Origin of the sequence: Olleya sp. HaHaR_3_96, assembly GCF_019278545.1 — a bacterium.
In the GTDB taxonomy this organism is placed as follows: Bacteria; Bacteroidota; Bacteroidia; order Flavobacteriales; family Flavobacteriaceae; genus Olleya.
On the sequence record NZ_CP058987.1, the window covers coordinates 243,186 to 300,856 of the forward strand.

General features: G+C 32.2%; 57 protein-coding genes and 1 tRNA gene. 15 read left to right on the forward strand and 43 right to left on the reverse strand.

Annotated elements, in window-relative coordinates; translation table 11 throughout:
• The first annotated feature begins 74 nt into the window (after window positions 1-74).
• Together H0I26_RS00990 and H0I26_RS00995 are read left to right on the forward strand one after the other, a co-directional pair.
• The gene (locus H0I26_RS00990; protein WP_218700632.1) at window positions 75-1,463 is read left to right on the forward strand and encodes a dipeptidase; all 1,389 of its coding nucleotides are present in this window, start codon (window positions 75-77) and stop codon (window positions 1,461-1,463) included.
• Window positions 1,464-1,595: 132 nt separating this feature from the next.
• Complete coding sequence (locus tag H0I26_RS00995; protein ID WP_101015414.1) at window positions 1,596-2,459, forward strand: DMT family transporter; 864 nt, start codon at window positions 1,596-1,598, stop codon at window positions 2,457-2,459.
• A gap of 3 nt (window positions 2,460-2,462) precedes the next feature.
• On the opposite strand, the gene H0I26_RS01000 is transcribed toward H0I26_RS00995, so the two are convergent.
• The gene (locus tag H0I26_RS01000; protein WP_218700633.1) at window positions 2,463-3,833 is read right to left on the reverse strand and encodes a M28 family peptidase; all 1,371 of its coding nucleotides are present in this window, start codon (window positions 3,831-3,833) and stop codon (window positions 2,463-2,465) included.
• Window positions 3,834-3,955: 122 nt separating this feature from the next.
• Between H0I26_RS01000 and H0I26_RS01005 the strand changes: the two genes are divergently transcribed.
• The 3 genes from H0I26_RS01005 (at window position 3,956) to H0I26_RS01015 (ending at window position 7,388) form a co-directional block, all read left to right on the forward strand.
• Window positions 3,956-4,321 (forward strand): BlaI/MecI/CopY family transcriptional regulator, encoded by a 366-nt coding sequence (locus H0I26_RS01005; protein WP_101015416.1) that lies wholly within the window; start codon window positions 3,956-3,958, stop codon window positions 4,319-4,321.
• Window positions 4,322-4,323: 2 nt separating this feature from the next.
• Entirely contained in the window at window positions 4,324-6,168 is a 1,845-nt protein-coding gene (locus H0I26_RS01010; RefSeq protein ID WP_218700634.1) for a M56 family metallopeptidase, read from the forward strand.
• A gap of 119 nt (window positions 6,169-6,287) precedes the next feature.
• Complete coding sequence (locus H0I26_RS01015) at window positions 6,288-7,388, forward strand: DUF4407 domain-containing protein (RefSeq protein ID WP_218700635.1); 1,101 nt, start codon at window positions 6,288-6,290, stop codon at window positions 7,386-7,388.
• A 53-nt stretch (window positions 7,389-7,441) separates the two neighbouring features.
• Here the strand turns inward: H0I26_RS01015 and H0I26_RS01020 are convergent, their stop codons facing one another.
• From H0I26_RS01020 to H0I26_RS01035, 4 genes are all read right to left on the reverse strand, one after another.
• A complete protein-coding gene (locus H0I26_RS01020) occupies window positions 7,442-8,020 on the reverse strand; it encodes a PhnA domain-containing protein (RefSeq protein ID WP_218700636.1) in 579 nt (192 codons plus the stop codon).
• Between the two features lie 63 nt (window positions 8,021-8,083).
• Window positions 8,084-9,085, reverse strand: a complete 1,002-nt coding sequence (locus H0I26_RS01025) for a type I phosphomannose isomerase catalytic subunit (RefSeq protein ID WP_218700637.1) — start codon at window positions 9,083-9,085, stop codon at window positions 8,084-8,086.
• Window positions 9,086-9,095: 10 nt separating this feature from the next.
• The gene (locus tag H0I26_RS01030; RefSeq protein WP_218700638.1) at window positions 9,096-9,593 is read right to left on the reverse strand and encodes a glycosyltransferase family A protein; all 498 of its coding nucleotides are present in this window, start codon (window positions 9,591-9,593) and stop codon (window positions 9,096-9,098) included.
• 48 nt (window positions 9,594-9,641) lie between these two features.
• Window positions 9,642-10,805 (reverse strand): response regulator, encoded by a 1,164-nt coding sequence (locus H0I26_RS01035; protein ID WP_218700639.1) that lies wholly within the window; start codon window positions 10,803-10,805, stop codon window positions 9,642-9,644.
• Between the two features lie 273 nt (window positions 10,806-11,078).
• Between H0I26_RS01035 and H0I26_RS01040 the strand changes: the two genes are divergently transcribed.
• From H0I26_RS01040 to H0I26_RS01050, 3 genes are read left to right on the forward strand one after another with little or no spacing between them, the layout of a single operon-like run.
• Entirely contained in the window at window positions 11,079-14,168 is a 3,090-nt protein-coding gene (locus tag H0I26_RS01040) for a hypothetical protein (RefSeq protein ID WP_218700640.1), read from the forward strand.
• Window positions 14,168-15,385, forward strand: coding sequence for a hypothetical protein (locus tag H0I26_RS01045; protein ID WP_218700641.1), 1,218 nt, complete (start codon window positions 14,168-14,170; stop codon window positions 15,383-15,385). Before H0I26_RS01040 ends, H0I26_RS01045 begins: the two co-directional genes overlap by 1 nt.
• On the forward strand, window positions 15,379-16,893 hold the full coding sequence (locus H0I26_RS01050) for a glycoside hydrolase family 2 TIM barrel-domain containing protein (RefSeq protein WP_218700642.1): 1,515 nt from the start codon (window positions 15,379-15,381) through the stop codon (window positions 16,891-16,893). Before H0I26_RS01045 ends, H0I26_RS01050 begins: the two co-directional genes overlap by 7 nt.
• A 252-nt stretch (window positions 16,894-17,145) precedes the next feature.
• Here H0I26_RS01050 and H0I26_RS01055 read toward each other — a convergent pair whose 3' ends face one another.
• The 3 genes from H0I26_RS01055 to H0I26_RS01065 all read right to left on the reverse strand — a co-directional run bounded on the left by H0I26_RS01055 (window position 17,146) and on the right by H0I26_RS01065 (window position 20,352).
• Entirely contained in the window at window positions 17,146-18,342 is a 1,197-nt protein-coding gene (locus tag H0I26_RS01055) for a glycosyltransferase (RefSeq protein WP_218700643.1), read from the reverse strand.
• A gap of 460 nt (window positions 18,343-18,802) precedes the next feature.
• Window positions 18,803-20,047, reverse strand: a complete 1,245-nt coding sequence (locus H0I26_RS01060) for an oligosaccharide flippase family protein (RefSeq protein WP_101015427.1) — start codon at window positions 20,045-20,047, stop codon at window positions 18,803-18,805.
• Window positions 20,048-20,073: 26 nt separating this feature from the next.
• Window positions 20,074-20,352 (reverse strand): STAS domain-containing protein, encoded by a 279-nt coding sequence (locus H0I26_RS01065; protein WP_218700644.1) that lies wholly within the window; start codon window positions 20,350-20,352, stop codon window positions 20,074-20,076.
• A gap of 152 nt (window positions 20,353-20,504) precedes the next feature.
• Here H0I26_RS01065 and H0I26_RS01070 point away from each other — a divergent pair, with 152 nt between their 5' ends.
• A complete protein-coding gene (locus tag H0I26_RS01070) occupies window positions 20,505-22,565 on the forward strand; it encodes a tetratricopeptide repeat protein (RefSeq protein ID WP_218700645.1) in 2,061 nt (686 codons plus the stop codon).
• 81 nt (window positions 22,566-22,646) lie between these two features.
• On the opposite strand, the gene H0I26_RS01075 is transcribed toward H0I26_RS01070, so the two are convergent.
• The 6 genes from H0I26_RS01075 to H0I26_RS01100 all read right to left on the reverse strand — a co-directional run bounded on the left by H0I26_RS01075 (window position 22,647) and on the right by H0I26_RS01100 (window position 27,899).
• Window positions 22,647-23,387 carry a thioredoxin family protein gene (locus tag H0I26_RS01075; RefSeq protein ID WP_256935228.1) on the reverse strand — a complete coding sequence of 247 codons (741 nt, stop codon included), beginning with the start codon at window positions 23,385-23,387 and terminating at the stop codon, window positions 22,647-22,649.
• Window positions 23,388-23,393: 6 nt separating this feature from the next.
• Complete coding sequence (locus H0I26_RS01080; protein WP_256935229.1) at window positions 23,394-23,933, reverse strand: TlpA family protein disulfide reductase; 540 nt, start codon at window positions 23,931-23,933, stop codon at window positions 23,394-23,396.
• Window positions 23,934-24,066: 133 nt separating this feature from the next.
• Complete coding sequence (locus H0I26_RS01085) at window positions 24,067-24,372, reverse strand: hypothetical protein (RefSeq protein ID WP_218700646.1); 306 nt, start codon at window positions 24,370-24,372, stop codon at window positions 24,067-24,069.
• 320 nt (window positions 24,373-24,692) lie between these two features.
• Window positions 24,693-25,268, reverse strand: a complete 576-nt coding sequence (locus H0I26_RS01090; RefSeq protein WP_218700647.1) for a hypothetical protein — start codon at window positions 25,266-25,268, stop codon at window positions 24,693-24,695.
• Window positions 25,269-25,465: 197 nt separating this feature from the next.
• Complete coding sequence (locus H0I26_RS01095; RefSeq protein ID WP_218700648.1) at window positions 25,466-26,446, reverse strand: exo-alpha-sialidase; 981 nt, start codon at window positions 26,444-26,446, stop codon at window positions 25,466-25,468.
• A gap of 169 nt (window positions 26,447-26,615) precedes the next feature.
• Window positions 26,616-27,899, reverse strand: a complete 1,284-nt coding sequence (locus tag H0I26_RS01100) for an APC family permease (protein WP_218700649.1) — start codon at window positions 27,897-27,899, stop codon at window positions 26,616-26,618.
• 350 nt (window positions 27,900-28,249) lie between these two features.
• Here H0I26_RS01100 and H0I26_RS01105 point away from each other — a divergent pair, with 350 nt between their 5' ends.
• Together H0I26_RS01105 and H0I26_RS01110 are read left to right on the forward strand one after the other, a co-directional pair.
• Window positions 28,250-29,764: a sensor histidine kinase gene (locus tag H0I26_RS01105; protein WP_218700650.1), complete on the forward strand. Its 1,515-nt coding sequence runs from the start codon at window positions 28,250-28,252 to the stop codon at window positions 29,762-29,764.
• Window positions 29,751-30,155 (forward strand): response regulator, encoded by a 405-nt coding sequence (locus H0I26_RS01110; protein ID WP_218700651.1) that lies wholly within the window; start codon window positions 29,751-29,753, stop codon window positions 30,153-30,155. The genes H0I26_RS01105 and H0I26_RS01110 overlap by 14 nt, the downstream gene beginning before the upstream one ends.
• Window positions 30,156-30,322: 167 nt before the next feature.
• On the opposite strand, the gene H0I26_RS01115 is transcribed toward H0I26_RS01110, so the two are convergent.
• From H0I26_RS01115 to H0I26_RS01190, 16 genes are all read right to left on the reverse strand, one after another.
• The gene (locus tag H0I26_RS01115; protein WP_218700652.1) at window positions 30,323-32,926 is read right to left on the reverse strand and encodes a T9SS type A sorting domain-containing protein; all 2,604 of its coding nucleotides are present in this window, start codon (window positions 32,924-32,926) and stop codon (window positions 30,323-30,325) included.
• Between the two features lie 124 nt (window positions 32,927-33,050).
• Window positions 33,051-33,548 (reverse strand): CAP domain-containing protein, encoded by a 498-nt coding sequence (locus H0I26_RS01120; RefSeq protein ID WP_218700653.1) that lies wholly within the window; start codon window positions 33,546-33,548, stop codon window positions 33,051-33,053.
• A gap of 232 nt (window positions 33,549-33,780) precedes the next feature.
• Complete coding sequence (locus H0I26_RS01125; protein WP_218700654.1) at window positions 33,781-34,503, reverse strand: LytR/AlgR family response regulator transcription factor; 723 nt, start codon at window positions 34,501-34,503, stop codon at window positions 33,781-33,783.
• A gap of 10 nt (window positions 34,504-34,513) precedes the next feature.
• Window positions 34,514-34,831 (reverse strand): Hpt domain-containing protein, encoded by a 318-nt coding sequence (locus H0I26_RS01130; RefSeq protein WP_218700655.1) that lies wholly within the window; start codon window positions 34,829-34,831, stop codon window positions 34,514-34,516.
• Window positions 34,818-35,882 carry a sensor histidine kinase gene (locus H0I26_RS01135; RefSeq protein WP_218700656.1) on the reverse strand — a complete coding sequence of 355 codons (1,065 nt, stop codon included), beginning with the start codon at window positions 35,880-35,882 and terminating at the stop codon, window positions 34,818-34,820. The genes H0I26_RS01130 and H0I26_RS01135 overlap by 14 nt, the downstream gene beginning before the upstream one ends.
• A complete protein-coding gene (locus H0I26_RS01140; protein ID WP_218700657.1) occupies window positions 35,882-37,015 on the reverse strand; it encodes an FIST signal transduction protein in 1,134 nt (377 codons plus the stop codon). Before H0I26_RS01140 ends, H0I26_RS01135 begins: the two co-directional genes overlap by 1 nt.
• A gap of 2 nt (window positions 37,016-37,017) precedes the next feature.
• The gene (locus H0I26_RS01145) at window positions 37,018-38,976 is read right to left on the reverse strand and encodes a PAS domain S-box protein (RefSeq protein ID WP_218700658.1); all 1,959 of its coding nucleotides are present in this window, start codon (window positions 38,974-38,976) and stop codon (window positions 37,018-37,020) included.
• Window positions 38,976-39,515: a heme NO-binding domain-containing protein gene (locus H0I26_RS01150; RefSeq protein ID WP_218700659.1), complete on the reverse strand. Its 540-nt coding sequence runs from the start codon at window positions 39,513-39,515 to the stop codon at window positions 38,976-38,978. Before H0I26_RS01150 ends, H0I26_RS01145 begins: the two co-directional genes overlap by 1 nt.
• 2 nt (window positions 39,516-39,517) lie before the next feature.
• Window positions 39,518-39,931, reverse strand: a complete 414-nt coding sequence (locus tag H0I26_RS01155; RefSeq protein ID WP_101015444.1) for a response regulator — start codon at window positions 39,929-39,931, stop codon at window positions 39,518-39,520.
• Between the two features lie 527 nt (window positions 39,932-40,458).
• Window positions 40,459-40,821, reverse strand: a complete 363-nt coding sequence (locus H0I26_RS01160; protein ID WP_218700660.1) for an MmcQ/YjbR family DNA-binding protein — start codon at window positions 40,819-40,821, stop codon at window positions 40,459-40,461.
• 18 nt (window positions 40,822-40,839) lie between these two features.
• Complete coding sequence (locus tag H0I26_RS01165) at window positions 40,840-40,977, reverse strand: hypothetical protein (RefSeq protein WP_218700661.1); 138 nt, start codon at window positions 40,975-40,977, stop codon at window positions 40,840-40,842.
• 114 nt (window positions 40,978-41,091) lie between these two features.
• On the reverse strand, window positions 41,092-41,700 hold the full coding sequence (locus tag H0I26_RS01170) for a DUF4230 domain-containing protein (RefSeq protein WP_218700662.1): 609 nt from the start codon (window positions 41,698-41,700) through the stop codon (window positions 41,092-41,094).
• On the reverse strand, window positions 41,701-42,450 hold the full coding sequence (locus H0I26_RS01175; protein WP_218700663.1) for a cyclase family protein: 750 nt from the start codon (window positions 42,448-42,450) through the stop codon (window positions 41,701-41,703).
• Between the two features lie 82 nt (window positions 42,451-42,532).
• Window positions 42,533-43,708 carry a radical SAM family heme chaperone HemW gene (gene hemW / locus H0I26_RS01180; RefSeq protein WP_218700664.1) on the reverse strand — a complete coding sequence of 392 codons (1,176 nt, stop codon included), beginning with the start codon at window positions 43,706-43,708 and terminating at the stop codon, window positions 42,533-42,535.
• 74 nt (window positions 43,709-43,782) lie between these two features.
• Window positions 43,783-44,337: a crossover junction endodeoxyribonuclease RuvC gene (ruvC, locus tag H0I26_RS01185; protein ID WP_101015450.1), complete on the reverse strand. Its 555-nt coding sequence runs from the start codon at window positions 44,335-44,337 to the stop codon at window positions 43,783-43,785.
• Complete coding sequence (locus H0I26_RS01190) at window positions 44,338-44,967, reverse strand: cell envelope biogenesis protein OmpA (RefSeq protein WP_101015451.1); 630 nt, start codon at window positions 44,965-44,967, stop codon at window positions 44,338-44,340.
• A 50-nt stretch (window positions 44,968-45,017) separates the two neighbouring features.
• Here H0I26_RS01190 and H0I26_RS01195 point away from each other — a divergent pair, with 50 nt between their 5' ends.
• Genes H0I26_RS01195 through H0I26_RS01205 form a run of 3 tightly spaced genes read left to right on the forward strand, consistent with a single transcriptional unit; the run spans window position 45,018 to window position 48,042 of the window.
• Window positions 45,018-45,986, forward strand: a complete 969-nt coding sequence (locus tag H0I26_RS01195; RefSeq protein WP_218700665.1) for a flippase-like domain-containing protein — start codon at window positions 45,018-45,020, stop codon at window positions 45,984-45,986.
• Window positions 45,986-47,119: a glycosyltransferase gene (locus H0I26_RS01200; RefSeq protein ID WP_218700666.1), complete on the forward strand. Its 1,134-nt coding sequence runs from the start codon at window positions 45,986-45,988 to the stop codon at window positions 47,117-47,119. Before H0I26_RS01195 ends, H0I26_RS01200 begins: the two co-directional genes overlap by 1 nt.
• A gap of 50 nt (window positions 47,120-47,169) precedes the next feature.
• Window positions 47,170-48,042, forward strand: a complete 873-nt coding sequence (locus H0I26_RS01205; protein WP_218700667.1) for a hypothetical protein — start codon at window positions 47,170-47,172, stop codon at window positions 48,040-48,042.
• A 56-nt stretch (window positions 48,043-48,098) separates the two neighbouring features.
• Here H0I26_RS01205 and H0I26_RS01210 read toward each other — a convergent pair whose 3' ends face one another.
• The 5 genes from H0I26_RS01210 to H0I26_RS01230 form a co-directional block, all read right to left on the reverse strand.
• Window positions 48,099-48,575, reverse strand: a complete 477-nt coding sequence (locus H0I26_RS01210; RefSeq protein WP_218700668.1) for a hypothetical protein — start codon at window positions 48,573-48,575, stop codon at window positions 48,099-48,101.
• A gap of 57 nt (window positions 48,576-48,632) precedes the next feature.
• Window positions 48,633-49,334 (reverse strand): PDZ domain-containing protein, encoded by a 702-nt coding sequence (locus H0I26_RS01215; protein ID WP_218700669.1) that lies wholly within the window; start codon window positions 49,332-49,334, stop codon window positions 48,633-48,635.
• Window positions 49,335-49,473: 139 nt separating this feature from the next.
• A complete protein-coding gene (locus H0I26_RS01220; RefSeq protein WP_218700670.1) occupies window positions 49,474-50,613 on the reverse strand; it encodes a tetratricopeptide repeat protein in 1,140 nt (379 codons plus the stop codon).
• Window positions 50,614-51,936: a M56 family metallopeptidase gene (locus tag H0I26_RS01225; protein WP_218700671.1), complete on the reverse strand. Its 1,323-nt coding sequence runs from the start codon at window positions 51,934-51,936 to the stop codon at window positions 50,614-50,616. It lies immediately after the preceding gene.
• 2 nt (window positions 51,937-51,938) lie between these two features.
• Window positions 51,939-52,298: a BlaI/MecI/CopY family transcriptional regulator gene (locus H0I26_RS01230; RefSeq protein ID WP_218700672.1), complete on the reverse strand. Its 360-nt coding sequence runs from the start codon at window positions 52,296-52,298 to the stop codon at window positions 51,939-51,941.
• A gap of 121 nt (window positions 52,299-52,419) precedes the next feature.
• Here H0I26_RS01230 and H0I26_RS01235 point away from each other — a divergent pair, with 121 nt between their 5' ends.
• Window positions 52,420-52,917, forward strand: a complete 498-nt coding sequence (locus H0I26_RS01235; protein ID WP_218700673.1) for a DUF456 domain-containing protein — start codon at window positions 52,420-52,422, stop codon at window positions 52,915-52,917.
• Between the two features lie 248 nt (window positions 52,918-53,165).
• Here the strand turns inward: H0I26_RS01235 and H0I26_RS01240 are convergent, their stop codons facing one another.
• The 8 genes from H0I26_RS01240 to H0I26_RS01275 all read right to left on the reverse strand — a co-directional run bounded on the left by H0I26_RS01240 (window position 53,166) and on the right by H0I26_RS01275 (window position 57,659).
• Complete coding sequence (locus H0I26_RS01240; protein WP_218700674.1) at window positions 53,166-53,843, reverse strand: response regulator; 678 nt, start codon at window positions 53,841-53,843, stop codon at window positions 53,166-53,168.
• 3 nt (window positions 53,844-53,846) lie between these two features.
• Window positions 53,847-55,850 carry a tetratricopeptide repeat-containing sensor histidine kinase gene (locus tag H0I26_RS01245; RefSeq protein ID WP_218700675.1) on the reverse strand — a complete coding sequence of 668 codons (2,004 nt, stop codon included), beginning with the start codon at window positions 55,848-55,850 and terminating at the stop codon, window positions 53,847-53,849.
• 126 nt (window positions 55,851-55,976) lie between these two features.
• A complete protein-coding gene (locus tag H0I26_RS01250) occupies window positions 55,977-56,159 on the reverse strand; it encodes a hypothetical protein (RefSeq protein ID WP_218700676.1) in 183 nt (60 codons plus the stop codon).
• A 69-nt stretch (window positions 56,160-56,228) separates the two neighbouring features.
• A complete protein-coding gene (locus H0I26_RS01255) occupies window positions 56,229-56,411 on the reverse strand; it encodes a hypothetical protein (protein WP_218700677.1) in 183 nt (60 codons plus the stop codon).
• Between the two features lie 69 nt (window positions 56,412-56,480).
• Window positions 56,481-56,663, reverse strand: a complete 183-nt coding sequence (locus H0I26_RS01260) for a hypothetical protein (protein WP_218700677.1) — start codon at window positions 56,661-56,663, stop codon at window positions 56,481-56,483.
• Between the two features lie 69 nt (window positions 56,664-56,732).
• Window positions 56,733-56,915: a hypothetical protein gene (locus H0I26_RS01265; RefSeq protein WP_218700678.1), complete on the reverse strand. Its 183-nt coding sequence runs from the start codon at window positions 56,913-56,915 to the stop codon at window positions 56,733-56,735.
• A 69-nt stretch (window positions 56,916-56,984) separates the two neighbouring features.
• Complete coding sequence (locus tag H0I26_RS01270) at window positions 56,985-57,167, reverse strand: hypothetical protein (RefSeq protein ID WP_218700678.1); 183 nt, start codon at window positions 57,165-57,167, stop codon at window positions 56,985-56,987.
• Between the two features lie 418 nt (window positions 57,168-57,585).
• Window positions 57,586-57,659 (reverse strand) — tRNA-Asp (locus tag H0I26_RS01275).
• Between the last annotated feature and the right edge of the window lie 12 nt (window positions 57,660-57,671).

Here is a 57,671-nt window from a genome sequence, read left to right on the forward strand (position 1 = left end):
GTTTGAATATTCATAACAACCTTAAAAGAAATTATTATCCTTTTTGTATTTTTACATAAATTCAATCTATTTTCATGAAAAATATAAAGTCTTACGTCCAAGAAAACAAGCAACGTTTTCTTGACGAATTAATAGAATTACTTAAGATTCCGTCAATAAGCGCAGACTCCGCCTATAAAGCAGACACCATAAACACTGCAGACGTTGTTGCAAAAAGCTTGAAAGATGCTGGATGTGATGTTGTAGAAATTTGCGAAACAGAAGGGTATCCAATTATTTACGCACATAAAATAATTGATAAAAACCTACCAACTGTACTAGTTTACGGTCATTACGACGTACAACCACCAGATCCATTAAATTTATGGACGTCTCCGCCATTCGAGCCCGTTATTAAAACAACAGACCTACATCCTGAAGGTGCTATTTTTGCACGTGGTGCTTGTGATGACAAAGGGCAAATGTACATGCATGTAAAGGCAATGGAGTTTATGACTAAAAACGACACTTTACCTTGTAACGTCAAATTTATGATAGAAGGTGAAGAAGAAGTTGGAAGTGTTAACTTGGCTAAATTTGTAAAACAAAATCAAGAGAAACTTTCCAATGATGTGATCCTAATTAGTGATACTGGTATGATCGCTCAAGACACACCATCAATCACCACAGGATTACGTGGTTTAAGTTATGTTGAGGTAGAAGTTACAGGACCAAACAGAGACTTACACTCAGGTTTATATGGTGGTGCAGTAGCAAACCCTATAAACATATTAACCAAAATGATTGCCTCATTACATGATGATGACAACCATATTACAATTCCTGGTTTTTATGATAATGTCGAAGAATTATCTTTAGACGAGCGTGCGCAAATGGCAAAAGCACCATTTTCGTTAGACAAATACAAAGCAGCTTTAGATATTGATGCTGTATACGGTGAAGCTGGTTATACAACTAACGAGCGTAACAGTATCAGACCAACACTAGACGTTAACGGTATTTGGGGTGGTTATACTGGCGAAGGTGCAAAAACAGTAATTGCAAGTCAAGCTTTTGCAAAAATCTCAATGCGTTTAGTACCAAATCAAGATTGGGAGGCTATCACAACATTATTCAAAAACCATTTTGAAAGTATCGCACCAAAAAGCGTTAAAGTAAAAGTAACACCGCATCACGGTGGACAAGGTTACGTAACACCAATTGACAGCGTAGGGTATCAGGCAGCCAGTAAAGCTTACCAAGAAACCTTTGGAAAAACACCAATACCACAACGTAGTGGAGGAAGTATTCCAATAGTTGCTTTATTCGAACAAGAATTAAAAAGCAAAACTATTTTAATGGGCTTTGGTTTAGACAGCGATGCAATACACAGTCCAAACGAACATTTTGGAGTATGGAACTACTTAAAAGGAATCGAAACTATTCCGTATTTTTACAAGTATTTTACAGAAATGTATAAATAATTATTAGGGTGTCTCCACCTTTTGCTTTTTAGTAGCAAAAGGTGGTCACGTCATCCGTTATATCTTTATTTTGCCATATATGGCAGCAAAATAAAGGATGCCACTACTACCGCTTACACAAAACCAATCAAGATGAAAGACCAACATTTAAAGCGCGTTTTAGAACTCACCTTTGCCACACTACTCATTAGCACTTCTGGTAGTTTAGGACGCTACATAGATATGCCTGCTCCCGTTACCATTTGGTTTAGAAGCGGACTAGCGATGTTAATTCTTTTAGCTTACTGTAAGTATAAAAAAATAAAACTTAAGATCGAATCCAAAAAAGATTTAGGCGCTTTTGTGCTAAGCGCACTATTTATGGCGTCGCATTGGATAACCTATTTTATAGCCTTGCAACTCTCAAGTGTTGCTATTGGTATGCTAGCTTTATTTACCTATCCAATAATGACTGCTTTTTTAGAACCCTTGTTTTCCAAAACAAAATTCGATTATATGCATCTGTTGTTAGGTGCAATGGTCATATTAGGGATTTATATCTTGTCACCAGAATTAGATTTTCAAAGTGATTCCGTAAAAGGGATTATGTTTGGTCTACTCTCGGCTTTCTGCTATGCACTGCGTATTCTAATCCTCAAACAATACGTCACTTCTTATCATGGAAGTAGTTTAATGTTTTTCCAACTATTAATTATTACTATTGTATTAGCACCAGCATTGTTTTTTCTAGAGACTACAAATATTACGACTCAGTTTCCATATGTTATCATTCTAGCAGTAGTAACTACAGCTATTGGACACACTTTATTTGTTCAAAGTCTGAATCATTTTAAAGTTAGTACCGCCAGTATTATTGGAAGTACACAACCTATTTTTGGAATTATAATCGCTTTTTTCTTTTTAAACGAAATCCCCAATTGGAATACATTTTTTGGAGGTATGCTAATCCTATCTACAGTTGTAATAGAGAGTTTACGGTCCAGAAAAACTGCTTAACGATTATTCTTTAATTAACTTTTGATTACTCTTTTGTCCATCAACTTCTAAAATAACAAAATAAACACCATCACTTAACTCTGATAACTCCAGTTGAGTCGCTCTTTCTTCAAGCGTTTGTGTTAGTACTACTTGACCATTGATAGTAACAATACTTACTTCGGCTTGATCAAACGGAGGCAACTCAACCGTTAAAATACTTTTTACTGGATTTGGAAAGAATTTAAAATCATCCGTATTAAAACTTGAGACATTTAACGTATTTACAGAAAAACAAGAACTAACTTCCATACAATTCCCGTTAGTAATTTCGACTTTATAATTACCATTTACCGTTGGAGAATAACTCTGGTTAGTAGCACCAACAATAACTGTTTCTGTATCACAATCAATCCATTGATACGTTGCTAGAGTTTCATTTGCAAGCAATGTCCCTGCATTTTGAGTAATCCTATTATCAACAGCTACAAGGCCTCCTTTAGTAACCATATAACCCGTAATTAGCTTAGTCAGTTGTAGATAATATGGAAAATTCAAAGTACTATAACGGTCGTTAGAACTGTGATAAAAAGGAGTTTCATCATTTGTTTCCCAAGATTCACCAACTAAAACAGCGCTATACCCTTGATTCCAAAATCTTGAATGATCACTAGCTGTTGTCCCTGGATTAACCACATTAACATTTAATGTAAAACCATAGGTAGGATTATTTAAAATAGAAATAATATCATCTTTCATTGTTAGAGAATTTCCAAAATCCCTAACATCGATATCAAAATTATTATCATTATTCCCATCATATCCCATCATGTCAATATTTAAAACACCCAAAATATTATCTCCATTAGCTGCCGCTTGAGTAGCATAATAATTAGACCCTACTAATCCGTTTTCTTCCTCATCCCAAAGGGCATACACGATAGTATTGTCTAAACACTGTGTAGATAACAACCTTGCTATTTCTAAAACAGCAGCTGTACCACTAGCATTATCATCTGCACAATAATCTGCAACCGAATCGTAATGGGCACACACCATATAAATAGCATCAGGGTTAGTTTTTCCTAATTGTGTTGCAATAACATTCCTGCGTCCCGTTTCTCCATTAATTAATTGGTTGGCTACGGTTAAATTATCTAAACCATTCAATTTTTCAAATAAATAATCGGCAGCCAAGTCATTATTGGCTTGTACTCTGTTTTGAATGGTCACAGAATTACCATTAACAACAGTAGCTTGCTCACCAGTAAACTCTCTTAACGTTAATTGTAAAGAATCTAAGCTGACTTGATTTATAACCTCTGAAATAGTTTGGCTACTAGCAAAAAAAACGATAAAAAAACATCCTAAAAAACTAACCAAATTCTTATTCATGACCTCAATATATTAACGTTAATGATTATTCAAAGGTAGCATTTTAAAAGAAAAAACGGCTCTACATTTGTAGAATCAATTATTTGTTCTACATTTGTAGAAGTTAATCTAAACTTGTAGACATGCAATTATCAAAAACGGAAGAAGAATTAATGAATCACCTATGGAAACTAGAAAAAGCTTTCATGAAAGATTTATTAGAAGCCTATCCAGAGCCAAAACCGGCTAATACAACCGTTGCAACTTTATTAAAGCGAATGACCGACAAAGGTTTTGTTGGTTATACAAAGTTTGGAAACTCAAGACAATACTATCCTTTGGTTAAAAAAAAGGACTATTTCTCTAGGCATGTTAATGGCTTAATTAAAAACTTTTTTAATAACAGCAGTTCACAGTTTGCGTCTTTTTTTACAAAAGAAACGGATTTAAGCAAAACCGAATTAGAAGAGTTAAGAGCAATAATTGACAACGAAATTAAAAACAAGTAATCATGGAACTAATTGTATTAAAATCCAGTGTTTGCCTTTTGGTTTTTCTATTGTATTACAAGATAGCGTTAGAGCCATTAAGCATTCATAAATTTAAAAGAGTTTATTTATTGGTTACTATTGCAATCGCGGTAATCATACCTTTTATAACGTTTGTAAAATATGTCGAGCCTACTTTTGACAATTCATCATTTATTTTTGATACTTCGACAACACTGCCATTAGACACACATTTAAAAATAGCAGAACAAACGAACTACTTATCTAACATTTTATGGAGTATTTATGTTTTAGGAGTAGGCTTATTCTTTATTAGATTTTGCGTTAATCTATTTCAAATAATTTCAAAAATCAGAAAACATACTAAAGTTAAAAGCAAGTCTTTTATCAATGTATTGATGGAACATTTAGAGATTCCGCATACATTTTTCAATTTCATCTTTCTAAATAAAAACAAGTTTGAAAACAATCAAATCCCTGCTGAAGTCTTACTACACGAACAAACGCACGCAAAACAAAAACATAGTTTAGATATTATAATTATCGAAGTAATACAAATACTATTTTGGTTTAACCCACTACTATATTGGCTTAAAAAAGAAATTAAACTTAATCATGAGTTTTTAGCTGATCAAGACGTTATAAACCAAGGTATCGACACTAAAACTTATCAAACAATTTTATTACAATTCTCGTCTAATCAACAAGAATTAGCATTCGTTAATGCTATCAATTATTCATCAATCAAAAAACGTTTCACACTTATGAACACACAAACACCAAAAAAAACAAAATGGTTACGTAGTCTCTTACTATTGCCATTATTAGCGCTATTACTCTTTAGCTTTAGTCAAACTATTGAAGTCGAAAAAGACAAAACGTCTATTAGCTTTGTCGACAGCACGCAAGTTGCGATCACAAATAACGCTACAGAAACACAAAACAAAAATTTATTAGTTAACGGAATAGCATGTGACGGCTGCACTTTAAACCTAAGTAGCGATAGTATAAAAAATTTAATTTTAGGAACAAGCACTAAAGAAGACATTGTAAGTTTTAAACTTAAAATCCCAGGGGTTACAACACAAAATAATATTGGCAACCATCTTGACGAACCAACAAAACAGCACATTTTAAAAGCACAACAAGGAGACCATATAATAGTCTTTGATATAAAAAGTAAATCAACCACATTTACTTCTATTACCATAAAACTAGTAGATAAAAAAGACGAGAATTACTCTCATTCACCAATAATAAAAAAAGGTGAACACGCTCAACTACCTCCACCCCCTCCGGCACCACCAATAGTAAACAAAGGAGAGATTTCAAATACACCTCCTCCTCCTCCTCCTCCTCCGGCGGTTAATAACTTCGGTAAATACAGTACAGGGTTTATAGTCATCAATGGTAAAGAACAGTATTATGTACAAACAGCCAACAAGACTAAATACTACAATCGTGAAGGATTTGAAATTGACAAAAACGGTACTAAATTATCTTCAAGCCAAACCGATGGAAGTACAGTTATTCCTGGTCAAAGAATAACTAAAGTCTATAAAAATGATAAAGTTATTGCTGAATTTAAAAAAACGTGGGAAGATGACGACATAGGTTTCTTACCTCCTCCTCCACCAATAAGTACTAAAGACCACGTTATTAAAATGGCAAATAAAGGGGCTTCTTTTTACTATAATGGGGACGCTATTACCTCTGATAAAGCAATAGATTTAGTGAAAAACAATTCTAATCTAAATATCTCTTCTAAGACAAACAATGGTTCATCTAGAGTAGATATTTCAGAAAAACCAATACATACGCTTAATGGAAAAGTTATAAACGAATAACCAAATGCTTTAACATCACAAAAAAACCTCAAATAATTTGAGGTTTTTTTTGCTTTAAACTGTAACAAAATCAAACCTTTAGCGTTCTAATAGATAGCATCAATCAAAACAATCACATCATGTTAAATCATTTTTTTATTATCTGTTCTGGAGCGGATACAGCGATACTAAAAACATCCTCCATTGGCGAACAAAATAAATATGCAGGAATAGGCGCCACAATCTTTTTTACTGCAATACTAGCTTTTATAGCTTCAAGCTACGCACTTTACACCATTTTTGAAAGCATATTCACGTCTATGGGATTTGGATTAGTTTGGGGGCTTTTAATTTTTAATCTAGACCGGTTTATTGTGTCAACCATCAAAAAAAGAGGTTCATTTTTCAATCAATTGCTTCAAGCAACACCTAGACTAATTTTAGCTTTAATTATTGCTATTGTAATATCAAAACCTTTAGAGCTTAAGATCTTTGAAAAAGAAATCAATCAAGTCTTATTAACCGAAAAAAATGCAATGACACTGCAAAATCAAGACGACATTGCTTTGCAATTTTTGCCTAAAGAAACCGAATTAAAACAACAGATCCTTAACCTTCAAAATGAAATAGATGCTAAAGCAGCAGAAGTAAACACATTATACAGCACATATATTACAGAAGCAGAAGGTACTTCTGGATCAAACAAATTAGGAAAAGGCCCTGTTTACAAAGAAAAAAGGGATAAACACGATACAGCATTAGCTGAATTACAATTACTAAAAACAGAGTCCAAAGATAAAGTTGCTACAATTGAAGCTGAATTACTTTTACTAAAAACCAAATACGATAGTCAAGTTGCCAATACACAACCTATAATTGATGGCTTTGATGGTTTAATGGCACGTGTGACCGCTTTAAACACTTTACCTTGGATTCCTTCCTTTTTTATATTTTTATTGTTTCTAGCTATTGAAACGTCTCCAATTATAGCTAAATTATTAGCTCCAAAAGGCGAATATGATTTTAAATTAGAAGACCAAGAAACAGCTATAAAAACAGTAGTTGAACAACGTGTTAAAGAAAGAGCATTATCTGTCACTGCTGATTTTAAAATAAACGATAAAATATATAGCGATCTATCTGAAGATGATGAAATCTATCAGTACAAGCAAAAAAAAGCACGTGCATTACTGCAACTTCAAGCCGATGCATTTTACAAACAACAAGAAAAAGCATTGTAACAAAAAAGGCTTCAATTAATAATTGAAGCCTTTTTTATATGTTGTAATTAAGATTATAGTTTCTTAACGTATTCAGTAATAATAACGGTAAGTGTTGGTCCTACTTTACCTTCAATATAAGTTGCGTTTTCACGATCTAATCTAATATTTCTAACGGCTGTCCCTTGTTTAGCAACTTGGCTAGATCCTTTAATTTTAAGATCTTTAACTAAAACGACACTATCTCCAGTTTCCAAAATAACACCATTAACATCTCTATGGATAATTTTATCTGCTTCATCTTTATGCTCGTCTGTTAATCTAGCGATTGCTAAATTATCTTCGTCCAAGTACATCATGTCTAACAAATCTTTTGGCCAACCTTCACTTCTTAATCGTTGTAACATTCTCCAAGCCATAATCTGAACAGCCACATGCTCCGACCACATACTATCGTTTAAACATCTCCAATGGTTAACATCCATTTCTGTGTTTTTTTCGATTTGATCATAACAAGTTCCGCAAACTAATACGCAAGTATCTACAGTTTCTGTTAATGATGGCGGAATATTATATTGTCTGGTATCTATATTAGAAGTACATAACTCGCAAGTTGTATTGCTTCTTTCTTGTAACATTTGAAGTACGCTCATGAAAATTGTTTTTTGATGCGTACAAATATAGTAATTGCTTTGTGTTTTTCTACATAAAGTAGATTAAGATGCTTGTTGAATTGCTTTAACCAAGCCTTTAGCAACATATACTTCTAATAATTTAGAGTTATTAGCGCTAAATGTAACCTCCTTTGCACTTGCAGGGATTAAAACAGTTTCTCCCATTTTAAGCGTTTCTATATGATTTGCTATTGCAATGTCGACCTCACCTTCTACACACATAAAAATGATAAACGAATCTAAATCTGAATAATCAATAATTTTATGCGCTGTAACATCTAAAATATTAGTTGTAAAATAATCGCAGTCAACCAAATTAGCACTAGTATTAGGTTGTAATGTATAGTCTGCTTTTCCGTTAGAATCAAATTGTTTGGTCGCCTGCTCTGCTAACTTGGTATGCAGTTCTCTTTTCTGCCCAGAATCATCTGTTCTATCCCAATCGTACACACGATAGGTAATATCTGAGGTTTGCTGAATTTCTGCAGCTAAAACACCTGCACCTATCGCATGAATTTTTCCTGCTGGAATAAAAAAACTGTCTCCTTTTTTAACTTGTTCTCTATTAAATACTGAAGCTACATTTTGCGCAGTAATATGATTTAAAAGCTCTGGATCTGTTGTTTTATCTTTTAAACCTAATACAATATCTGCATTAGCATCACTATCCATTATATACCACATCTCAGTCTTTCCAAAACTATCATGATGTTTTTTAGCCATTTTATTATCTGGATGTACTTGTACCGACAAATCAGTTTTAGCATCCAAAAATTTAATTAATAGAGGAAAATTATAACCAAAATTCGCAAAGTTTTCTGCTCCTAAAAGGTCTGCTTTATGTGTTGTAATTAAGTCTTTTAAATTAGCACCTTTATAGTCTCCATTACTAACTTCTGAAATATTCCCATTGACATCAGAAATCTCCCAGCTCTCACCAACATTATCTTTATCTGTAGCTTTCCCTAAAAGTTGCCCTAGTTTGTTTCCGCCCCAAATTTTCTCTTTTAAGATGGGATTAAATTTTATTGGATAGACTTTCATAATGACTGATTTATAGTTTACTTAAATACTGACGGTGCACAAATTTGTTTTTTACATTCAATTTTTTCAAATACTCTACTACTGAAAACAAACTTTGAAATAATGTTAATTTAATACCACGATCTTTTAAATTTTGTGTGTTATAATCTTCAATAACCTCATGATTTTCGTTAATTGCTTTTACTAAACCGTTTAATCCTTGGTATTTAATATTCAGTAAATTGGTACAGACATACCCTAAATGTTTTAAATTAAATTGATTAAACATAAATCTAGCGCCTGCTCTTACTGCTGATACGTCCGATTTAAATTTTCTGATATCTACTACAGATACATTGGGTAATCTAGAGTCTTTAATATCTTGTAATGCTAAAAGCGTATTGTCCTTACTGGCATTATTAACTAAACAGAATTGAATGTCTTTGGACTGTCTAAGCTGATTAGTAAAAATAGCTATGTCTATATCTTTCTCATTATTATGAAAGATTATTATGATACCTGTTTTCATGATTTGGGGATTTAGAAAGTTTGGTAATTAAGTTACTTATAATTAATGTTATGCTGCTTTTTTAGTGTTTTGCTTTTTGTTTCTGTAAACCCAAGCAATCTGTCCTAATTGTCCAACGATTTTTACTGAATCTTTCATTGATAATTTAGAACCATCGGCATGAATCCACCTTTTTAATGGTTGTTCACATAGCATAGCTTTGGCTTCTTTTAATCCAAAATGAATACTCATTCTTTTAAAAATCTCTACATCAAAAATCCATTGTGTTATAAATTTTTCGCCAAAAGCGATATCGATAACATCTTTACGGAAAATTTTAGCACCACATTGCGTGTCTTTAAAATCCATTTTTAAAATCTTTCTGATTATAAAATTAATGGTTAGACTAATTATTTTTCTAGCAGACTCTTTTGTAATGTCAGCTCCCATTCTTGAGATTCTAGAACCACTTACAATTTTAAACTCTGAAGTTTCTATCGTTTTAACTAGGTCATCAAAATCTGCTAAATCTGTAGATAAATCAGCATCTAAAAAACCGATATAATCTAAATCCTCTTTTTTAGCCATGTGTAACATTCCTAAACGTACTGCTTCTGCTTTTCCTCCATTTTTCTCACAGTCATACACGGTAATAAAGTCTTCTCTTCCTTTTTTTAATTCGTTTAAAACTTCTAACGTTTTATCCTTACTACCATCATTTACAAAACATAAATGGTAACCTGAATTTTTATCAATATAGCTAGTAAACTCATCGCTTAACAAACGCTCTTCTTCATTATAACACGGTATAACTACACCTACGCAACGCTCTTGAATCATCACATTACTTGTAGACACCTTATCTTGCCCTTCAGGAACACCAATCAATCGTTTTACACGTGCGCTAATTTCGTTTAAACTTAATGGCTTTTTCATGTAGTCATTAATTCCTAAATCAAAACCTTCCGTAATAGTTTCATCTTTTGTATCCCCACTCAGTACCATTATTGGTATTTGAGAGTTTTTAGTAATTCTAATATGCTTTACAACTTCTAACCCAGAAACACCTGGCATATTAATATCTACAATAACTAAATCAGGTTTAAAGGATTCGTATAATTCTAATCCTTTAGCGGCATCAGTTTCAATTTTTACTTCATAACCTAATTCGGCTAATCTTTTTTGTAACGGAAGTAAAACTAGTTGCTGGTCGTCGATGGCTAAAACTCTCATATTGGGGCGGTTTGTTTATTATTGATGGTACAAAAATACAAGGAAAGGTATTTTTTAAACTGCATTTTAGTTTAACCTATAGTTAAGTGTCGACGAATGGTCGTTTGCTATAGACAATTAAAAAAGCAAGCACTATTATATTTATTTATCTTTACCATATTACTATGGCTTAGGCTTTAAAAAAAACAGCTTTATCTAGCATTATCTATTAAATATAAGAGATTATTTTAGATATCACACCTAACCTTCAGTAAATTACATAAAAAAAAACCATTGAAAGAAACCTCAAATAAATTCTTAATATCAGCGATTCTCTTAGGATTGGCATTTCATGGTAGTGCCATATTTTTTACTTTGGAAACCACCTATGATGCGTTGATACACTTGTTTTTTGCCGATCATTATGCCAATAGTTGGTTTGAACCTTGGAATTACGAATGGTATACAGGTTTTACCGTGCAAAGCTACCCACCTTTAGTACATCAGACCATAGGATTATTCTCTCTAGTTGGTGGTTTAAAATTCGGAATGTTTAGCGTCGCCTTAATTGCTATTGTACTATTTATTACTGGAGCCTATCGTTTTTCTTTAATGATGACCGGAAACAAAACGGTTGCAGGATACGCGACAGCTTTGGCTGTCTTTTCATCATCTTTTGTAGAAACCCTTCATATTTTTGGACAACTACCAAGTATTATTGGAGTTTCTGTATTAATGCATGCCTTGCCAGAAATCTATTTATGGTTAAAAACAGGTAAGCTATGGTACTTAGCGACCTCTTTATCTTTAATAGCCGTCACAGTAACTTCTCATCACGTCACGCCTATTTTTGGGATGATCTTTTTTATATTTCCACTTATAGGAATGGTAATTATGGACGTGTCCCGAGAGCAAGTCAGCACCATGAAAGAAGTGACCTTTAAAATATTTTTAAATAGCTTTTTTAAACTTTTTAAACGCATTGTTAGTTTTGGAATGTTGTCTTTAGTGCTAATTGTGGGCTGTATTTTCCCCTATTGGTTAAACTCTAAAGCCAACCCAATTACACAAGTCCCTATTCCGCATGGCTCTCGTGATAATTTTTTAGAAATCACATCGTCTGGATTAGTATTCTTTTTAATTCCTTGGGGCGTTCTATTGGTTGTATTACCTTATATTTTTTACAGATATTATAGTAAACGTTATTTGTTTTTTGGTTTATCCATAACCATTTGCACCATTTTAGGAACTGGAGGAACGACACCAGTGCCTTTAAAAATGCTAGGCGAAACTGCTTTTAATATTTTAACTTTAGATAGGTTTACGCTATGGGCCTCTATCCTATCCATCCCCATGTTAGGTGAATTTGCTTATCGTTTTGTGGAAGGCGATTTAAAGGCACTGATACAATCTAAATTTGGAGCCATTTACCATCGTATAATTGGCGGTATATTGGCAGGGTTATTTGTGTTTATGGTCATTTTTACTATGAGTTTAAACTATTTTAGGCCATCGCAACCACAGAAAATAAAGATGTTACCAATTGTGAATTTCTTAAATCAAGATGATCATGACAAATGGCGATTTTTAACTCTAGGTTTTGGTGATCAAATGGCTTGGCTTAGTGCACAAACGGATGCCATGACTGTCGACGGAAACTACCATTCTGCTAGACGATTACCAGAATTAACGACAAGACCAATCGAGCGTTTAGAGAATTCTAAATTCAAAGGTGTTGCCGGTATTGGCTCGTTACAGCAGTTTTTAACGACTCCTGAAAAATATAATCTTAAGTATATATTTTCCAACGATAAATTCTACGATCCCATTCTTTATTTCTGTGGCTGGCAACGCTTACGACAATTAGAAAATGGCATTATGGTTTGGGAACGACTCAATATCCCTCCAGTATCGGCCATTTTACCAAAAGAAGATGTTGCCAAGTGGGTTAAAATTATGTGGGGAATCATTCCTTTTTTAACCGTTTTAGTCGCTTTTGTATTAAACATACAAATGCTTTGGGTCAACATGCTAAAAACACGCATCAAACCATTACCAGATTTTTTAAAATATAAAACAACGTATACTAAATTTCCAAGACCTGTTTTATTCATCACTCATATTTGGTCAATTATATTGGCTATTGTATTATTTTATGGTATTTATTTATTCTACCTAAAAAATGATTCGCAACGCAGCCCAGAAAATGCGATCATAGCGTATTATGATGCTTTAGATTTTAAGGAATTTGAAAAAGCGCATAGTTTAATCGATCCTGACAACACATTACCTATTGCACAATATATGTTAGAGATTTCGGTCACCGACGGGCTACTAAGTAGTTATGCGAAAATGGATGCTATTGAAACCGAAATCACTAAACACAACGACAGCACTGTCTCTGCGAAAGTGACTAGCCAATGGATTACACCTTTAGAAAAAATTGAAAAAATTGATTATAAATCATTGTCAAGACGTAAAGGAAAATGGTACTTACAACCTGACGATTTAAATAATGACTTACCACCAGACCAACTGTATTCTGCTAATGCAACACAATACTTTAATCAAGGTCGTAGACGTATTACAACAGAACAGACGCATCATGAAGATATTTTAAAACAACCCGTTTTAGAAGTCATATCAGCCAAACTAGTACACTATGCTGGTAGTTATGCTATTATTGGAGAAGTCCAGAATATAGACAATGTCCCTGCAGATGTTATTTTAAAAGGCACCCTGTATAACGACGACAATAAACAACTAGCAACCTACAACGCTAAATACCATGTCAAACATAAACTAATGCCTAAGGAATCTAGTAGCTTCCGCATTAATTTTGAAGGCATTGCTTGGTCTAGAACACAAGATTCCATTCCTGACACCTTTAATCCTGATGAATTTACTCCTGTTGAATTTGAAGAACAACCGACAAAATTCAATTTGCAAGTTGCTGGTAATGTCTCTGGTTCTGATTTATATAAAAGCGTAGTCCTAAGCGATATAAATCTAACTAAAAAAACCATTAATGGGAATTTGTTTAATAGTGGCATCCAAGAAATTACAATACCTCAGCTATTAATTACGTATTATGATGAAAACAAAATAATGGTTTGGGTAGATCATTTATTTGTAAAAGAAGGTGTGAGACAGCAACGGAAACAAGATTTTGAGTACCAAATACTAAAAGACGGTAGTGTCAAAATTATTAACGACAGCATGAAAAACATTTTTATAAACGGGTTACCAAATGAAGATATTGCGAGTAAAATAGTACCTAACAGGATTAAAAACCATGGTGATGCGCAATTACAACAAATTGACCACCCAGATTTTAGTTATATTAAAATAGAGATTAACACATACATAGGAAGCCCAAATTAATGCAGCTTAAACACATATATTTAGCCCTTTTAAGTTTGATTTTATTATCATCCTCTGCTGTTGTGCAACAAAGTGACACTGTAAATGCAATTGTATTAACAAGCACACAAATCAATTACCAAGCTGGCAATACAATTGTATTAAAATTTACAACATCAGCAGCTGAAAAACCATTATTGTACTGCTCTAACAGTTACGGTTCGACCTTAGTATCTGCTACCTTAAAGAACAATACTTTACATTATAAAATACCTGAAAACATTACTAAAAAAAGAGGTATCAATACTTGGAAACTCTTAGACAAACACACCTCCCTTTCAGGGACTTTTACTATTCATCCAAATACAGAAGTAGCGAACATGGAAACCTATATTGGTCCTCCTAGCATTGAAGCTGGTGGAACGGATTATACAATGCTAGTTGTTATTCCTACAGACTCCTTAGACAATCCATTAGCCGAAAACACATTAATAAACGCAAAGCACCAATTTTTAGCTTCAGAAGAAAATGATGCTATTTTTACTAAATATTTAATTTCGCACAAAAATATAAACTCAAAAAAAGAAAGTGGGCGCATGCTTGTCTCTTCAGAGTGCTTAGGAATTAATTCTAAAGAATTTACGATAAACGTGACGGCTGCCATTCCTACAGATTTTAAAATTTCAGCTGCGCGACCCCATGATTATGCCGATGGAAACCAAGTAACAACGTTTTATACTTCGGTATTAAAAGACAAGCAAAACAATATTGTTAGTGATGGTACATTTGTTACCTTTTTTATCACGAATGAAAAGGGAAATATTTTAAAAACTACAGGAACAACTATTGAAGGAGTTGTACAAGCTAAAATGATACATCCTGATTATGCAGACCGTTGGAGTATTAAAGCTTATGTTGATGGCATGTCAGAAAGCAATACGATATCACTTAACTACAAACAAGTTATTAAAGACTTCGAGGTTGCTTTTACTTATAAAAATAGAGCAATAACTGTTGGCCCTTTGCAAAGTTTTATGAAGCAAATGATTCCGGATGGATTACATGTAACCCTTCAAATTTATAAAGACGGTTCACTTTTAGACACGATTATAAAAACATCATTTAATGGGTACGTCAATTTCAACTTAAAGCCAGCTATTTATGCTACTGGCCATTATAATTTCCGCATTAAAACCGCAGGAAAATCAAAAGAATTCAACACAATTAAACTATGGTAGGTCTTAATAAAAACATACTACGTACCATATTAATCATCTCATATATTATGATTGTAGCCTTAATTATTTCTGCTATTAGTGCGTTGTTTAGTTATCTAAATACGGGAGCCGATCGAAGTAAAATGCTACATACCGAAATTAGAAAAGTAGAACAATACATCCCTAAAGTAGTTTGGGAGCCTTTACAAAATGAAGGAAGAGCAATGGACAATCAGACGCTTAATGCTCTAGAAAATGATTATTTAGACGCTTGGTACGTCAAACAAGTGGCTTACAGAACCAATAAAACTGCCGGTATTAAAGATTATTATACAGACAGTGCTAGAAAAAACATCCTTGATTTTATCGCTTTAAATAAAACAGACACCGTCAGTATTGAAGCAACAACGCTAAACCATAAACCTACTTTAGAGTTTTTTAGTGAAGATGGACAATTAGCAGTGATTACAGATCGTGATGTTGTCGAATATAAACGTGTTTTTAAAAATGAAGCATTAGTTTTAGAAACTACAGAAACTTCCACCTATAAAATGGTGTTTTTATTAGAAGATGGTTTTTGGCGTATTAGACATTTAGTCAAAGAAATGAGTACTCCTTTTGTAGTTGAAGCAAACAAAATCAATACCGATAGCTTAACACTTAAAGGTATTAACTACTATCCAAAAGCAACACCTTGGAACATGTTTGGAGATGCTTTTTCTAAAGACACGATCAGCAATGATTTTAAAATAATAAAAGATGCTGGATTAAATTCTGTACGATTATTTGTGCAATATGATGATTTTGGCAAAGCAGAAGTCAACCCGTTAAAGTTGGAAAAACTAAAACAAACCTTAGATGCTGCAGAAGAGAACAACCTAAAAGTGGTCTTAACATTATTTGATTTTTATGGCGATTATTCCGTAATGAATTGGACATTAAACCAACATCATGCAAAAAAAATAGTCTCTACTTTTAAAGATCACAACGCTATTATGGCTTGGGATATCAAAAACGAACCCAACTTAGATTTTGATTCTAGAGGAGAAGACTTAGTAGTCTCTTGGTTAGACAATATGATAGATGCAGTAAAATCTGTTGACTCGATTCACCCTGTAACTATTGGATGGTCAAATACACAAAGTGCAACTATTTTAAAAGATAAAGTTGATTTCGTATCGTTTCATTACTATGAAGATTTAAGCGCATTAGACACAGCTATAAAAACCATGCGTAAAGACATTCCGAACAAAAAACTAGTGTTACAAGAATTTGGAATCTCCTCTTATTCTGGGTTTTGGAAACCTTTTGGCAGCTCTGAAGAAGATCAAGCTAATTATCACAAAAAAATCCAAGAAATCATCGCATCTAATAATCTGCAATTCATGTCTTGGACGCTATACGATTTTGTTGATGTGCCTAAGGCAGTTGTAGGTAGTCGACCTTGGCGTCGTAATACCCAAAAACATTTTGGGTTTATTGACAAAAACGGGGCAAAAAAGGCGTCATTTAAATACATTACGAATTAATGTAATGGGCATAACGCGTTGTCATTCAGAGCAATTTAAAAGAGTCTTAACTTAGAGTAGGTGTTAAAGTTTAAACAGGATCTTCCATCATTAGCAATGCTAAATACCAGAAATTAAAATATACTTTTTAGTTTCAGTAGCGCCTGAATGACATACAGTAAGCGTATTAATGCTTGGGGCAAAAAAGGCTTCATTTATTTATTTTATTCGATAGTAGTAGGTTCTATCACAATAGCTTTTCTAATAGTGCTATTAACTATTATTTTTTTGTTTTTTTTTGATGATCGCATTAAATGTATTCAAATACATATCAGCAATCTTTTCCATTGGGTAGGCAGTTGCTGCTTCATAATTTGCTTGCCCTAAAGCTATTCTGTGTGTATCATTAGTAACTATAGCTTCAATTGCTGTCGCTAAACTCTCCACAGATGTTGGTTCAAAAAATTCACCTTGATACCCTTCATCTTTTACTAATAAAGCAAGGTCTCCTAAATCGGGCATAACCACTGCTTTTCCATAACTTCCTGCCTGGTGCAATACACCTGAGCTTCCAGTTGTAGAAGTATATGGAAATACAACTACTGCACTTTCCTGAAACAAGGTTGGCACCTCATGCTCTTCTACATAACCCGTAAAACGCACTTGTGGAACATGCTTATAGTCGTCTTGTACTTTTGCTAAATAACCAGGCACATTTGGGTTGTCCATTCCTGCAATGACAACTTCAAGGTCTAGCCCTGTGGATGCTCTTACTTTCTCAACCGCTTCAATCATAGATTCCACTTTTTTATAAGTTCCAAACTTCCCAAAAGTCATCACTTGCAGAGGCCCTTCAGGCAAGCTATATTTTGGTTTTTCTTCAGAAATTTCAAATGTTCCGTGCGGAATTAAAACCACATTATTTACTTTATATTTTTTTTCTAAAATAGCAACATATTTTTGCATCGTTACCGCAACCGTATCTGCTTGTAAAATTAATCGCGTTAAACTAGTCCCTATAAACCCATAGGCTTTTTGCATGATTTTATTAGACGTAAATCCTGCGGATCCTAAATCTACTTCTTCCAATATATTATGTAATAACACGATATTAGGTATCTTTTTCAACTTACAAACCAACGGTAACATTAACCCTAAAGCTGCCGCAATTTTTTTGTCCCCAAACTTCATAAATTGTAAGTTGAACAATACAGCATCTGGTTTTGTGCTATTAATCGCTTTAGTCACATTTATAATATTTGTGTAGCTATTAAATGCCCAACATTCTTTTACTGTAATTTTACAACCCTTTTCTGTAAACGCAATATCTTTTGCACCCTCTGTTTTGTCTGTTAGTAAAACTATTTCAGTAACATTGTCTTTTTGTCTAAAATGTTTTACTAAATGATAAGCATACTCATTTAAGGTGACTTTACTTGGAGGATACGCGGTTACGATGGCTAGTTTCATGCGGACTTTATTATTACTTATTGATTAAATCTTGCTACATTCAGTTAAATAAAAACTTTTAAATTCTGAATGCTTTATTTTATGAGTTTTAATATATTGTTTCTTAATTACACTACAAATTTGCGTTATTAAAGTCATTAACAGTGATGAGTTTAGATAGTTTACCAGTTACTGTAGACGAATGGTAATAAAGTATAGATTTCCATTTATCAAAACGCTAATCACACTGTTATTCAATATAGTAAACTTTTTTCATCATATACAAACCTTGTACAAAAAATCACTTAAGTTAGCCATCTTTACTATATGGATTCTTCGCGCCGCTCTGAATGACAAACCAATCAAAGAATCAATTACACTGGTATAATCTGAGTCTTCATCAACCAGAAAAAGTTGTAGTTTTAAACCACAACATTTTTCCTTGTTTATTTATATAAGACTAATTAATATAAATTTATTTTTATTTTTTGAATTTAGAATCAAACATAAAAAAGAGCACTTGTATTACTAACAATAAAACCATTGCTATAATTTGCATATGCACTACTTGTTCTAAACTTTCATGAAAAAAGACAACTAATCCCATTTGAAGCGTTCCAAAAACACCTGAAATAACGACAGGAATATATCTGTCCAACGATAAATAATAGTAAGCAAATATGTTAGAAATAGCAAACAAGCCAGTAGCCAGAGCGTATTTCCATAATAAAGGTGCCATTGCTAAATAACTATCACCAAATAATAGTGTTATGGCTGTTCTAGGAAATAACGCACAACCAATAACAATTGTCGTTGCTATTGCTGCAATATAACCTACGTATTTAAATAATATTGGCGCTGTTGCTTTACCTTCCTTTTTAAGCTGAACCACTGTTGGCAGTAACAACATGACAAACATCCAAGCTACAAAATATACTATACGACCAATCAAAGCTAATGAAGCATATAATCCTGCGTCGTAAGAGTCAAAGTAATGTTTAACCAATAAGATATCACTATTGTTAATTATTATCTGTGTTAGCTCGTAAAATGCCGTTATTACAAAAAAGCTTTTGACTTGTTTGGATTGACTAGCTTCAATTGCAATAGTCTTTTTAAAATTTAAATTTTTGAATTTAAAAGGCACTAAACCAAAACCAAAAGAAATTAAAATCCCAACTGCAATAACTACAGAAGATTGCATATCAAATAAAAAGATTAAACCTAAAGTAATTACTAATCGGCTTAACATTTCGGCTTGATAAGTAATGGATAATGATTTAAATTCTTTTTTACCCTGAAACACCCCTCTATTCACACTCATTAAAAAATAGATTGGCACTCCAATTCCAAATATGGTAAACATTGCAGAAGACGAAGTATTAAATACCGATTGTAACTGTTTGGCAAAAACAATAATTAAAGCACCAAAGCCTAAACCAACAACCGTTGCGTTTTTATAAATTGTAGCCACAAAATTGGTAAACGTTTCATTTTCAAAAATCACAGAAAATTTAGCCGTTACTAATTGAAACGTCATCGCCACAAAAGATAACACCAACAAAAAAGTAATTAATACTGCGGCATCTGCAAATTGAGCAGGACCTAAAACACGTCCTAGAATAAGATTGTACAAATAATTCCCTCCATTGACTGCTAAAACACTTAGCATAAACACTTGTTCTGGAGTTACTTTTTTGGTTTTTAAAAGAGTTAAAATAGACATCTTATAGGTTGGTTTAGGGTTACTAATTAAGCTACTTTAGGATACTGAAATGCTTCGTAGATTACTTCACTTCTATTTCCTTCTACAAAAAACATCATGTTATTTTTTACGCCATTAACATACATTGCTTTTAATATTTGCATTGCAGAGTCGTCAATATCTTTTACCTTATCGATATTTAAAGTTACATTTTTAAAAGCATTTAAAATAAAATTAAAATGAGATTTAAAATTATTTACTGTTTCAGTATTTAATGTTCCTTCTAAAGTAATTGTATTATCTTGTTGTGTAATTCTAAGTGCCATAAGTGTTATATTTAAATTATTATTGTCTGATTTCTGATACAAAGATGCAACACAACTCCCTCAAATTCAGATGTATTTCGACGAGTGAACCATTGGTGTAGATGAATGAATGGATATGAATGACTAACTTGCAAGTGAATTAAAACATGAACATGAAACTCAAATTTCTCACCCTACTTACCCTACTATTAACTGTTGCTTTTAGTCATGCTCAAGATATGCAAGAAGGCTTTACCTATTTAGAAACGGGCAAGTACGCTAAAGCGGAAACATTTTTCAGTACGATATTAAAAGAGTATCCAGACAATAAGACTGCTAGGCTATGTTATGGTCGTGCTATTGGCTTAAACGGAAAACCAGAAGACGCCAACACCCTTTTTATAAATCTATTAGCAGACTACCCAACGGATTTTGAGGTGAAATTAAATTATGGCGAATCGTTATTATGGACTAGTAATTTTCCAAAAGCAAAAACCTACTTTAAAAGTTTAATAGACGAAGACCCAAAAAGTTTTCCAGCATTATTAAGTTATGCCAATACCTTATCCAATTTAAAGGAATATGAAGCGGCCCTAAAATATGTCGATAAAGCTTTAGACGTTTTACCAGGAAATCCAAATGCATTAACCTCCAAAAAATACATGTATTTAGGCTATGCTTATCAAAAGCAACAAGCACAACAGTATGATGAAGCAGAAGTATTACTTAAAAAAAACCTAGCATTGTTTAATAACGACAAAGACACCTTATTAAACTTAGCTAACTTATATTTAATTGCAAACAGATTGGACGATGCCCAAGCAACCTATGTTATTTTAGCTGAAAACCCTGAAAATAAAATTACTGCATTAAACGGTTCTGCTTTAGTATCTCACTTAAACGGAAAAGAAAAAGAAGCTTTACAATTAAGTCAACAAGCTTATGATAGTTTAGAGGCTGATACAGATCCAACAGTAACGCAACAAACCACAGAACGTTATGCACAAGCTTTAATTTGGAATAAAAAATATAAAACTGCAGATACGCTTATCGCGAAATTAATCGAAACTAAACCTAATGATAATTGGGTTTTAGCTTTACGTGCTACTCTCAATATTTATAAAAGTGATTTTAAAAAGAGTGTTATGGACTATGACCAAATTTTGGTTAATGATAGTACATCGTTTGATGGTAACTTAGGAAATGCAAACGCTTTAAAAGCTTTAGGAAAATATGATGCCGCTTATACCTCTGCAGAAAACACCTTAAAATTTTACGACAACCAAAAGGATGCATCCAATTTTATAAAAAACCTCAACACAACCTTTACACCAACTTACGAAGGAAAAACATCATACACCTTTGATAATGGAGACAACGAAGCTTTTGCTTTTAATAATAATTTAGAGTTTCCGTTTTCAACAAAATTTAAACTTTTAGGAAGTTATAACTACAGAAGCACCAATAACCCAGTGACTAATAATGAAGCGACATCACATGACGTTAACTTTGGGCTTTCTTATCAGCTACTTCCAAACGTAACCTTTAAAGGTACTGCCGGACTAACCTCTGCAAAGGCAACCACTAATGATTACACACAATTATTAACAGATCTATCCTTTAATATTAAACCTTTTAAATTACAAGATTTAACTGTTGGTTACAAACGTGAATTACAAAGTTTTAATGCCGAGTTATTAGATCGTGAAATTGTACAGAATAACTTTTATGCCAACTACAGCTTAAACACCAATTTTAATGTCGGTTGGTTTACACAATACTTTTATACCAGTCAGAGTGATGACAATGCAAGAAACCTTTTATTCACCTCATTATATTATAACATTTTACCAAAACCATCACTTAAAGCAGGTATCAACTACCAATACATTACTTTTAAAAATCAAGTCCCAACCATTTATTTTTCTCCTGAAACCTTTAATGCTGCTGAAGTATTTGCAAACATTATTAAAGATGAAGCCATTACAAAACCTAAAGAATGGTTTTACGAGTTAACGGCTGCCACAGGATTACAATATATAGATGACGACAGTAGCCAAAGCACCTACAGGATACAAGGAAAATTAGGTTACAAATTCTCGGAACGTTGCTTAGCTAACCTATTTACAACACGTAGTAATATTGCCTCCGCCACTGCTGCAGGATTTACGTTTAACGAAATTGGTTTGCGCTTTAAATGGCTTTTATTTGAAAAGCCTGTTTTTAGAGACTAAATCTAATAACGCTTAAAATAAAACATAAAAAAACACAAGCATTACGCTTGTGTTTTTAGTATAAAGGATAGTGCTATTAAATTATCCTCTACTTGCTTTTACTGGACATCCTATTGCCTTTGTTAAAGTAACTGCTGGTTTTTCTCCAGCTTCTAATGCTTTAATCGCCTCTTCAACATATTTAACTTTTACATCCTCAGGTGATTTAGAATTATCATCAATTGCACCAATATATTGGACTTTACGATCTTTATCCAATACAAATACGTGCGGTGTTCTTACGGCTCCGTATTGTGGATATATTTTTTGTCCTTCATCAACTAAGTATACAAACGGAAATCCTTTTTCTTTAGCTCTAGCTTGCATTGCTGCATAACCTTCTTTTTCGTTTTCAGGGCTATTTGGATTGATTGCTATTACAGCATACCCTTGTGGTGCGTATGTATTGTGTAATGCTATTAAACGGTCTTCATATAGTTTTGCAAAAGGACACTCGTTACAAGTAAAGGTTACAATATACCCTTTAGCATCTTTTATACTTGCTAAAGACACCATTGCGCCATCTACATTTTTAAGATTAAAATCCGTTGCAACGTCTCCAATGTTATACCCTCCAATTTCTTCTAACGTTTTAGTTTGCTCTGGACTACCGCCTTTTGGTGGCCCTTTTCTATCACCCTCATGATGCTTATCGTCCGGTCCATGTTTATGATCTCCATGCTCTAAAGCGGTGTCATTTTTATGATCTCCTTTGTCCTTACAAGACACTAGTACAATTGCACACAATGCAATCATAGATAATACTGCAGTTATTCTTTTCATCTTAAATTAGTTATTAATTGTATTATTTATTTCAGTTTCTAAATCAGTTTCACTTTCAAACGAGCGCTCAAAAAACGCACGCTTTGTATTATTAAAAACAATGGTATACGGTATGGCTCCCGACCAATTAGGATCTATTTTATTTATCCAGGTATTAGCATCGGGGTCATCTAAAATCACGACTTTATTAGTAATATTTTTTTGCTTTAAAAAGGGCTTTAGTTTGGTCTCAATATCTTTAGGAAAATCCATACTAACCAATAACACCTCAACCTCAGGATGTTTATCTGCATAAGTTTTTATATATGGTAGTTCTTTAACGCAAGGGGCGCACCACATAGCCCAGAAATTAACAATGTAAGTTTTGTTATGCTCTGTATATAACAAAGGTTCTAACTGGTCAAAATTGTAAACAGGAATAGTATCGTTATTTGCAATAACTACAGCATTACTTTTAGTATTGTTGCAGCTTACAACTAAGCAGAACACAACCAACATCATAAGTGATCGTTGCCAGTTTTGTTTTAAAAAGAATGTTTTTTCCAAAATTAAGATAGGATTAAAAACATTAGACTTTTTAAATCCAGGAAGGTTTAATTTGGGGTACTAGTTTTATTTTGTACTGAAAAGATTTAAGTTTAAACTGTCTATCATTAGAGAATAATATAAACCTCTCTATTTACCAAGAAATAAAATACGTTTTTGAAGGATAACCATGAGTGTTTTGTGATTCTCGTATTTCAACCTTAAATCCTTTTGAAATTAAATACAACGGGGATTCAAGCATATTGTGAGTAGCTTGACCTCCAGTACTAGAAAAATATATTCTTTTGTGATTTCTCCTTAAATCAGAAAGAATATCAGAACCATCAAGTTCTTTATCTACAAAATCAAACATAACAAAGTTATCACCTCCTTTTGCTACTTTGATTATTTTATCGTTAAATTTTTCATACTCCTTTTTAAACAAATAATTGTTTTTCAAAAAACAATCTGAATTACGTGCCTTTTGTGTAATTTTCTTACTTCTTCAATATTTAAATCCATAATTTATAAAAAAATATAATCTATTTGAAACGACTAAAGAACTTCAGTTTTATAATTCATTACTTATTTCTAAACCTATTTTTGATTCGTTTAATTTTCTTAAACAAAGATATTCTATAAGTTTTAAACCTTTAGGTTTATTAATTTCCAAATCAAAATACAATGGCTTCAAACCATTCAGGCATTATAATCTTGATATTGTATTTTAGTAAGGAAACTCGAAGTTGTAAAAAAAAGACATAAATAACTGATTTTATTTTAACTTATTAAACCTTGGTAATTTTTCATAACCGTAGTTACAATCTCCTTTGAAACAGTTTCACTTATTACTCCTCCAGCAACCATTTCACTAATTCTACCAATAAATAATTGACTCCAATGTTTTTTATTAAGGAAATAATATTCTTTTAATTCTTGAAATTCATCGTACAAGTCCGTATAAGTAAGTTCTTGGCCAAGTTTTATTTCACTTAAGTCTTCAATTATTTTGGTCAAACTTTCATTAGTTAGTTTTCTTTCAAGAATTGTGAATTCTGTAGAATCTAATTTTTCTATTATTCCTTCTTTTTCATTTTGAACAAAGAAGAGAGTATTTTCATAATTCGAATTGATACTGCATTTCAATCGATCATTTTTATACTCACAACTTTCTAAATGCTTGTCATATCCTAATTTCAATCGTTTAAGGATTACATCTATAAATTCAAGTTTATGCGAATTCTTTCTATATTCATCTAATTCTATTCTTAATCCTTGAACAAAATCCTTATGATCATCTCTGTCACTAAAATTATATTCATAAAAAGTTTCTGCTTGATTTTGTATTAAGTTCATGATTTATCATTTTTTATAATATACTTAAAAATAGAAAGTTGACGTCTTAAAAAAAAAAAAAAGATGAAACAACAAAATCACTACTATTTTCAGCATACATGCTTTTAGTCTATTTTCAATTCATTTCATTAGAATTACACCAATCCTGTCATTAAGAGCACAGCGAATACTCTCGACTAATAAAAACAATAATTATCTTACAACCCTAACTCTAATGCGTCTAATCCAATGGCGTAAATATTAGCTGTTCCGTTTTGAGCTCTATTAGCAAATGCTTTTAATTCTTTTACTGTGTTTATTTTAGATGAATCAACGACAAATCTTTCACTTGTAAAATAAAAATTGTTTCGGTTAACATCCACAAAAGGACAAAAATCTAACTTTTCGGAATTAATGTCTTTTCCCATGTTCTTAGATGGACTCCAATGACCACTCTTATCTTTTACACTATAATATAAATCGCCACCACCAAAACCATCTGCCCTTCCGTAAGAACTAAATATCAATACATTTTCTTCAGGAGTAACATAAGCATTAAACTCATAATGCTTTGTATTTATAGTACTATCTAAAACGGTTGCTTTTTGATAAACGCCATTGACTTTTTTGGACATAAAAATATCTTCTTTACCAATTCCTTCTACTTTAGTTGCTGTAAAATAAAGATTCCCATTATTGCTAACAGAAGGATAAAATTCGTCTTCCTCTGTATTGATAGTCGTATTTAACGCTTTTGGTTGTCCCCATTGACCATCTGTTTTAGTACTGTACCAAATATTATAATCTTTACGTGTACTATCCTTGTCTATTGGTCTATTGGATGCAAAAAACAAGGTATTGCCTTGGTCTGCATAAAACGGTTCGATATCTTGATAAGTACCCGAAAAATAAACTAATTCTGGATCACTCCAAACTCCATCTACTTTATCAAGTTGCACTAAACTCCTTCTTTGCTGTTTGTAATCGCCTAAAGTATAGATTAATTGATTCCCATCAGGCGAAATAGCAAGATCACGCTCGTATAATCCAGTAGAAACAACACCATCTCCAAATAGCGCAACACTATTTGTGGTTACTTCTAAATTTAATGTGACTGCCTGTTCTGTTTTAGTGTCTTTGCAACTTAAATTAATTAAAGCTATAACCAAAACTAATAATGGCGTGTATTTTAATCTCATGGGTTATAATTTAGAAGAGTTATTGTTAGACGCCTAAAGATACTACTAAAATCAAATCTAGAATTACGGTATTCCAAATGCGCTATGCTTAATTAAAAAAAACACTAAAGCCTCAACGACAAGTCGATTATTATCATTAGGTGCACAGCTAACCATCTCTAATTAACAATTACTTTTTAAAGCCAACAGTTTTATACACCCACTCCATTACAAAGCAAAACAAAATAATACCTAAAGCGACTAAAACACCAGTGACATTAGTTTCAAACTGCTGAACAATAAGCGTACAAAAAGCCAATAAACACAAAATACTAGCTATTAAATGAATGCTTTTTTTAGACTCTAATTCTTGATACTTTTTAAAACCGATATAGTTAACTAGACAAAAAATCAACAAAAAGCCAGCACTTCCGGCTGTCGAAATACTTTCAAGATTAAAGACATTAACCAATATAATGGATAAGATGGCAGTTATTAAATAACCAATAGGTTTGCCCCAAAAAATATGGCAAAAATAACGCGGTAATTCTTGATCTTCGGCAATGTCATAATTGACACGTCCACTTCCTAAAATGGTTGCATTAATAGCCGAAAAGGTAGATATTAGTGCCGTAATGGTAATAATAGTAAATCCGACTTGCCCCAAAGTAGGTGCCGCAGCCTGTGCTAAAACATAGTCTTTAGCACTTGCTATTTTATCAAAAGGTAAAGACCCAACGGTAACTATGGCAATCAAAATATACAAAACAACCACAAAACCGACTGCTCCAAAATAGGCCTTTTCGGTATTTTTTTCGCGGTCTTTTAAGTCTGAAATAGAGTTGGCTATCAGCTCAAAACCTTCATAAGCTACAAAAATTACCATTCCTCCAGAGAGTAATAAAAAAGGACTTTCCCAATTGCTGGGCTGTAATTGATGTAAATTTTCTGGGTGTAAGGAAAATCCATAAAACCCAATCCCAATGAAGGCTACTAATATCAACAATTTTACAATAACTGCAACAGACTCTATACGACCAACCAGGCTGACACTTAAATAATTAATAGCCAAGGCTATTATAATTATAGACGTTTGACAAATACGTACGTCGATAGCCTTGTCTCCTGTAATCAAAAACAACTCGGCAGCATAAGATCCAAATGCCGAAGCGTATAAAGCTAACATCACAATATAACTTATCCAAAGTAAATTGTTTATTCCTCCGGCAAACACCCCATTTCCAAATTGTTGATCCACAAACCTAACGGTCCCTCCGTTTTCTGGAAATTTTCTAGACAATTTAGCATAAGAATAAGCCGTTAACAAGGCGATAATACCTGCAAATAAAAAAGCGACTGGCGTACCTCCTTTTGCCAACGACACAGCCAATCCAAGAACGGCAAAAATACCACCACCAACCATACCTCCGATACCAATGGAAATAGCATCTTTTAATGTTATTTGTTTACTCATTAATTTTGTGTTTAAAACATAAAGGTAATCATAATAAAAAAAGCACTTTCAAGCCTGTTTTTCATGAAACAACAACGAAAATCAGTAACAATAAGTTGCAAACCGAACAACTTTTGTTTTTGGCAATAAAACACAACATTAACATTATAAAACACTGACAAACTACCGATTCACTTTTAAAACTAAACGATGAACAGAATAAAAAATAACAAAAATTATGTTTTTTAGCTGACAATTACACTTTTAATCTATACTAAATATTATATTTGTAATCAACCAGTTATATTTTCGCTAAAATCAATCAAACCAACACTTTAAAGCCCTAACTTTTTAGTAATACCCCCCTAACCATGAAAGAACTTTACAAACAGTTATTTCAAAAACACAAGACCGAAGACAACACCACATTAACTTACATGGATTCTCTACAAAGAGACATTGCTATCGGGTCTTGGGAAGTCAACCTTCAAGACAACACTGTTACTTGGAGTGCTATGACAAAAACCATTCATGAGGTAGAACAAGATTATCAACCGGACACCAAAGAAGGTATTAATTTTTTTTTAGAAGGCTACAACCGCGACTTAATCAATCTATTATTTACTAGTGCGGTTAATAATCAAGAACCATATGACCGAGAGTTTCAATTAAAAACAGCAAAAAACAATATCAAATGGGTCCGCATTGTCGCTTATCCTGTAATAGAAAATAATGTCACCCGCAAAGTCATTGGCGTTTTACAAGATATTACCGAAAAAAACAATACGCTTAACGAACTGAAATTAAAAGAAGAACTAATACGTACTACTTTTGAACATGCTCCAAACGCCATGGCTTTAGTTAGTTTGTCAGGTAGAATAATAACATTAAACAAAAGTTTTTGTGATTACTTAGGATATACAAAAGAAGAGCTTATTGGCGTTAAAATAAATAAACTGTCTCACCCAGACGATATAGATCTTATTCCTGCCAATATTAAAAAACTGATCGATGGGGAGTCCGATAAATTTCAATGTGAAAAACGCTATATCAAAAAAGAGGGGTCGTTTATAAATTGCATATTATCTATATCTATATTAAGAGACGAAAAGAACCAACCTGTTCATTTTATATCACATCTGATAGACATATCAGAACGTAAAGTGGCTTACAAAAAAGTAGAAACACTATTAGCCACAACAAAAAACCAAAATGAAAAGTTGTTAAATTTCGCCCATATTGTATCTCATAATTTACGATCGCATGCTGGTAACCTAGAAATGTTATTAGATATAATGAAAACCGACATGCCTGAATGTACAGAAAACGAGTTTTTTCCTTTAATACAAGAGGCTGTCAATAATCTAAGTGAAACTATTTGTAATTTAAATGAAGTCTCAATAATAAATTCTAAAAAACAAAAAAACTTAAAAAGCATCAATTTATTAAAATGCACCAATACTGCTTTAGCCAATTTTAAAGCAAAAATTATTGATACAAATGCTAAAATAAATTTGTCTATCGACAGTGCATTAAACGTTTTAGCAATTCCGGCCTACCTAGATAGTATTTTATTAAACCTAATATCTAATAGCATTAAATACAAAAGGCTAGACGTCCATCCTGTAATTACTATAACTGCGGAAAAAATCGAAGGTTATATAAAAATCACCGTTGCAGATAATGGGCTTGGTATTAATTTGGATCTTCATAAAAATAAAATTTTCGGACTATACAAAACCTTTCATAAACATAAAGAAGCAAGAGGCTTAGGTCTTTATATTACAAAAAATCAAATTGAAGCCATGCAGGGTACAATTGAAGTGGCAAGTAAAATAAATCAGGGCACAACCTTTACAATACTCTTAAAAGATGACACATATTAATTCCACTTGCTTAATTGACGATGATCACATCTTTATTTATGCAGTAAAAAGAATACTTAAAACATCTCAGCTATGTGACGATTTTACCGTTTTTAATAATGGAGAAGATGCTATAAAGGGATTAAAAAAAGCAGTAACCGAAAAACAACATATTCCTGATTTAATCTTGTTAGATATTAACATGCCTATCATGGATGGTTGGCAATTTTTAGATGAATTTAGAAAACTAAAAACTTCAAAAAAAATCACACTTTACATTGTCAGCTCTTCTGTGGATCCCGCTGATCTTAATAAAGCTAAAGAATACGAACAAATAACAGACTTTATAGTAAAACCGATAACAAGAAGCAACCTTATAAAAACGCTGGAACAAATAGATATTGACCAATAACATTTTGCAACCAACATTGTATACGAACCGATTCTTATTCAACTTGGTTTTCTAAACAAAAAAGGGGCAAAAGATTGCGCTTTCACCCCCTGTAGGGAACCAATTGTAAAATGCTATTATTAGTTCTTAGGTTCCCACACCATCAATCAAAAACTATAAAGAAAGCCCTATTTAACTAGTAACTTTAAGGGATTATAGTGCATTTGTGTACTTGACAATTTACAGATGTATAATCCTGTACTTAAATTTTGTTTTTCTAATGCAATCTGATTTTTTCCAGGCTGCGCTGTTACAGTTGTATTATATACCATCTTACCTAACTGGTTATAAATTGTTAACTGTACTGTTTCTGTATTATTTACCGTAAAATGCAGATTTGCAGTATCAACCATTGGATTTGGATAAATCGCCAGACTATTTGTATTAGCTTCAAAATTGGTAGTAGACAAGCTACTTTTATTAGAAAAGCGCACATTTTGCAAATTCATTTCTTTAGTCGTTGTTATACCGTCTTCACTTACAATAGTAAACACAATTGTTACAATATCATTAGCATCGAACTCTGCTCCTAATGTTGATGCAAAATCTACGAATGGTATCTCAACCTCTTCAAAATCGTCTGTCAAAGCAATAGTTGTCTTGTATTGCTCTTCCCAATTAGTGATACTTTGTTTAACTAAAGTAATTTCTAGGTTACCAGTTCCTTTTGCTTGCAAATTAAAACTATCATAAGCTGTTAAATCCACAGCCTTAAAACGTGGTGTCAGCGCTCTGTAAGCTGCAAAATAAGTACTTGTTGTTGCATTAAGTATTACGTTTCTTTCTACTGGAAAGTCTTGCTCATCAAAGGCAATTGTATTTTCTGTAACCTCATATGTATTAACGATTGTGCTCCCTTCAGAATCATCTACGCCCCAAGGACCATCAGACATAAATAAATCATCTGGTGTATTTAAACCATCACCAATCCTAAACCCTACATCAAATAAATGTCCTGTTTGCACCGTTATATCTGTAATATAATTTTCATCTAAATCCAAGTTAGAAGATGTGTAATCAAAAGCACTAGTTTCAGTAACTCTAAATCCAGAATCAAAAGTTACAGCATTAGTTGCATTAGTATTTATAATTTGAAGGTCTAATGCACCATTATTGTACTTCCCTTTTCTCACAAATACGGTTGGCGGTGTTGACAATTGATAATCAGAAATTGTTTTTTCTGTATCCAATAGGTTTAACACTTCTTGAGCTAAACTATACAGATCATCCATCGAATCTGACCATATTTGAAAATTATAAAACGTTACGTTTTCTTCATATAAGTCTAAATTCCAATGTGATTCTATTGCGAAATTAGCGTCATTATTTTCCACCTTGGCTGCTAAGCTTAATACATATTCAAAACTACCATCAGCATTTTTTATAATTGATTTAATAAATGCTTGGTCATTAATATCCATAGTTGATACTGAAATCAACTCTGCACCTAATAATCTGTCGCAAATATATTTAGTGTGCTCATACACTCCGTTTTCAGTTTTCAAAGCTAACACTGATGCTATTGAAGCGCCATTCTGCATGTAATCTACAGAGTAAACCTCAGTTGCATTTGTAATATTTAATAAATCTAATGGTGTTGAGTCGATTGCATAATCCTCATTAATAATTGTTAACGGTACAAAATCTTGCAATTGAAAACTATTGTTTGCTGTCCTGTATGCTGTATTACCTGTATCTCTTGAGACACGTTTTGCTGTTTTCTGATCAAACTTATAACTGTTCTTAGCACGATTAAAATTACGCTTGCTAATCGCTTCCGATAGCCTTCCATTACTTTCTAATCCGCCATCATTAGCTGTTGTAGGCGCTGCAATAACGGCACAACTTCCAAAACCAGAACAAGAAGGATCCTCACAATCAATTAAACCATCGCCGTCATCATCAATTCCATTATCACAAATCTCTTGTAACACAGGAGCTGTTGGACAACGCGCACCATCATTACTAGCACTTGAAGGTCCAAAGGCAAATAAATTAGAATCCATAGATGAGGTTGCAGTTACATCTTGTACATTTTGAATCGCATAAATAGTTCCTGTTTGGTTTGCTGACACATAAAAACGTCCGTCTGCATCAAAATAAACAGCACCATAAGTATAATTTAATCCTGATAAAATTGGCACTTCACCCAATGACTGAACCACACTGGTTATTGGGTCAATACGGTATAAAATATTCGAATTTTTTTCTACTGCATATAAATTTCCATCTACTGCATTAAAAGCCCAATCATGGATGCTAATATTTTGAGAGAGGTTTTCTGTAGACAAATACTGTGTGTATGTTGGTGAGTCTGGATTTAAATCAACTTTAAAGTAGCTTGTTCCTCCAGCTTTAAAATAATAAATTCCCTCTGGACTAATATCTCCAACATATTTATTACCTGATGATAATTCTGGAATAGTAAATGAAGTCGTTTGAAAATCGTCCCCTATTCTTACAATTGTTTGAGAAGGCGAACTTAAATAGCCCCAAATATAACCATCAGCAGCATTATAAGCTGTTGCATTTATATTACCTGGAGTAACATCACTTGCCACTAAATAAGAATTACCAGACGCCAAATCGATCGCATACACATCATTGTACTGAAATAAGTACGCATTAACATCACAGTTAAATGGCGTGTCTTGTGCTTGACTTGAAAAACTAAAAAGTAATACCGTAAGTAAGGCTATTCGATTTTTTAAATAATGTAGTTTTGTTGCCATGGGATGGGGTTTTTAATTACAAGACAAATTTACTTTAGAAATGAGTCTTAAATTGAATTTTTCGATTAGTAAAATTTAAGTGTCGACGAATGGTAACAAAGTGTAGGTTAGCTGATTTTCAGCACTATAGCTTCACGAATATATTAGTAAAATAATGACGTCCTTCAGCATCTTTTTTAGTTGAAATCCCAAAATCAGTAACATTTGGATTTTCTATATTTTCTCTATGTCCATCACTATTCAACCACGCGTTAACTAAAGCTTGCGCATTACTAAAACCATATCCTACATTCTCTGAAACGGTTATTGCATTAACCACATCTTTTAAATTTTGAGATCTTACATAAAAATAATCATGACTTGCTGCACCTTGATTAACCATATACTGGTTATGCGCAATAGCTTCCTTTGAAGCTTCATTTAAAATAGTTAACACCCTTAAATCTTTAGAAATTCTGTGGGCATTAATCAGCTCCAATATCTCATAGTCTAACTCAGTATATTCTACATTTACAACGCTTGCTTTATATTCATTCGGAAGTTCTATTTCATCCTCTTGAACTGAACAAGACATTAAAAATGTACTTAATAAGACTGTTGTGATTATAGCTATTTTTTTCATCGTGATTGGTTTATTTGATGACAAAACTAGCTTGAAAGGCCGCCTGAATTACGAATATTCGATTAACTCAATTTTAAGTGTCGACGAATAGCTAAATCGTTTAGTTAAACGGTTTTATATGTTTTTAATCGTTTTAAAGTGACATTACAAGTACATAAAGAAGCACTTACACGACTAAAAGACCTCATAAAACGTCTTTCAACAAACACATAAACTATTAAGAAAAGAGACTTTAAAGCAAGTTCAATCGTTTCATAAGCTCTGGCCTATTAGAACGACTTACGGGGATAACGTCCTTTTTAATTAGCACACTATTATCTTCAATATCAATAATTTTTTTAATATTAATAATATAAGACCGGTGTACTTTTAAGAATAAACTATCAGGTAATTTTTCTTCTATTTTCTTTAAAGTCGAATGGACTGTATAGTTTTTATCTTCAGTTTTAACCTGAATATAATCCCCCTTGGCTTCCACTAAATAAATACTAGGAATATCTATTTTAATTAAACGTCTATCGATATTAACATATAAGTCATTACCAGATGATGTTTCCACTTTTTCAGACTCTGAAACAGGTATCGTAGGCGTTGCGGGCACATCATGCATGGCTTCAGCCTTATCAATTCCTTTTTGAAAGCGTTCTTGTGTGATTGGCTTCACCAAATAATCTACAATACAATCGTATTCAAATGCCTGAATGGCAAATTTGGGATCTGACGTTGTTAATACTATTTTTGGTGGATTTTTAAGTGTTTCTATAAAATCAAAACCAGTAAAATCTGGCATATGTATATCTAAAAAAATCAAATCGACTTCGTTCTGATTTAAATACTTTATGGCTTGCATAGCGTTTGGAAATTCCTCTAAAACATTAAGACTTGGCACATTTGAACATAACTGTGTTATAATCATTCTTGCTGTGGCTTCGTCGTCAATGATAATGCAATTCATAAATTTTTATTTAGATATCTTCAAGGTATTTGGTTATAGTATCTAATATAGCTTCAAATTGTTCTTTCTCGTCGGTTTTTCCGTCTTCTAAACTTATTTCGTAAGCCACTGCAACCTCATAACTTTTCTCAAGGCCTAAAATACTAATTTTATGCTTAAGTTTATGCACATTATCCGCTGCTAACTTATAATTTTCAGCATTAAAGTTATCAAAATACACCTGTTTCTCTTCCGGAAACTCTTTTTTGATGATATCTATTAGTTTTTGCTTAAAGGCTTCATCTCCTCCAGACAAATTATTAATGTAAGATTGATTAGGCTGTTCCATTCGGGGCTTTTTTTAGGGTGAAATAAAATGTAGTTCCAATATTAACTTGAGATTCAAGCCATATCTTACCACCATATAACTCAACAATTTTCTTTACAATAGATAATCCAATCCCAGAAGACTCGGGGTTATTTTCTAATTTTAAAAAGGTTTTAAAAATTTTATCAAAGTAGGTTTCTTCAATACCTTTACCATTATCTTGTATAAAAAATTGCCAATAATCATGTTTGTCTTCTACTCCAATATTAATGATACCGTGCTCCTTATCATTATACTTTATAGCATTACCAATTAGATTTTGAAACAATTGTTGCAATCGATATTTATCCCCTTTTATTATAGGTAATTTGGTTTTTGTAAAGTTAATATGCTGTGGAATATGAATACTATTTAATATATCGTCAATAAGTTTATCTACATCAACATCGTAAATCTCTATTTCGTTTTTGCCAATCGTTGAATATTCTAAAATACCAGTAATTAGCGTATCCATTTTTTCAACATTAGTTCTAATAAGATGCAAAGTAGATTTTCCATTAGCATCCAACACATCCTTATAGTCATTGGATAACCAAGTCGTTAATGCATCTATGCTTCGCAATGGCGATTTCAAATCATGAGACACCATGTGTGCATAATCACTAAGTTCTTGATTTTGATGCGCCAACTCGTTTAACATAGACTGTTTTTGCTTGTTCACCTCGATAATCTCTTTGGTTTGATTATCAATAAAATCAACTAAATTAGAACCGGTCAATTCAATATTTTCAGACGTTTCGTCCGCCTTTAAATCATAAAACTTAAGTGTGTTAATAACGCTTTTTAGCTTATTAATAACCTCTTTCTGTTCATCAGCTTCTTGTTGCAATTTTCTATTAGCACTATATAATTCGTCAGAACTAATAGCCATAGCCCTTTGAATCATTACTGATTGTTCGTCAAAATTATTATAAGACAAATCCACAGCATTAATAAATGTCGTCAAATCCGTATTATTCTTGAGTTCTTCACTTAAAAATTTACGTATTTGTCTTTTTAATAATGAGTTCATTATTCGCTAATTAGCGTTATAGTCATCGTTTGATTATGCAATTGGCAAGCCATTTCGCCATGGAAAGGTGCAATTTCGCCATAAGAATAAAACCCAGTGATTACTGTATCGCTACCCAACACATCAATAACCTCTTCGACCTCTTCTTCCACACGTTGGTCTAACACTAGCTTTCTACCAATACAACTAACTAGTATCGCTAACTCAGGCTTGTTCTTCCTATAACCTAATGCTTGTTTTGCTGCACGTTCTGATGCATTTGCGATATTATCTACATTGGTCATCATTAGCTGCACTTTAGAGTTTTCTTTAATATCTCCAGCTAAAACCACTGCATTCTCTTCTTCATTAATATTTAAAATAGACCTAACAATAGATTGTTTTTCATCTGTAGATGTTACGTTTAATGGATATAACAAAGCTGCTCCAGGTAAATCTTTAGCCTTATCTCCTAAGTATTTTTTATACAAATCTAAGGCTGGTTGCCCATCTAACTCATATAAAATATTGTCTTTCGACTTTGTAACGATGCGTTCTGGACCAAAAGGTGTCCATCCCCCATGAATTGAAAATGAAATCTCCAAAGTATCTCCATAAAAGCCAATCGCTACCAACTCGCCTTCTTTTGGATTCTCATTGTAAGACGCTAATGTTTTTTCAAAACGTGCATCATCACCACATAACCCACCAGTAATTACTAAATTATCATCCGTAGAAGCACTCATTCCTTTTGTTAGCTGACTTCCGTTAACAAAACTACCCTCCGAGACTACAAACACATATTTTAAATCTTCTTGAGGCAATTGCTCAATAAGATCTTTTCCTGTTTTAAAACTATCTAAATCAGAATTTAAAACATTACTAGTTTTAATTACAAACTTACTTTTTTCAAACTCGATAGCAGTAATAGTAATACTATCTTGATTTACTGTATTTGATGAAATCTCTGCACATGAAGACGCAAAAACAATATGTCCATCAGGAAAAAGTTGTCTAATCTCTTCGTAAACCAAACTATCCTCCAACATATACCGATTACCAAAAACTAAAACCAAAGGTGCTTTTAAGTCTTGATTTTCAATAACATATTCCCACTCTTCATCCTTATGCTTGACTAACTGTACTGTTTTCATTGCTATTTTTTTAATGTGAAATAAAAAGTAGTTCCTACATTTGGCTCACTATCTAACCAGATTTCACCTTCATGTAAATTGACGATTTTTTTAACAATAGACAATCCAATTCCTGAGGAATCCTTACTCTTCTTTAACGAATGGAATATCTTAAATATTTTATCATGGTACTTTTTATCAATACCAATACCATTATCTTTTATTGAAAATTTGTAATGACTTTTTAAATCTTCGACATCAATGACAATACTACCCTTTGCTTTATCTATAAACTTAACCGAATTGCTAATTAGGTTCTGAAACACCTGCTGTAGCTTGGTCTTATCTCCTATTATATTAGGTAAAACATTAAGACTCTTAATCTCTATATGATCTGGAATATACAATATGCTAACCAGCTCGCTAACCATACTATTTAAATCCACATTGACCTTAACCGAGTTATCTGCTCCAACACTAGAGTAATTTAACACGTCCGTAATTAATTGTTCCATCTTCTCTAAAGTGGTTTCAATAAGTCCAAAATTTTGAAGACTTACAGCATCCAACTTCCCTTTATTATCTTCTTTCAACCAGCTAACTAGTGCGTCTATACTTCGTAAAGGCGACTTTAGGTCATGAGACACGATATGTGCATACTCCTGAAGCTCGTCATTACTTTTCGCTAATTTACTTAATAATTTTTCCTTCTGAATTTCTAGATTTTTAGTCTCTGTCACATCTAAATGAATCCCAATAGATCCAATGACCTCTCCATCTATATTATAATTTGGTGCGCCACTAACTAACCAATGTCTTGTTTTTCCTTTTTTACATATAGCCTTAAACTCATAAGAGTTTGACTCTCCTTTGTTACGTTTTTTTCGTTCTTCTTTTAATATTTCAGAATCCTCTTCAGCACCAAAAAGAGCTCGTGCATTTTTACCTTTCACTTCCGCTTCTGTATAGCCAGACATTTTTTCAAAACTATGATTTACCATTAGGATTTCGTCGTTGTTATTCAACTCCACCATTCCTAAATTCATATTTGCTATAATATTGTAATACTTCTGCTTCTGCGCCTCCAAACTTTTTCTATAAGTACGCTTTAAAGTAACATCTGTAAAGGTCCACAGGTATCCTTTATATTGGTCACCCGCAACTATTGGCATGTAACTACGTTCTAAAATTTTACCGTCGACCATTTCTAATTCGTCACCAATAACCGTTTTTTTATCAACATCTATAGCACGCATCCTTTGTATAAAGCCATCAGGATCTTTAAACAGCACCTTGTTATGTTCTGATGCCGCAACGCAATCCATCCCGATTAAATCTTTAGGGTTTGCATCAATACCAAAAAGTTGGCAAAATTTATTATTAGTAAGTACTATATTACGGTTTTCGTCTTCTAAAACAATGCCGCTATCTAAATTTAAAATTAATGTTGCCAATCGGTTTTCAGACTCGATAAGCTTTTCTGCAGATTTTTTTTGATCAGTAATATCTCTAACAATACCTTGAGCTGCCACAGGCTTTTTATTAGAATCAAAAATAACACTGGCATTGATATGCACCCATTTTACCTCTTTAGATTTGGTATAAACACGTGCTTCATAATCTTTAAAAAAACCTTTAGTTTTTAAATCTAAAAAAGACGCTATCGCGTATTGATAATCTTCTTTATAGATAAGGTTTACAACGTTTATTTTATCTCTAGCAATATCATAACCAAATAACTTAGTCGCTGCCTCGTTAAATTTTATAAAATTACCTTGTAAGTCCATAACCACGTAGGCATCTACAATATTCTCGAAAACACCTTCTAACTGAGATGATTTTTCATCCAACAGCTGTTCAAGTCTTTGAGACGTTAAGTAAAGTTCTCTTGATTTTTCCTCAAGAATTTTTTCTGCTGCTTTTCTTGCTGCCTTTTCACGCTTTAAAGCACGCTGTAGTATTTCTGTTTGGTCGTGACTCATTAATTTTTATGAATAACAAATCTAACTTCCGTTCCGTCTTCTTTTATTTTTTGTAAATCTATTGTCGCAGTAGAATTAAAATGCGCAAATGTCTTATTCATCAACCCTAAACCAAAATGATGCATTGCACGGCTTGAGGTATAAATCATTATTAAGGAGTTTTCCGTTTTCTCAACAACTTCAAAAGTTGGTAATTCTGCATCTGGATAAATTTTCCTAACTTCTACATGAATATGATTTTCGATAGATGAAATCATTTCAATAGGATCTTTATAAGTCGCTAAAAGTCCAGGATAGCTTTTTTCAATAACACTAAAAAAATGCTCCGCGTAAACCAATAGAAGGTTATCTATTGATATCCCTGTGTTTTCACTTAAATGACTTAATAATTGAAGCATTTCAGAAAAACTATATGTTCCCACAGCGGTATAAACACCTTCAGACTCTAAGGTAGAGCTCGTTATAATGTTGTCTACCATTTCTAGACCAAACTTATCTTCTACTAACTCTAAAAACTCTGTAAAAACAATTCCTTTCATTTTTAAACTACAATTAATTCATTAATACTCCAATATGCTAATAATTTTTCAATTTTACTAACATAATCTTCATATTTTAATGGTTTTATAACATATCCTGCAACACCGATTTTATAACATTCCAATAAATCTTTTTGATTGTTAGACGTTGTTAATATGATCGTAGGAATATACTTTAGGACAGGATCTTTTTTTAGAATACCTAAAAATTCAATACCATTAATTTTTGGCATATTTAAATCGAGCAAAATTATATCTGGTAAATTATCTTTATTTTCTAAAAGCTCTAATGCTTCTTCTCCGTTATTGGCTTCAATAATATGGTGATTTAATTGTAAAGCTGAAGTTGTTCTGTTCAACTTCATTTTTTCAATCATATCATCTTCAATTAGAAGAATTTTAAGTGTTTTTGACATTGTGAGGGTGTATTATTTTCTATAAAACAAAACTATCACTAATTACACTCACAAAAATTTAATTTCGCTTATACTGGTTTTAGTAATGCTGAATAACGTTTAAGTGTCGACGAATGGAAATTGAGTATTTTAACTTTTACAATATGCTATCGATTTTATAGTGTTATTCTTAGCATGGCGCTTAACTTTATCTGACTCTAATAAAAAATTTAATGAATACTCATTTAAGTCTTTTTTACTTAAATGAACTTCTAGGAAGGAAATAAACTCTAACTGTTTTAAACTAGAATGTAACACTTTACAACTATTTAATTTTAAGTCTGGTTTCACAAGCGACACATTAAGAGAAGTGTTTGATTCTAAGCTTTGATTAAACACTTTGAATAATCTATCGAATTGAGGGAATTTCATGATTTGAGGTCTTTATACTTCAAAAATAATGACACACCTACTGCTTATTAAAACTATTCTACAATTACACCTTTACTAACGGTAAATTGCAGTTTAGTATCGATAAGTCTCTTTTTTTACTCTAATTCTGAACGCATTTTATTAGTCATTCCTTTAACAACCATATCATAAGAATGATCAATTAGCTCAGAAATAAGTTTTGGTGATAAATCGTTTTTATGGATATACAACGTGTTCCAATGTTTTTTATTCATATGCCAACCAGGCTCAATACTCTCATGTGCTTCACGAAGTTTGATAGCATACTCTGGATCACATTTTAAGTTTATTGCCGCTAAGCCATTATCCCATTTCTCTAATGAGACTAGAGCAAACATTTTACCCAATACTTTAAACACTAAAGTATTGGCGTCAAAAGGAAAATCTTCTGTTACTTTTAGCTTACTTAAACAATGCTCCCTAAGCTGCTCAATATTCATAAAAAAGCAAGATAAAATCTAGTTTTGTTGGGTAGGTTTAGATTTATAAGACGTTTTTTTAAGTCTTTTATAAGTTACTTTATCCTCCATATGGATTAAGGCAGGAATATCTAAGCTAATCAAGGTCTCATTAATGTATTGAAAAAATCTATTCATAATCTAGGGGTTAATTTTCTGATAACTAATGTCTTAAAACAAAAACACATCTGATTAAAGATAATAAAAAAAAAATAAAAATCAGACTAACAGCAGATAATATCGACAAAAAACCTATTCCAATTTTAATTTCTCATTAGATTTTAGCGTTAAAGCACTATAATCCAATCGCCACCCTATGGTTTCAACAATATTCTCCACTAAAAGCAAAGACTCTAACGCTTCTTTTCTAGCGACATTATACAAACCGCTTTCTGGGACTTTATCTCTAATATGTTGCTTTGCTTCTTCACTTAAATTAGTAAGGTCTGTAGCTTCAAACTTATTAAAGTAACCATCTGTTTTATCGTAATAATTAATGTTAGTCTCTATAGATAGAATCTCTGGTTGTGGAAAATGACTAATAGTAACTATCTTCTTTTTATGATTAGACGTTAATTCAATTTTATCAAAATCGTATCCAACATAAGCTTTTGCATTAATGACTACTAAGGCTTTTTTCTTACTTGAAACAAGTTTTAAAAACCGCTCTTTAACGTCTTCATAATGATAGATTTCTGCAAAATCTCCTTCTACAGTAATAAATTTGCAGACTTTTTTTATTTTGTCTAATAATATGACCGACTGTGCTGTCACTTTCTTTTTAGATTGCAAATGATTATATAGAGTATACAGCCCCAATCCAATAATACCTCCAATAATTAATGTAAAAAATGTTCCCATCTATTTTTCTATTTTATATAAAATCGGCTTACTTGGTGTTGCATCATTTTCGATTGGTGCAATTTGAAGATTTAAAATGTACTTACCATCTTGGACTTTGTTTGGCACATAAATAAACTCTGTTATTGTGGCGTCTTTTCTAATCTTACCATTAAAATCCCAAAACGCTTTATGCGCTAATAATTTACCTTCATCCTTTTCTTTATCTATACTTGGCAGATCTATCAACAAGTGTTTTATGCCAATTTTTCTAATAAAAATAGCAGCTTCCTCTGTTAAATAAGGCCAATTAGTATTGGAATATTGTCTCGATTTTTTAGCTTTAGTATTTGGCATGGTTCTAATAACCAATGCTTGTGGTTTACGTTGCTTTAAAAGATATTGCAATTGTGCTTTTGAGATCACTTGATCCTCTCCAACTTGTTCCGGTGCCACAGAAATAACTTCTGCTAAAAAGAAAAACTGTTTTAAGCATTTGTTTACACTGTAAAATTGCTCTGTAATATGACCAACACACTCCGTATGCGTCCCATGAGCATGTGGATTAAACTGAATATTATTAAAATTAATTGACGCACCTTCTTTTACACTTGCGGTCCAATCGTTAAGTTTAACTGGGGCTATTATAGGCGCATCAATATACCATGCATTTGCATTGGTTTCTGACGCACGAAGCGGCATGGAGACATCTAAAGGCTCTGCTAAATTAACTGTGTATTTTTTGGTGTTTATGGTTATTGTAGAAATCATGTTAACTGTACTTGTTTCTGTGAGTTTTTAGGTTTGTTCCGTATGAGAATAAAAAATACAAATTAATACCAAAACGCGAAAATTAATTCAGCATAAATAAGTCCGAAGCAATCCCATCGCTAAGAAACTTACCAGTTTTTGTCGTTTTTAAGCTGTTATCCTCAATATACAACATTTGTTTATTTACATACTGATTAGCTTGTTGCAACAAGTATTCCAAAAAGCGTTTTCCAAATTGTTTTTCTACCTCTGCAAGTGAGACCCCCCAAATAGTGCGCAAACCTGTCATCACAAACTCATTATACTTATCATTTAAGCTCAAAACCTCAACCTCTAACGGTAATTGCTCTTGGTTAATTTTAGCAATGTAAATCGAATTATTTTTCAAATTCCAAGCCCGTTGCTCTCCATTAAAACTGTGTGCAGAAGGACCGATCCCTAAATATGGTTTACCCAACCAATAGGCGCTATTATTTTTGCTGTAATACGCCTTTTTACCAAAATTAGATAACTCATAATGATCAAAACCAGCTTGACCTAACCGCTCTATTAAAATATGAAATTGGTCATGTGCTAAATCGTCATCAACATTATCAATAATTCCCTTTGCTATAAAACTGGCTAATGCTGTTTTAGGTTCCACCGTTAAAGCGTAACTAGAAATATGAGGAATTCCAAAACTTAGTGCCGTATTAATATTTTCTAACCACTCTGCATTGGTACTATTTGGGATACCATAAATTAAATCTAAACTTATGTTATCAAAATATTGTGTAGCAAACTGTAAACAACGTTTAGCTTCCTCTGCATTATGCGCACGATTCATGAGTTTTAAATCCTTTTCATGAAATGACTGAACACCAATACTAAGTCTATTAATCCCTGTACTTTTTAACCCTTCAAATTTTGATTGGTACAAGGATTGCACTTCGACTGCACTCAATGTAACATCATTATCTATAACTAAATCATCTGGATTAGCTTCTAAAGTAATTTCAGGACTATCCGTGACTTTATAATTTAAATAGACACTATCAATTAAATATTGCAACTCGTCTGCTGACAACACACTTGGTGTCCCGCCTCCAAAATAAATAGTTTCTACCGTTATATCTTTAAACTCATCTTTACGCAATTCTAGTTCTTTCGCTAAAGCAAATATAAGCTGGTCTTTCTTTTTCATTGACGTCGAAAAATGAAAGTCACAATAATGACAGGCTTGCTTGCAAAATGGTATGTGTATGTATATTCCTGACATATTTAATTATAAATAATCACCTCTTATTTCTTCTTATCGTTTCTAATATTAAACCGATAATTGACAATTAATTATTACTTCTTGACGCGCTTTTCATTCTGCTTAACAAAACTGTCCCAACCAGAATAACTCTTTCCTATTTCTATACGTCCTTGATTGTAAAAATGACACACAGCAGCACCTAGTCCATCCATGGAATCTAAATTTTTAGGTAAGGTTTTAATCCCTAACATACTTTGCAACATTTTTGCAACCTGCTCTTTACTCGCGTTTCCACTTCCTGTAATGGCCATTTTAATTTTTTTAGGCGCATACTCAGTAATCGGAACTTCTCGCGACAACCCAGCTGCCATAGCCACACCTTGCGCACGACCTAACTTAAGCATACTTTGTACGTTTTTCCCAAAGAAGGGTGCTTCAATAGCAATCTCATCCGGATGATATGTCTCAATCAGCTCTATAGTACGCTCAAAAATAAGTTTCAGTTTTAGATAATGATCATCATACTTTTTTAAGTCTAATTCATTCAACTGTAATAAACTCATTTTTTTGTTAACCACCTTTATCAAACCAAATCCCATAATGGTTGTTCCTGGATCGATTCCTAATATAATTTGTTCTTTGCTCATTTAATTACAAGTATAACAACCACTTAATGATACAGCCACACCAACAGTTACAGTTAGCAGGTTTCCATTAAACGACCCGAAACCCTCCGTAATGGGATCAAAGTCTTTTCCAAATCCATAAATATAGGACGCATCAATAAAAGCGGACACCGACCGACTAAGTCCATAATGAAATTCTAATCCTGCCATTCCGTTTAAAAAAGAGGTTTTATTATCACCGTAATCCCCTAAAGGTTTAATCATAGAATAGCCTGGACCAATATGAAAAACAACACCTGTGTCAATTGGTAAAAAGCTAAAAAACCTAGTCCCATCGTATACAAACTGTAAATTAATACGGGTATAATTGGTTTTAAATTCTGGTGTATCATCTGCATTTGCAAAACGATTATAACCAAAATCCAATTTAGCCCCTAATTGTGGTGTAAACATGCGTTGAAGCCCTAAATTAATTGTCGGAAAGTTAATCGTATTTGCTTCAAAAGGAGTAACTAATCCTTCTTGCGATGGACTATTTATACCCACAGAAATTAAGGCTTTCCATTTACTTGTTTCTAATTGTGCGCTAGCTGTACTTACTGCAAAAACAGTCATTAGAATAATACAATAGTGTTTGATAGTAGATAACATTGTGTAATAATTTAGTTTAATTTGCAAACGTCTAAATTGGCGCCTCTATTATGCACAAAAGCTTGCCTGACAAAACTAAACAATTCTTTTTTGTACTTATTAAATTAAGTATAGTTGTTGGCGCTTTTTATTTTATTTATCACAAATTGCTTAATAACGATAGTTTAAATTTTAATCAATTTTGGCGATTTTTAAACGATACTAAGCTCTTTTCTGTGAAAAACAGTCTGTTTTTAGTAGGCTTATCCGTATTAAATTGGTTTTTCGAGATAACAAAATGGCGTTATTTAGTCTCTAAAGTTAGAACCCTTTCCTTTTTAGAAGCCACTGCACAAAGTTTAGGATCACTTACGGCATCTTTATTTACACCAAATCGTATTGGGGAATATGGCGCAAAAGCTATATACTATTTAAAACCATTAAGAAAACGGATCTTACTAATAAATCTAATTAGCAACATGATGCAAATGGGTATTACTGTTATTTTAGGAAGTATTGGTTTTCTATTCTATTACAAAACTTATGAAATAAACATCAACTATTTCAAACTCTCAAGAGGGCTACTTATCCTTATTGCTTCAGTAACACTTCTAACTATTGGTATAACCCAAAGCAAATATAAAATCAAAGGGTTTTCTCTTATAAAAATTTATGATTTTACCTATAACCTTGGCATTAAATATTTAACTATCGGATTATTATTATCGTTAGTGCGCTATGCTATTTTCTCATTTCAGTTCTACTTTATCTTATCCCTTTTTAATGTCCCGTTGCGCTATTGGGACGCGATGATCATCATAACAACACTATATTTACTAGCCTCTATCATTCCTAGTATAACCATTTTTGATGTGCTAATCAAAGGAAGTGTTGCCATATACCTATTTAGTTTGGCTGACATTACAGCATTACCTATTTTAAGTTGTGTCCTTTTGATGTGGCTTCTAAATTTTGCACTACCAAGTATAGTCGGCAGCTATTTTGTATTAAATTTTAATTTACCAAAAACCAAAAACTAATGAGCATTACTTTTGTTATCATTATCATACTGTATCTTTTTTTAATAGGCATTTTTATTCTAGGGTTTGACAAAGTAAAACCCTTTAGACTTCAAGACATCATACCCAAAACAACGTTTACAGTTATCATCCCATTTAGGAATGAAGCTGAAAATTTATCACAATTATTGGATTCTATTTTCAAATTGAATTATCCACCTCATTTATTCGAAATCATTTTAGTGGATGATGACTCAGAAGACAACTCTATTGAAATAATCAATTACTTTTTATCACAAAACCAATCCAAAACGATTGACATTAAAATTACAAAAAATCAAAGACAGACTAATTCGCCAAAAAAAGACGCTATTACTACCGCCATTAAACATGCCACAAACCTATGGATTATTACTACGGATGCGGACTGCGCATTACCAAATTACTGGCTAGATAGTTTTGACAACTGCATACAGAACACCAATTCAAAAATGATTGTTGGACCTGTTGATTACGCTAATAATTCAGGCTTATTAAACGCGTTTCAAACATTAGATTTTTTAAGCTTAATTGGCGCGACCATTGGTGCCTTTGGAATTAACAAACCTTTTTTATGTAATGGTGCAAATCTAGCTTACAAAAAAAGTTTTTTTGCAACTCTACAAGGTTTTGAAGGCAATACTAACATTGCGAGTGGTGATGATATTTTCTTGATGGAAAAAGCACTAAAACAAGATAAAACGGCTGTAAAATACTTAAAAAGCGAACATGCCATTGTCACTACTAAACCACAAAAAACAATACAAACATTACTATCTCAACGCATACGTTGGGCCAGTAAAACCAGTAACTATAAAAACAATTTTGCTAAACTTGTTGGCCTAATCGTTTTAATTGCAAACGCTAGTATTGTTGTAAGCTTTGTTTTAGTGCTTTTAGGCCAATTCGCACTCAAACCGTTTGCTTACCTCTTTTTTATAAAAATTGCAATTGACTTTTTGTTAATCTATAAAACCAGTCAGTTTTTTAATAAAGAAAGTGTCCTAAAACATTACACTTGGAGCTGTTTAATCTATCCTTTTTTTAATGTTTATGTCGCTTTTATCTCAATGTTTTCTTCCTACAAATGGAAAGGCCGATCTTTCAAGAAATAGTATAATCCCTAAAAATATTTTACTTTAGCAGTAAACCAATCTACTACGTTATGAAAACTGTAACTTTACTTTTAGCCTTAACCATAAGTGTTTTTAGCTTTGCCCAAACAACCTACACAGTAAATAATGAAACCTTAGAGCTTAAAACCGAGGTTGAAGGCACCTATGATTTACTCTGGAATACTTTTGATGGCAAATACCGTTACTTTATCAAAAATGAAGACGAACAGCTAACCGAACTAACAAACACAAAAGGAAGCGATAACAAATATAACAATGCGTATCAGGACACGTTAAAGGCTATTTTAGAAACAGATGCCTCTAAAGTTAAACTAACCTTACCTAGTCTAAAAAACTTTATCAATCAATCTAATGCTGCAAGTGACCCCAATTACACTTTTGATACCAGTACACCCAAATTAAAAACTAGAATTGGTGTTTTTGGCGGTATAACAAACAATCCATTTGTAACAAATCCCGATAATAAAAGTGTTCCTTTTTTTGGTGCTGAATTAGAATTATTTCAAGATAATCCAATAACCAAACATGCTGGCTTCTTAAATATTAGAACCGCTGGAGATACAGCCGATTTTAACTATAGCTCTACTCAAATTGCTTTGGGCTATCGTTTTAGATTTATAAACACTTCAAAATTTAATATTTACGGGCAAACAAAATTCGCAAGCTTTACAGCCTCTAAAACAACTTATAATATTGAAGATATTGACAACCTAGGGACTTTTAACACAGAAGACAAGTCATCCACTAGTTTTGACATTCCTTTAGCCTTTGGTGTGGGAGCCGACTTTAAAGTTGGTAATGGCTACATTACTTTTGTATATGATAATTTATTTGCAATACTTCAGGACAGTTCAGATAACTTCCCTATGGATATTGCTTTAGGTTACAAATTTAGCTTATAAAACAGGTTATTATTCGGTTTTAAACCGAAATCAAAACAAGTAACTCAGCATTCACTTTAGTTAACTTTAAGTATAATCGGTAATTTAAACTGCGTTTTTACGTGTTGACCACGTTTAACTGCAGGCAGTATTTTAGGCAATGTATTCAAACTTTCGACTATTGAAGCTTTTAAATTTGGAATTTCGTGAGTCGTTATACTATCAATTTCTATAGCATTAATTTCAAGTTCGCCAGTTTCCGAAATCAAAAAAGACAACATAATAGTGTCATTAACATCTTGACTAACAATAATCGCCTGACTTTGAAGTCTTTCTGAAATATGATTAGCTAATGTCGTTTCAAAACAATCCTTAATATCATGTTTAAACTGTAAAGATTCGCAAACTGAAAAGCTAGGATAATTATCAATTTCGTTCCAATTAAACGTTTTTAACTCTTCTCTTAAAATAGCTTCAGGCGTTGTTTTTTTTACATCAAAATACTGGCAGGAGACCACCACTAAAAAGAGTAAAAGAACAGCTATTTGTTTCATAATTAACTAATATAGCGGAAAAGTACAACTTTTTTAGATGAGTAAAACTTCTATTTATTAATTCCTCTTAACCACGAATAAATTAGAATAGGTCGTATCGTCTTTAGAGATTTTTAAAACATAAACGCCATCTTCTAATTTGTCAACATTTATTTTTTCATTTAAATCGCCTTTCACAAAACGCTTGTTATATTGTTTTACTAATACACCATTAGTCATATATACAGCAAAATTATATTCTCCTTGAATCACTTCTTTAAATGCAATATTTAACTCACTAACTGCAGGGTTTGGATATAAGCTGATATTTTCTTTAGACAATGATGATATTGCTTCATCACAACACACCACCTCCTGTATCACTTTACTTGTCTTAGCACCTAAAGTAATCGTTTTAACAAGTGTTTTACCATCTCTTAAAATTGTAAACCTCACTGTATCAAAAGGCTCATATGCCTTTACAGCATTCATTGCATCACCACGTCTGTTAACTTCTAAACCATCAATAGCCACTACAAGGTCGTAAGGCTGTAATTTATTATCTGCTGCCGCAGTACCTTCAATTACTTTTAAAATGACAACTCCCTTGTCTGAATCACTCTCTTTATTACAAGGACTTCCAAATTGCACACCTAAAAAAGCTGTTTCGTAAACAATCTTATCTATTGTACATGTATTTTTGCAATCTTGGTTTATTTGTGCTTGTAACGCTGTTGTAAAACATAATAACACAAAAACTAAAGGTAAAAATCTTTTCATACGAGACTATTTTTTTAATAATTATGAAGATATAGTAATTTTAACACAAAAATATAAAAGCAACTAAAAAAGTTTAATTTCATAGATAAAAAACACGTTTTGTGCTGATAAAAGGTAGTATTATAAAAACAAAATGATATTATTCGGTTTTATTTTGAAATTTATCACTTCTTAATTCTTCAAGCTTTAGTTTTAAAATTTCTGAATATTTACCATTAGGAAACTGCTTACAAAATGTATCAACCGCCTTGCTTTTCTCTTCCATATCTGTATAATACATCAATTTTGTAAAAGCTTTAAAAAAATATGAAGATTCTACTTTTGGATTCTCATTTATAGCATGTGTAAAAGCCTTTATAGCTTCAGGACGCTTGTCTTGTAAATTATACAAAACACCTAATTTACGATAGGCTTCATCTAAAGGTAAATCTTTTATTTTTATGGCTTCTAAAACATGTTCTTCGGCTAATTGGTATTCATAAATACTTTCATAATTTAAACCCAAAAGATAATGAATATTCGCATCCTTTGGATTGGTCGCTAAAGCCAACTTTAAGTACTTAATGGCCTTGCTATAATTATAGACCTTAGTATAACAAACACCAAGTTTTTCATAAACGAAGGATGTCGTTTCACCCAAATCTAAAAGTCTTAAAAACTGACTTATAGATTTATGATAAGCCGCTTGCCAATAGTAATTTTGAGCACTCAAGCTTATTAACATTCTGTTATTAGCGTAAGATTGCAATCCTTTTACCACATAGTCTTCAACTTTTATAAATGCTCTTTTTTGAAGATTAAATTTAGCCAGTTCATAAATAGCCTTTTGATGTGTATCATCCAACTGATAGACCTTATTAAAATACGCTTGAGCAACGTCCTCTTTTCCTAAAGCATTATAAGTAAGCCCCAAATTAAACTGATAATTTGGATTAAATGGATCTGTTTCTACAAGTTCTATCAACAATCCTTTTGCTTGATTAAGCTGATTAGTTTGAAATAGCAATTTACTCTGTTCAAATTTCACTAAAGCGTTATTAGGATTAACTAGCAAGGCTTTACCATAGTAGAGTATTGCCTGATCATAATTACCTAATAACACATAAGCTTTAGCTACTTTTTCAAAATATTGAGAACCATTTTCCAACTGTTTATAAAATGTAATTGCCTTGGCGTAGTATCCATAATTATACAAACTATCAGCCGTTTTTAAAACAGAAGTTTGTGCTTTAGCGGGGACGAAAATTAATAGACAAAAAATAAGACCTAATGGTTTCATTTAATTAATCTTAAATACAATTGGTAAAGCATAAGTAACATTTACCGTTTTACCTTCGTGCATAGCTGGAGTAATTTTTGGCAAAGTATTAATTACACGTATTGCTTCTGTTTCTAAATCTGGGTGAGGCGCACGCGCTTTAACGTCATAAACCAAACCTTGCTTATCAATTCTAAACATTACATTAATACGTTTTACTCCTTTTTCTAAGCCTAAGTCCTTCCCTAATTTTATATTAAAATTAGTGGCAACATGTCTTGTCACTTGGTCTGAAAAGCATTTTTTTTGTTGAGATTTACCTGTTATTGATTGGCAAGCCTCAAACATAGGAGACTGATCTAATTTAGAAAAAGGCACATCTAGTTCCACATTGCTCGCATCATCCACATCTATATCTTCTATAATAGTCATTACTGTTGGTGTCACTTGATTATTATCTGAATCTTTTGAAATGGGATCCCCATTGGAACAAGAAGAATACACCAACATCCCTAGCACCATAGGAACTAACAATAAATACTTCGCTAATTTTGTTTGTTTTGAATTTGATTTTTGTAACATAATAATTCGTTTTTTGATTAATGATTGTTTAAAAAAAGGATTGATGAAAGCATAGTCTTTCACACTGAAAACCTGCTGTAATAACTGTTGATAATAGTCTGCTTTACCAACTTTTACCGCATTGTGATCGGCAATATATTCATGTAGATTACTTATTCTATTTTGATATAGATACACTAATGGATTACACCAAAAACTTATTTTTAAGACTTCAAACCAAAGTAGATCCAAGGTGTGCTTATCATTGGCATGACTGCGCTCATGAGCTAAAACATGCTGTATTTGGTCTATTGAAAGCATATCTCCTAAACACACGTAATTCAAAAAAGTAAAAGCAGAATCGGAGTCTTTTAAACGAACAATGGTAATACCATCTTCTTTAGTCTTTGGATTAACGGCTATTATCCTTATTATTTTAATTAGCTTAATTAGAAATAGGATTAGCATTACAACCGAAACCAAAACATATATACTTGTTATAGTAACTACTGAAGCTGACCAATAGCTATTAAAACTGTCCGTTTGGGAAGCTAATTGGCCAGTATTACGAACAAAAACCTCTGGTAGGGAAATGAGATAACTGGTTGGAATAACCTTATTAAACCCTTCAACTTTTACCAAAGGAATAACTAAAGACAATACAGAGGTGACTAATAAATAGACTCTGTTATAATTAAAAAACGTGTCCTTTTTTAAAAACAGATCATAAGCCACTAAAAACATTAGCTGAAACAATATCGTTTGAAATACGTAGTACAACATAACTATTCTTTTTTATTGATTTCGTTTAAAACAGATTCCAACTCATTTAAACTAATGTCATTTTTTTTAACAAAAAACGAAACCATACTTTTAAACGAACCCTGAAAATAATTATCGACAAGCTTATTAATAGACTGGTTACTGTAATCTTGCTTTTTTAATAACGGAAAATAAATATGTCCTTTACCTTGCTTTTCGTAATTGACAAATCCCTTAGACTCTAGAATCCTAACAATAGTAGACACTGTATTATAAGCAGGTTTCGGGTCAGGAAATTCTTCAATAATTTGCTTTACATTAGCTTTATTTAACTGCCATAAAACTTGCATGATATCTTCTTCTGCTTTGGTAAGTGCTTTCATTTTTTATAACTAATTATTTAGTTGAACACTGCAAATATAACTAAAAAGTTAGTTTAAACTAACTTTTTAGTTATAAAATTGTAACATATAGTTATTACAACAGTCTTATATAAAAAAGAATATGGATATTATATTTACATTACTAGGGTTTCTATTCATGGTTTTAGGATTAGCAGGAAGCTTATTACCTATTCTACCTGGACCGCCTCTAAGTTGGCTTGGATTATTGTTAATATATATGACAGATGCAGTTCCAAACAATATTACTTTCTTAATAATAACATTAATAATTGCCCTTGCGATTTTTATTTTGGACTATTTTATACCGGCAATGGGCACAAAACGTTTTGGCGGAAGTAAAGCAGGAGTTACAGGTTCCACTATCGGACTAATTATTGGTTTATTAGCACCAATACCTGGAGGTATAATTATAGGCCCCTTTGTCGGTGCATTTATCGGAGAAAAATCAAATAACGCTAATACAGATAAAGCATTAAAAGTTGCCTTTGGTTCATTTTTAGGTTTTGTAACAGGAGCCTTTTTAAAACTTATAATCGCGATTATTTATTTTGGATATTTTATACAAGCCTTTTGGACCTATAAAAATCTCATGTTATAAAATACACAAAGCAGCATCGAGGGATGCTGCTTTGCTGTGTGTAAATGTAAATACTACTAATCAAACAAAGTTTGAGGGAATAATAATTAACTTTATTTAAAGTTATAAATCAAATATATAAAATACTCTACTTTGCTATTGCGGTTAAAACCACAACGCGATTACGGTTTTAACCACACGTTTGAATAGTACATTGGTCTTTAGCCTTTTTTTTTCTCTTAAAATATTTTGAATTTTAACATTTAAGCTTAAATGTACCCTTTTTCCTTAGCCAAATCAATCAATGTTGTGTCTTTACCATCATCTACAGCAAACAGATCTTTTAGATTTTTTTTACGCTTCTCTATTGCACTCAATGTGATACCTAAATGTTGCACCAAATCTTTTGTCCTAACACCCAACGATAAAAAATAAAGCATTTTGTGATTTAAGTCATCTACCTCTATTGGATTAAAAATACTTCTCTTTATTATTTTATTTATGGTCCCTGTATAAAACGGAGGATTACTTTGAATAGCATCAAAAGCACTAGCCAATTCACTCGAAGTTAGATCGCTTTTGATTAAGAAGCCTTCAGGATTAATCGTTTTAATGATACTGTGTATTCTGTACACTTCATTAAACATAGTTAGTATTACAACTTTAGATTCTGGCTGAGTTTGCTTCACATACTTCGCCAAATCTTCACCAGATTTATATATTCCATCTTTTGATTGCGGAATACTAATATCAAAAAAATAAATATCGTACGGTTTACCAATATTCTTTGATTTTTGAATGGCGTCTAAAGCAGAATCACAATCTGTAGCAATATCTATTTGCAACGTTTGATGTTCCTTTTTGTTTTCCAACAATGTATGTTGGTAGCCCTCAATAATCATAGGGTGATCATCTACCATTAATATTTTCAAAATAGTGTTGTCCATAGGCTAATTCTCTAATATCGGAACGCTAATTGTTATTTTAGTTCCTTTACTTATTATACTATCAATAATTAATTTTCCATTTATCTCTTGCATTCTTGAATCTATATTTTTTAGACCAATTCCTTTTTTGGCTTTTTGCAAATCAAACCCTTCTCCATTATCTGAAACGCTTAAAATTAGATTATTATTATCATTTAAATGAAATGAAATATCAACCACTGTTGCCTTTGCGTGCTTATAAGTGTTTTGCATGGTTTCCTGTAAAATCCGATAAACATGAATCTTAATCTTATTATCTAGCGCATCCCAATTAATGCCCTCCTGAATATCAAACTTGTAGGAAACATCATAAGCAGTCATTTGCGAGTCTACTAAAGTTTTTACAATGTCTAAATACCCTGATTTTCCAATAAAATCAGAATTTAACTCATGTGAAACTTTTCTTATTTCTTCTTCTATATTTTTAAGCTCTGTGATATAAACACTTCGTTTTTGGGTCGCTTCTATCGTTGTACTTAAATTAAGACCATCTAAACTCAAACGTACACCAAAAAGTTTCCCTAATATACCATCATGTATATCTTTTGAAATTCTATTTTTTTCAAGACTCCTAGCTTCATCAATTTTATCTTGCTGAGACAACATAAGGTTATAAATTTCTTCATTAGTTTTTTGTTGTTGTCTTTCAAATAATAATTCTTTATTTTTTTCACGTTGTGTCTTAATAACATATAAAAAAAACAAGACCCCTAACAAACCCATTGAAATAATAATCAACCATAGTCGCTGCCTAGACATTTCTTGATTTTCTTCTTTAATTTCTGCAGTTTCAAAATCAATTTTCATAAACTTATTCCGAACTGACCGTTCAGCCAAAAGCAAACTATCGTTAAGTTTAATATATTCAAAAAGGTATTCTTTAGAGGATTCTCCTTTTTCTATTTTAGATTTTTGGTAGAGTGCCTTTAAAATAGTTTTATAGTCTTTCAGATCTTTCCCTGAATTATATGCCATTGAAGAATAATAGGCTGCAGAATCCAACTGATTTGTAGATTTAAAGTAGTCAGAAAGATTTAAACTCACAGACTTTTTTATATTTTTATCAAAAATTGAATCACTTAGGTTAAAGGCTTGCCTATATAATTTTTCTATTTTTATATTGGAATCTTTTCCTCTCAAAAACATTGAATATGCTAAATCATTAATGACGTAAGCATAAGACGATGGATCTTTATTACGTAATCTATTATCTTGAAGAATATTGTTATACTTCTCTATTGCATTATTGTAATCCTTTTTTTTTCGATAAGTTGAAGCAATGTTAATCTTGGAATATATTTGATTAAAGAAATTAACATTAACATCCTTAATGCCACTATTATTTTTTAATGCTTTGTTATGGTAATCAATAGAATTATCATATTGCTGCAATTCGCCAGATATAATACCAAGTGTATTATATAAAGACCAAAGTGTATCTAAGTTATAATCATCTTTTGGTAATTTATCAAACAAGCTAATTGCCCTTATAACATTATTCTGAGCTCCAATATAATCTCTTTCAGCTTCTTGAATGTTCGCCATATTTACTAATACGGCCGCCTGATTTTTATGGTCATTTAATTTATCATAAAGTTTGACCGCATTATAATAATAACTATAAGCACTGTCTGACTTCTGATTTACTTCATAATAATAACCTAAAATATAATCGGCATTAGCAATTGAAGTTGTATCCTTTAACTTCCTAGCTAAAGTAAGATTCTCATAATTTATAACTTTTAGTGATTCATAATTTTTATCTAAAAGATACAAATAAGACAATCTTTTTTTACTGTTAAGTATTGTGGTATCTCTATTACTTTCTAAAGACAATCGAACTGCGCTCTTAGCAAAACTAATTTGCTCGGAAATAGTAAAATTATCATTCTCAGCTAAACTTCTATAGTGGTAGATAGAATCTAAAGTCTGCCCAAAGCACAAACTTGTCCATAATAGTCCTATCAAAGAAAAATATTTTATCAATCTAATTTAAAAAATTTGTTGAAATCAAATTTAAAACAATAAAAATAAACTTAAACAAATAAAGCCCTCATAATTACCGGGACCTTCACACCTTTAACAAAAAGTAGATTATCCTTGAGAAGGCACTTTACTCTTCTTAATACCGTTAGTTGCTAACAACTTACTATCTGCTTGTTTTACTACTTCTTTTGACAGTTTCTGATCTAACTCAGAAGGCCTATCTAAAGCACTTACTCCTGTTAGTAATACGATTGAACAAATGGCTACTAATGTAATTTTTAGGGTTTTCATAATGATAATTTTTTAAGTGAAAATTGGAAAGGTTTAGTTAATCTTAAGAATATTAATTATAACAGTAGATTATCCTTGAGAAGGCACTTTACTCTTCTTAATACCATTAGTTGCTAACAACTTACTATCTGCTTGTTTTACTACTTCTTTTGACAGTTTCTGATCTAACTCAGAAGGCTTATCTAAAGCACTTACTCCTGTTAGTAATACAATTGAACAAATGGCTACTAATGTAATTTTTAGGGTTTTCATAATGATAATTTTTTAAGTGAAAATTGGAAAGGTTTAGTTAATCTTAAGAATATTAATTATAACAGTAGATTATCCTTGAGAAGGCACTTTACTCTTCTTAATACCGTTAGTTGCTAACAACTTACTATCTGCTTGTTTTACTACTTCTTTTGACAGTTTCTGATCTAACTCAGAAGGCTTATCTAAAGCACTTACTCCTGTTAGTAATACGATTGAACAAATGGCTACTAATGTAATTTTTAGGGTTTTCATAATGATAATTTTTTAAGTGAAAATTGGAAAGGTTTAGTTAATCTTAAGAATATTAATTATAACAGTAGATTATCCTTGAGAAGGCACTTTACTCTTCTTAATACCGTTAGTTGCTAACAACTTACTATCTGCTTGTTTTACTAATTCTTTTGACAGTTTCTGATCTAACTCAGAAGGCTTATCTAAAGCACTTACTCCTGTTAGTAATACGATTGAACAAATGGCTACTAATGTAATTTTTAGGGTTTTCATAATGATAATTTTTTAAGTGAAAATTGGAAAGGTTTAGTTAATCTTAAGAATATTAATTATAACAGTAGATTATCCTTGAGAAGGCACTTTACTCTTCTTAATACCATTAGTTGCTAACAACTTACTATCTGCTTGTTTTACTAATTCTTTTGACAGTTTCTGATCTAACTCAGAAGGCTTATCTAAAGCACTTACTCCTGTTAGTAATACGATTGAACAAATGGCTACTAATGTAATTTTTAGGGTTTTCATAATATAGATTATTTATAGTTAATTATTAAGTTATACTCGAAACTTAGGTATTGCAAATTTAAGATAATAACGTTAAAATTCTACAAACCAAATATTTACATCGTGCATTATCCAATAAATAATTAAATAGCTTTAATATGAAGATAAAATTATAGGAAATTTTTAAAGCGCGATGACAGTCTCATTTCGAAAAGGAAATATACTAAATTACTCGGCGTAAAGCAAATAAGACAGACCAAGTGTCTGTAAACAAAAAAGCATCCCAATTTTCTAGAAGAAAAAAGGAAAGCTTTCCATCGGTTCAAGCTATTAACTAGCTTTCTACCAGTTTGATGGACTACTACATCCATCAAAACAACACAACTAAATTTTATTGCGAAAAAAAGCTCCGATAAATCGGAGCTTTTAGCAATTTTTGCGGTCTGGACGGGATTCGAACCCGCGACCTTCGCCGTGACAGGGCGACATTCTAACCAGCTGAACTACCAGACCGTTGCGTTATTG

What these genes read in the sequence shown, in the direction of transcription:
- H0I26_RS00990 (WP_218700632.1), top strand. Translation starts at nt 75, where the DNA reads ATGAAAAATATAAAGTCTTACGTCCAAGAAAACAAGCAACGTTTTCTT.
- H0I26_RS01155 (WP_101015444.1), bottom strand. Translation starts at nt 39,931, where the DNA reads ATGTCAAAAACACTTAAAATTCTTCTAATTGAAGATGATATGATTGAA.
- H0I26_RS01065 (WP_218700644.1), bottom strand. Translation starts at nt 20,352, where the DNA reads ATGGCACTTAGAATTACACAACAAGATAATACAATTACTTTAGAAGGA.
- H0I26_RS01265 (WP_218700678.1), bottom strand. Translation starts at nt 56,915, where the DNA reads ATGAAAACCCTAAAAATTACATTAGTAGCCATTTGTTCAATCGTATTA.
- H0I26_RS01235 (WP_218700673.1), top strand. Translation starts at nt 52,420, where the DNA reads ATGGATATTATATTTACATTACTAGGGTTTCTATTCATGGTTTTAGGA.
- H0I26_RS01140 (WP_218700657.1), bottom strand. Translation starts at nt 37,015, where the DNA reads ATGAAAACAGTACAGTTAGTCAAGCATAAGGATGAAGAGTGGGAATAT.
- H0I26_RS01050 (WP_218700642.1), top strand. Translation starts at nt 15,379, where the DNA reads ATGGTAGGTCTTAATAAAAACATACTACGTACCATATTAATCATCTCA.
- H0I26_RS01255 (WP_218700677.1), bottom strand. Translation starts at nt 56,411, where the DNA reads ATGAAAACCCTAAAAATTACATTAGTAGCCATTTGTTCAATTGTATTA.
- H0I26_RS01190 (WP_101015451.1), bottom strand. Translation starts at nt 44,967, where the DNA reads ATGTTATCTACTATCAAACACTATTGTATTATTCTAATGACTGTTTTT.
- H0I26_RS01070 (WP_218700645.1), top strand. Translation starts at nt 20,505, where the DNA reads ATGAAACTCAAATTTCTCACCCTACTTACCCTACTATTAACTGTTGCT.
- H0I26_RS01195 (WP_218700665.1), top strand. Translation starts at nt 45,018, where the DNA reads ATGCACAAAAGCTTGCCTGACAAAACTAAACAATTCTTTTTTGTACTT.
- H0I26_RS01230 (WP_218700672.1), bottom strand. Translation starts at nt 52,298, where the DNA reads ATGAAAGCACTTACCAAAGCAGAAGAAGATATCATGCAAGTTTTATGG.
- H0I26_RS01045 (WP_218700641.1), top strand. Translation starts at nt 14,168, where the DNA reads ATGCAGCTTAAACACATATATTTAGCCCTTTTAAGTTTGATTTTATTA.
- H0I26_RS01215 (WP_218700669.1), bottom strand. Translation starts at nt 49,334, where the DNA reads ATGAAAAGATTTTTACCTTTAGTTTTTGTGTTATTATGTTTTACAACA.
- H0I26_RS01005 (WP_101015416.1), top strand. Translation starts at nt 3,956, where the DNA reads ATGCAATTATCAAAAACGGAAGAAGAATTAATGAATCACCTATGGAAA.
- H0I26_RS01145 (WP_218700658.1), bottom strand. Translation starts at nt 38,976, where the DNA reads ATGAGTCACGACCAAACAGAAATACTACAGCGTGCTTTAAAGCGTGAA.
- H0I26_RS01170 (WP_218700662.1), bottom strand. Translation starts at nt 41,700, where the DNA reads ATGGGAACATTTTTTACATTAATTATTGGAGGTATTATTGGATTGGGG.
- H0I26_RS00995 (WP_101015414.1), top strand. Translation starts at nt 1,596, where the DNA reads ATGAAAGACCAACATTTAAAGCGCGTTTTAGAACTCACCTTTGCCACA.
- H0I26_RS01260 (WP_218700677.1), bottom strand. Translation starts at nt 56,663, where the DNA reads ATGAAAACCCTAAAAATTACATTAGTAGCCATTTGTTCAATCGTATTA.
- H0I26_RS01150 (WP_218700659.1), bottom strand. Translation starts at nt 39,515, where the DNA reads ATGAAAGGAATTGTTTTTACAGAGTTTTTAGAGTTAGTAGAAGATAAG.
- H0I26_RS01020 (WP_218700636.1), bottom strand. Translation starts at nt 8,020, where the DNA reads ATGAGCGTACTTCAAATGTTACAAGAAAGAAGCAATACAACTTGCGAG.
- H0I26_RS01115 (WP_218700652.1), bottom strand. Translation starts at nt 32,926, where the DNA reads ATGGCAACAAAACTACATTATTTAAAAAATCGAATAGCCTTACTTACG.
- H0I26_RS01240 (WP_218700674.1), bottom strand. Translation starts at nt 53,843, where the DNA reads ATGGACAACACTATTTTGAAAATATTAATGGTAGATGATCACCCTATG.
- H0I26_RS01225 (WP_218700671.1), bottom strand. Translation starts at nt 51,936, where the DNA reads ATGTTGTACTACGTATTTCAAACGATATTGTTTCAGCTAATGTTTTTA.
- H0I26_RS01165 (WP_218700661.1), bottom strand. Translation starts at nt 40,977, where the DNA reads ATGAATAGATTTTTTCAATACATTAATGAGACCTTGATTAGCTTAGAT.
- H0I26_RS01025 (WP_218700637.1), bottom strand. Translation starts at nt 9,085, where the DNA reads ATGAAAGTCTATCCAATAAAATTTAATCCCATCTTAAAAGAGAAAATT.
- H0I26_RS01055 (WP_218700643.1), bottom strand. Translation starts at nt 18,342, where the DNA reads ATGAAACTAGCCATCGTAACCGCGTATCCTCCAAGTAAAGTCACCTTA.
- H0I26_RS01250 (WP_218700676.1), bottom strand. Translation starts at nt 56,159, where the DNA reads ATGAAAACCCTAAAAATTACATTAGTAGCCATTTGTTCAATCGTATTA.
- H0I26_RS01200 (WP_218700666.1), top strand. Translation starts at nt 45,986, where the DNA reads ATGAGCATTACTTTTGTTATCATTATCATACTGTATCTTTTTTTAATA.
- H0I26_RS01035 (WP_218700639.1), bottom strand. Translation starts at nt 10,805, where the DNA reads ATGAGAGTTTTAGCCATCGACGACCAGCAACTAGTTTTACTTCCGTTA.
- H0I26_RS01120 (WP_218700653.1), bottom strand. Translation starts at nt 33,548, where the DNA reads ATGAAAAAAATAGCTATAATCACAACAGTCTTATTAAGTACATTTTTA.
- H0I26_RS01075 (WP_256935228.1), bottom strand. Translation starts at nt 23,387, where the DNA reads ATGAAAAGAATAACTGCAGTATTATCTATGATTGCATTGTGTGCAATT.
- H0I26_RS01100 (WP_218700649.1), bottom strand. Translation starts at nt 27,899, where the DNA reads ATGAGTAAACAAATAACATTAAAAGATGCTATTTCCATTGGTATCGGA.
- H0I26_RS01105 (WP_218700650.1), top strand. Translation starts at nt 28,250, where the DNA reads ATGAAAGAACTTTACAAACAGTTATTTCAAAAACACAAGACCGAAGAC.
- hemW (WP_218700664.1), bottom strand. Translation starts at nt 43,708, where the DNA reads ATGTCAGGAATATACATACACATACCATTTTGCAAGCAAGCCTGTCAT.
- H0I26_RS01175 (WP_218700663.1), bottom strand. Translation starts at nt 42,450, where the DNA reads ATGATTTCTACAATAACCATAAACACCAAAAAATACACAGTTAATTTA.
- H0I26_RS01060 (WP_101015427.1), bottom strand. Translation starts at nt 20,047, where the DNA reads ATGTCTATTTTAACTCTTTTAAAAACCAAAAAAGTAACTCCAGAACAA.
- H0I26_RS01130 (WP_218700655.1), bottom strand. Translation starts at nt 34,831, where the DNA reads ATGGAACAGCCTAATCAATCTTACATTAATAATTTGTCTGGAGGAGAT.
- ruvC (WP_101015450.1), bottom strand. Translation starts at nt 44,337, where the DNA reads ATGAGCAAAGAACAAATTATATTAGGAATCGATCCAGGAACAACCATT.
- H0I26_RS01135 (WP_218700656.1), bottom strand. Translation starts at nt 35,882, where the DNA reads ATGAACTCATTATTAAAAAGACAAATACGTAAATTTTTAAGTGAAGAA.
- H0I26_RS01125 (WP_218700654.1), bottom strand. Translation starts at nt 34,503, where the DNA reads ATGAATTGCATTATCATTGACGACGAAGCCACAGCAAGAATGATTATA.
- H0I26_RS01270 (WP_218700678.1), bottom strand. Translation starts at nt 57,167, where the DNA reads ATGAAAACCCTAAAAATTACATTAGTAGCCATTTGTTCAATCGTATTA.
- H0I26_RS01160 (WP_218700660.1), bottom strand. Translation starts at nt 40,821, where the DNA reads ATGAATATTGAGCAGCTTAGGGAGCATTGTTTAAGTAAGCTAAAAGTA.
- H0I26_RS01220 (WP_218700670.1), bottom strand. Translation starts at nt 50,613, where the DNA reads ATGAAACCATTAGGTCTTATTTTTTGTCTATTAATTTTCGTCCCCGCT.
- H0I26_RS01090 (WP_218700647.1), bottom strand. Translation starts at nt 25,268, where the DNA reads ATGAACTTAATACAAAATCAAGCAGAAACTTTTTATGAATATAATTTT.
- H0I26_RS01110 (WP_218700651.1), top strand. Translation starts at nt 29,751, where the DNA reads ATGACACATATTAATTCCACTTGCTTAATTGACGATGATCACATCTTT.
- H0I26_RS01000 (WP_218700633.1), bottom strand. Translation starts at nt 3,833, where the DNA reads ATGAATAAGAATTTGGTTAGTTTTTTAGGATGTTTTTTTATCGTTTTT.
- H0I26_RS01205 (WP_218700667.1), top strand. Translation starts at nt 47,170, where the DNA reads ATGAAAACTGTAACTTTACTTTTAGCCTTAACCATAAGTGTTTTTAGC.
- H0I26_RS01010 (WP_218700634.1), top strand. Translation starts at nt 4,324, where the DNA reads ATGGAACTAATTGTATTAAAATCCAGTGTTTGCCTTTTGGTTTTTCTA.
- H0I26_RS01015 (WP_218700635.1), top strand. Translation starts at nt 6,288, where the DNA reads ATGTTAAATCATTTTTTTATTATCTGTTCTGGAGCGGATACAGCGATA.
- H0I26_RS01095 (WP_218700648.1), bottom strand. Translation starts at nt 26,446, where the DNA reads ATGAGATTAAAATACACGCCATTATTAGTTTTGGTTATAGCTTTAATT.
- H0I26_RS01210 (WP_218700668.1), bottom strand. Translation starts at nt 48,575, where the DNA reads ATGAAACAAATAGCTGTTCTTTTACTCTTTTTAGTGGTGGTCTCCTGC.
- H0I26_RS01030 (WP_218700638.1), bottom strand. Translation starts at nt 9,593, where the DNA reads ATGAAAACAGGTATCATAATAATCTTTCATAATAATGAGAAAGATATA.